Raw genomic sequence first — 50,673 nt, forward strand, 5'->3', positions numbered from 1 at the left:
CCCGAGGTGCAGGGCCAGCTCGCTGCCGGGCACGTTGAGCGCCACCAGGCAGGCGACGTCGTCGCGGTTCTGGGTGCCGCCGAGGTCGTCGGCGAGCCGGCGCAGCCCACGCCACCAGCCGAGCAGGTGCACCCCCTGCCCGGGGCCCTGGCGCAGCAGGGTGCGCAGGTCGTCCAGGCCGGAGCGGAAGGTGCCCGGGTCGGTGGCCCCGAGGACCGGCGCGGCGGCGTCCATGCCGAACACGACGAGGTATTCCCGGCCGGTGGGCTCGACGGCCAGCGTGGCGATGCGCTCCCGCAGCCCGGCGGCGTCGAGGCGCCGCACCTCGTGGCCGGCGGAGCGCAGGGTGGTTTCGGTGTCGTCGGCGACCCCGGCGGCGGCGGTGACCAGCGAGGCGAGCTGGAACCGGACGTCGCCGGGGTGGTGCTGGCGGGCCAGGCTGAGCGTCGCGGCGCGCAGCACGTCCGCGCCGGCCGGTGCGGTGCCCACCACGGCGAGGTGCCGGCCGGGGGTGGCGTCCATCAGGAACAGCGCGGTGGTGCCGTGCACGTCGACGGTCCGGCCGACCAGGGCCATCGGACGCCGGCCACCGGGGCGCAGCCCGGCGAAGGTGGGGTCGTCCTCGACCCGCGCCGCTTCGTACCCCTTGAAGACCGCCGGTGCCCGCGAGCCCGGCGGGCGGGCCTGCCACAGCTCGTGGCGCAGCGCGGCGACGTCCGCCGCCGCGGCGTGCGCGTCCGGGAAGCGCAGCACCGTGTCGGCGCCGACCGCACCGGCGGCGGTGTTGACCACTGCGGAGCCGATCGGCAGGGCCGCGGCGGCGGTGTTGAGCTGGTCGAGCACCCCGCCGCCGCCGGGCAGTGCCACCCGCAACGCGAACTGGCCGAAGATCGCCTCGGCCCGCCCGTAGAGGGCCTCGATGCCGGTCATGCTCTGGCTGGCCAGCACCAGGTGGATGCCGTACGAGCGGCCCTTGCGGGCCAACTCCTCCAGCAGGTCGACGGATTCGCGGGCCAGCGCGTCGTTGCCGGCGAGCAGCACGTGGAACTCGTCGATGACCGCCACGATGCGCGGCAGCGGATTGTCCCGGGGCAGGTCGGCGAGTTTGGTGACGCCGTGGCGCTTCAGCGCGGTGGCCCGGCGTTGCGCCTCCCGGCGTAGCTCGCGCAGGACGGCGAGACCGTACTCGCGGTCGGACTCGATGCCGACGGCACGGGCGTGGGGCAGCCAGGACGGGTCGCGGCTGGTGGGCACGAACTCGGTGAAGCTCACGCCCTCCTTGAAGTCGAGCAGGTAGAGCTGCAACTCGGCCGGAGAGTAGCGGGCGGCCAACCCGTAGAGGACGTCGAGCAGGAAGACGGTCTTGCCGGCGCCGGTGCGCCCACCCACCAGCCAGTGCGGGGTGGCGTCGTCGAAGGCGAGCGTCAGCGGGGCGTCGAGGGCGACGGTCGGCGCGGTGTCGCCGGCCCGACCGATCACCGTCCGCAGGCCGTTGGCGGCGGACTCGACCCAGCGCCGTTCGGGCAGCAGGTCGGTGAAGGGCAGCGCGTCGGAGCGGCGGGCGGCGGCGGCCAGGTGGTCGGCGAGCGCGCGTACCGACGCCGCCGGCGGATCACCGTCGAGCAGGACGGGAGCGGCGAGACCGCTGCCGTCCGCGCTGAACGGGGCGCCGGGCGGGTCGCCGACGTGCGCGTACCCCTGGTGGAGCCGGACCGCGGTGGTGCCGCCCAGCGGCGTCGGGGTCTCGCCGGGCAGCCGCGACGGGTGGCCGGCGAGCAGCACGCAGACGGCGGCGGCCGGGCCGGCATGGGTGAGCGCGGCGAGCCGGGCCAGCTCGCGTGGCGGCGGCGCGGCGGTGGCGACCACCACCAGCAGGTGCCGGGCGGCGGGCTGGGCGTGCTGCGCCGCGCGGGCGTGCCGCTCGGCGGAGGCCAGAAGGGCGGCCACCTCGGCCTCGCCGGTCGCCGGAGGGTGCAGCACCCCGGCGTCGAGCAGCGGGCGCAGCGGGCCGAAGGTGGCGCCCACCGCGGCGGTGTCGATGCCGGCGACCCGGACCTGACCGGGCGGCGCGGTGGCGACCAGCCGCAGCACCAGCGCCCGCAGCAACCCCGCGACCTGCGGGTCCCGGACATCGGCGTCCAGCGCCAGGTGGTGGCCGCCGCCGAGCGGGACCAGCACCGGGAAGCCGCCGTCCGGGGTGGACGCCGCGCCGACCCGGACCGCCGTCGGCTCGTCGGTCAGCGGCGTGGCGCCCGGCGCGGGAGAGGCCAGGGCGCCACCGAGGTGGGCGAGGCGAGCCACCAGCTCGGCGGTGCCGGCCGGCGCGGCGGCGCTCGGCGCCGCGCCGAGCGCGCCGCGGGCGGCGTCCAGGTGCGACCGGGCCGCCCGGTGGGAGTGAACCGCCTGCTCGTACGCCGACGCGAGCCTGCCCAACCTCTGCCCCCAACGCCAACGGCCGTCTGGTCCCAGGAACCCTAACGGACACCTGGGACAACCGGACAGTCCTAGGGCCCGAGCGGACGTGTCACGCCGGACCGCAGGCCGCCGGGGTGGACGCGTCGGCCACCCCGCAGCGGAACACCTCCACCGGGGCCGTCGCCACGTCGGGCACCTGCTCCACCCGCATCAGGGCCAACCGTTTGTCGACCGGCTCACCCGAGTCGGGGGTGAACCGGATCAGCCCGGCGACCCCCGGGTAGCCCTGCCCGGCGTTCTGCCGGAGCACCTCCGCGTGCACCGCGACCGGGTTGACCGACGTCGGCTCCCAGCGTTGCCGCGGGTCGGCGTGGTGCAGCCGGGCGGCGAGGCTCTCCACCGCCCGGATCAGCATCATCGACGCGTCGTAGGCGAGGCTGACCCGCTCACCGACCTGCCGCTCCGAGCCCGGTCGGCAGCGCGGCTGATCGAGCAGGTCGTCGGCCTGGATCCAGGCCAGGAAGCTGGCCCGGGCGTCGTCGCGCCGGTCCTGCGCGGCCCGCAGCGCGGCGCAGGTGGCAAGCGCGGCCTTGGAGACGTACGTGACCGGCAGGTTGCCGGGCGCGGCGGCGCGCAGCCCGGGGTTGGCCATGTAGCGGTTCGCCGAATCGTCGGCGACCAGGTGTCGGGGCGGGTTGGCGCCGCACTCGCGCAGCGCCCGCAGGAAACCGTCGAACTCGGACCAGCGACCCGCGTAGAAGAGCAGACCCGGGTAGCCGCACTCGTCGGTCAAGCGTTGGCCGGTCTGCCACTGGTCCAGACGGGTGATCCGCGTGCCGAACCGTTGCCGCAGCCCGTCGACGAGGGTGTTCACGTACAGGTCCTCGCTGAGCGTGCTGCCCTCCAGGGTCGTGTAGTAGACGTGCGCCTGGTCGACCTTCAACACCTGCTGGGCGTACGCGTCGACGAGCTTCACCTGGTCGGCGTTGGGCGCGGAGATCTGTAGGTAGAGGCGGGAGTTGGCGTCCATCCTGTCGGCGGAGAGGGTGGGCGCCAGCACCGGCAGCCCGACCCGGTTCAGCTCGCGCAGCGCGCGGGCGGTGCTGGTCCGGCTCTCCACCAGCCCGACCACCCCGAGCACCGTGGGGTCGTCCCGGGCCAACTCGGCAAGCATCGCCACGGCCCGGTCGGCGTAGCTCATCTGCCGGCCGCCGTTGGCCACCACGATCCGCAGCAGCGCGGCCCCGTCGGCACCGGCCGACTCCTTCAGCAACGCGTACTGGGCGGTGGCCATCCCCTCCAGCTCCTCCCGCTCGGAGACGTACGACTCCTCGTCGGCGCGGGTCCGGTTGCCGGTCAGGGTGCCCAGGTAGACCAGGGTGAGGAAGGGCCGGCGTCGGTCGCTGCGCTGCCAGACCTCCTCGGCGGCCCGGTTCTGCGCGAAGATCCGCCGCTGGATCGTCCGCAGCCCGTCCTGGCCGGGGTCGTTGTTGAACACCTGCGCCGCGCTGTCGCTGTAGCCGACACACTCGCCGCTGCCGGTCACCTCGACCGAGACCCGACCACCGGTCAGCGACGGGTGGCAGCCCGGCCCCCACCGGCTGCCCACCCACACGCCGCCCGCGGCCAGCAGCACCAGGCTGAGCGCGGCCGGCAGGAAACGCCGCGACCACCAGGGCGGGTCGGGTGCGGAGAACGGCCGCATCCCGCCCCGCGACGGCGGGCCGGTGTCGGTGTCGTCGGGCCGCAGCGCCACCAGCCAGGCGGCCGGGCGGCGCAGCCGCCGCATCTCCGGCAGCGCCTCGGCCCACTCGTCGTACGCCTCGTCGGCCTCGGTCAGCGGGTGCGGCTCGGGCAGCTCCGGTGGGGGTTGCCCGCCGGACACGACGATGAGCAGCGGGTCGTTGCGGCCGGTCTCGGTACGGACGTCGCCGATCAGGCGGACCAGTTCCCCGCCGACGTTGCCGGGGGCGACGTGATCGAGCAGCAGCGCCGGGTACGCGGTGCGCCGCCAGTCCGACGGCCGCCACGGCCGACGCCGGTACGCCTGCCGCAGGTCCTCCAGGAACGCGTGCAGCAGCAGCTTGTTGACCTGGTCGGGTTGCTCGCCGTCACGCCACCCGGCGGTGAGGCGCTCGGCCAAACCGAGGAACGTGACCGACTGCCGGGGCGCCAGATACTGCTGGCGCATGAACCAGTTGTAGTGCCGCCCGAGCACCGGCACCCGGCCGGAGACGGCGGCCCGGAAGACCACGCTCGGCACGGCACGGCGGACCAGCCAGAGCAGCACCTGCGAGACGACGCTGACCGCGTCACCACCGGAGGGCAACGTCTCCGGGGTACGCGGGCCGCGACGGTCGCGCAGCCGGCGTACCAGGGCCGAGCGGCTGTCGTCGGCGTCGACGCCGAAGGTGAGGCTCTGGTGCATCAGCCAGTCGGCGAGCGGGTAGTGCCGGAAGCGCAGCCGCGCGGCGCCGAACGCCTCCAGCGAGAGCTGCCGGTGCAGCTCGCGCAGCAGCGCCGGCACGTCCCCGGCACCCGGCGGCGCGTCGGCGTCCAGCACGGCGTGCGGCACCCGCCGCCGGGGCCCCTGGCCGAGGAACCGGCGCAACGGCACCATCAGATCCGAGGTGTCGGAGCGGGCCGAGGTGTCGGAGCGGGCCAGGGCGTCGGAGTGGGCCAGGGCGTCGGCGCGGGCCAGCCAGAGCAGCGGCAGTCGCCGGTCGCCGCGGCGGGGGCGCCGCAGCAGCCGGGCGAGCAGCGCGAAGAACTCCAGCCCGCCGGGCGGCAGCCGGTCTCGACCTCCGGGCGACTGTCGCTGGCCGGTCAACTCCCGTTTGGGCACCTCGGATCGCGGCACGGGTCACCTCCGATCCACACAGTGTGACCTTGCGGCGCAAGGCCCACCAGAGGCCGCCGACCGACCATGGGTGTGGCGGGCCGGCGGCGCTCATCGTTGTCGATTAGGTTGACGTGGCGAACACCCGATGGAGGGAGTCCACCTCGTGCGACGAAAGTTCACGGCGGCCACCGCCGCCCTGACCCTCACCACCGCCGGCACCCTGCTCGCCGGCACCCCCGGCCAGGCCGCCCCGACCGGCTGGGGCAGGCCCGTCGTCACCGTCGCGCCGCAACCCGGCGCGGCCGGCCTGGGCGACACCTACTTCCCGGACTACGGCAACGGTGGCTACGACGTCGAGCACTACGACGTCCGGCTGCGCTACGACCCGGCGACCGACCAGCTCAGCGGCACCGCCACCATTCTCGCCACCGCCACACAGGACCTCTCGGCGTTCAACCTGGACTTCCTGCTCGACGTCGAGTCGGTGCGGGTCAACGGCTGGGCGGCGAGCACCAGCACCACCGGTGTGCACGAGTTGGTGGTCACCCCGGCCCGCACGATCACCCGGGGCCAGCAGCTCACCATCGTGGTGCGCTACGCCGGCATCCCGTCGGAGACCCTTGTGGACGGCTACACCGGCTGGACCCGCACCGATGACGGAGCGCTCGCGGTCAACGAACCCGAGTCGGCGTGGTGGTGGTTCCCGAGCAACGACCACCCACTGGACAAGGCCACGTTCGACATCTCGGTGTCGGTGCCCACCGGCGTCGAGGTGATCAGCAACGGCGTGCAGCCGAGGCCACCGGCGGCCGAGGCCGGCAACCGCACCCGGTGGATCTGGCGGACCACCTCCCCCACCGCCCCCTATCTGGCCTTCGTGGCCATCGGCCAGTACGACATCGTCACCGACACCACGCCGAGCGGCCAGCCGGTGGTCAACGCGTACAGCACCTCGCTGGGTGCGCTCGGGCCGGCCGCGCGGGCCAGTATCGAGCGGACCGCCGAGATCGTCGACTGGGAGAGCGGGATCTTCGGCCCGTACCCCTTCGAGGCGCAGGGCGGCGTGGCCGGCCCGGTCGACGGCATCGGCTTCGCGCTGGAGACGCAGACCCGACCGGTGTACGGGCCGGGCTTCTGGCGGCGCGGCGCCAACACCTATGTGGTGGCACACGAGAACGCCCACCAGTGGTTCGGCGACTCGGTCTCGGTGGCCGAGTGGCGCAACATCTGGCTCAACGAGGGTTTCGCGTCGTACGCCGAGTGGCTCTGGTCGGAGGAACAGGGCGAGGGCACCGCGCAGGAGGTGTTCGACTTCGCCTACGCCAGCTACCCGGCCGACAGCGGGTTCTGGCAGGTGCTGCCCGGTGACCCGGGCGCGGCCCGGATCTTCGACGATGCGGTCTACGACCGGGGCGCGATGACCCTGCACCAGCTGCGGCTGGCCGTCGGCGACGACGCGTTCTTCGAGATCCTGCCGGCCTGGACCGCCGAGCACCGACACGGCAACGGCACCATCGAGCAGTTCCAGGCCCTGGCCGAACGGATCTCCGGGCTGGACCTGGACGACCTGTTCACCACCTGGTTGTTCACCGCCGGCCGTCCCGACGTGGCCACCACCGCACGCAAGGCCACCGCCGCGCCGAGCCAACCGAAGTCCTGGGCCAAGATCCGCGAGTCCCACGAGTTGCTGTCGCACTAGGACCCACCCGCCCCACCGTCGATCATGGAGTTGTGGTGCCTCGCTTATCGGGCACTGGTGGACCTTCTGCCCACCACAACTCCATGATCGACGCGGCAGGACGGGTAGAGCTCAGGGCGCGGCCGCCGCGCTCGCCTCGATGGCGCGGATGTGCCGGTAGGCGAACCAGAGCGGCGGGAACGCACCTACCGCGAAGGACAGGTCGATGAGCGTCCAGAACCAGGGGATGTCCCGGATCGGGCCACAGATCACCGCCAGTGGCACGATGCCCACGCAGGCGATCATGCCGACCTGCACGACCCAGACGTTGCGCACCGGGTCGCGCAGCGGCCCCCAGAACGCCACCGCCAGCACCAGGTGGGCGAAGGCCAACCAGTCGGTGCCGTAGAGCAGGAACGGGTAGTCCTCGCCGGCCGTCACCAGCCCGGTGTGCACCCGCTCGATCCAGTCGACCAGGGTGGGCAGTTGGCCGGAGAACGGGTCCAGTACGCGTAGGAGCCAACGCACCTCGATCTCCAGCGGAAACGCGGTGACACCGCTCAGGAAGAGCCCGATCAGCACGATCCACAGCCACCGGCGGGTCCACCGCAGCCGCTCCTCGATGTCCATGATCGCAGCGTAACGATGATCTTCGTGTCGCTCGGTCCCGCACGCCGGCTGCCGAGGGTGACAGCTGTCTCAGCGGCGTGCCGAGCGAGGCGGGCGGCCCGGAACGCCACCCGTCGTACCCGATGGCATGGCCGGGCGCGACGGGAACGTCCGGCCGGTACGGCAGCAACCTGCCGTACCGGCCGGACACCCCACCGTCAGCGAACGGCGAGGGCCTGCGCGGCCGAGCCGACCGGGGCCGGCAACGCACCCACACCACCCAGGTAGCCGTGGATGGCGGCGGCCGCCGCACGACCCTCGGCGATCGCCCAGACGATCAGTGAGGCGCCCCGGTGCATGTCACCGGCCACGAACACCCCGTCGGCGTCGGTCTGCCAGTCGTCGCGGGCGTCGATGGCACCCCGAGCGTTGCGGGTCACGCCGAACTGGGCCAGCAGCGGTTGCTGCTCGGTGCCCTCGAAGCCGATCGCCAGCAGCACCAGATCGGCTGGCAGCTCCCGCTCGGAGCCCGGCACGACGGTGACGACCCGCCGGCCGTCGCGCTTCTCCACTGTCACCTCGGCGATCCGCACCGCCCGCACCTGGCCGGTGCCGTCGTCCACGAACTCCTGCACCGCGACGGCGAACACCCGCTCGCCGCCCTCCTCGTGCGCCGGGTAGCTGCGCAGGATCCACGGCCAGGTCGGCCACGGGTCCCGTGCCTCGTCGCGCTCCTGCGGCGGCTGCGGGTACAGGTCGAGTTGGTGCACGCCTGCCGCGCCCTGCCGGTGCGCGACACCGAGGCAGTCGGCCGCCGTGTCACCACCGCCGATGATCACCACGTGCTTGCCGGCCGCGTCGATCGGCGTGCCGTCCGGCAACACCGCGCGCCGCGCCCGGCCCTCACCGGTCGCCACGACGCCGGGCTCGTCGGTGGCCGCGGTGGCGACCGCGCGATTGGCCGCGACCAGGTGCGCCATTGCCTGGTGTACGCCCCGAAGCGCCCGCCCCGGGGTCTCCGGAGTGTCCCGGCCCTGCAACGCGCCGCAGGTCAGCAGCACCGCGTCGTGCTCGGCACGCAACTGCTCGGCGGTGACGTCCACCCCGACGTTCACACCGGTGCGCAAGCGCACCCCCTCGGCGGTGAGCTGGGCCAGCCGGGCGTCGATGTGCCGCTTCTCCAACTTGAAGTCGGGAATGCCGTACCGGAGCAGGCCACCGATCGCGTCGTCGCGCTCGTACACCGTCACCGCGTGACCGGCGCGGGCCAGTTGCTGGGCGGCGGCCAGACCGGCGGGCCCGGAGCCGACCACGGCGACCGACCGGCCGGACGGCGCCGGCACCCGCGAAGGGGTGAACCCACGCGCGGCGGCGGCGTCGGCGATCTCCACCTCGACCTGCTTGATGGTCACCGGCTGGCCCCCGGAGATGCCCAGTACGCAGGCCGCCTCGCAGGGCGCCGGGCAGAGCCGGCCGGTGAACTCCGGGAAGTTGTTGGTGGCGTGCAGCGACTCCACCGCCGCGTCCCAGTTGCCGGTGCGCACCAGGTCGTTCCAGTCCGGGATGCGGTTGCCCAGCGGACAACCGTCGTGGCAGAACGGGATGCCGCAGTCCATGCAGCGGGTGGCCTGCTCACGGACCAGCTCCTCGCCGGCCGGTGGGTACACCTCCCGCCAGTCGCTGATCCGCACCGGCACCGGGCGGCGGGCCGGCAGCCGCCGGTCGTAGCGCAGGAAACCGTTCGGGTCAGGCACGTGCCACCTCCTGGGCCGCCACCCGCGGGGCGGGCGGCACCGGCGCGGCGGGTGCGCTGAGCGCGCTCATGACCGCGTCGTCGACGTCGCGGCCGGCGGCTTCGGCGGCCCTCATGATCTCCATAACCCGGCGGTAGTCGCGGGGGACCACCGCGGTGAACTCGGTGGCCGCCTCCGGCCACCGCTTGAGCAGCTCCTCGGCGACCGCCGACCCGGTCTCGGCCACGTGCCGCTGGACCAGCTCGTGCAGCAGCGTCTGCTCCTGCTCGCTCAGCGGGGCCAGGTCGACAAGCTCCGCGTTGACGCGGGAGTGGTCCAGGTGGTGCACGAACGCCGTACCGCCGGACATGCCGGCGGCGAAGTTACGGCCTGTCGCGCCGAGCACCACCACCGTGCCACCGGTCATGTACTCGCAGCCGTGGTCGCCGACACCCTCGACCACCGCGACCGCGCCGGAGTTGCGCACCGCGAACCGCTCCCCCACCCGCCCGCGCAGGAAGACCTCACCCGCGGTGGCCCCGTACAGGATGGTGTTGCCGGCGATGATCTGGTCCTCCGCGCGCCTGCCGGGCTCGGCGTCCGGGTCGAGGAACGGCGCGGCGGCGTCCGGACGGACGACGAGCCGCCCGCCGGAGAGGCCCTTGCCCACGTAGTCGTTGGCGTCGCCGTGCAGCCGCAGGGTCACCCCGCGCGGCAGGAACGCGCCGAACGACTGCCCCGCCGTGCCGTGCAGCACGAACTCGATGGTGTCGTCCGGAAGGCCGGCACCGCCGAAGCGACGGGTCACCTCGCCGCCGAGCATCGCGCCGACGCTGCGGTGCTCGTTGCGCACCGCCACCTCGACCCGCACCGGCGCGCTCTCGTCGAGCGCGGGACGGGCCAGCGCGATCAGCTCGTTGTCCAGTGCCTGGTCCAGGCCGTGATCCTGCGCGCGGACGCCGCGCCGGGCCGCACCCGCGGGCAGCTCCGGCAGGTGCAGCACGGGCGCCAGGTCCAGGCCGTGCGCCTTCCAGTGCGTCACCGCCGGGGCCACGTCGAGCAGCTCGGACTGCCCGATCGCCTCCTCGATGGACCGGAAGCCCAACTCGGCCAGGTAACCCCGGACCTCCTCGGCGAGGAACAGGAAGAAGTTCTCCACGAACTCCGGCTTGCCGGTGAAACGCTCCCGCAGCACCGGGTTCTGGGTGGCGATGCCGACCGGGCAGGTGTCCAGGTGGCACACCCGCATCATCACGCAGCCCTCGACGATCAGCGGCGCTGTCGCGAAGCCGAACTCCTCCGCGCCGAGCAGCGCCGCGACCAGCACGTCCCGGCCGGTCTTGAGCTGACCGTCGACCTGCACGGTGACCCGGTCGCGCAGCTTGTTGAGCAGCAACGTCTGCTGGGCCTCCGCCAGCCCCAGCTCCCACGGGGTGCCGGCGTGCTTGAGCGAGTTCATCGGGGACGCGCCCGTGCCGCCGTCGTGGCCGGAGATGAGGATGACGTCGGCCTTCAGCTTCGCGACACCTGCCGCGACAGTGCCGACGCCAACCTCACTGACCAGCTTGACGTGCACCCGGGCGGCCGGGTTGACGCACTTCAGGTCGTGGACGAGCTGGGCGAGGTCCTCGATGGAGTAGATGTCGTGGTGCGGCGGCGGGGAGATCAGGCCGACGCCGGGCGTGGCGTGCCGGGTGCGGGCGATCCACGGCCAGACCTTGTTGCCGGGCAGTTGGCCACCCTCGCCGGGCTTGGCGCCCTGCGCCATCTTGATCTGGAGGTCGTCGGCGTTGACCAGGTATTCGCTTGTCACGCCGAACCGGCCGCTGGCGATCTGCTTGACCGACGAGCGGCGGGTCGGGTCGTGCAGCCGCTCGACGTCCTCGCCACCCTCACCGGTGTTGGACTTGCCGCCGAGCCGGTTCATGGCGATGGCGAGGGTCTCGTGCGCCTCGGCGGAGATCGACCCGTACGACATGGCACCGGTGGCGAACCGCTTCACGATCTCGGAGGCCGGCTCGACCTCGTCGAGAGGAACCGCCGGACGGACCCCGGTGCGCAGCGTGAACAGCCCCCGCAGCGAGCCGGCCTGCGCGGCGAGCGCGTCGACCTTGGCGGTGTACTGCCGGAACACGTCGTACTGCCGGCTGCGGGTGGCGTGCTGGAGCAGGAAGACCGTCTCCGGGTTGAACAGGTGCAGCTCACCCTCGCGGCGCCACTGGTACTCGCCACCGACCTCGAGGCGGTCGGAGTCGGCGGTGCCCGCCGGCGGCCAGGCCAGCGCGTGCCGTGCCGCCACCTCGGTGTGCACGCCCGCGAGACCCACGCCGCCGATGCGGCTGGGCGTACCCCGGAAGTAGCGGTCGATCAGCCGGCCGTCCAGGCCGACCGCCTCGAAGACCTGGGCGCCGCAGTACGAGGAGACAGTCGAGATGCCCATCTTCGACATGATCTTCAGGACGCCCTTGCCGAGCGCCTTCGCGTAGTTGCGCACCGCGGCGGCCGGTTCGACGCCGGGCAGGGCACCGGTGGTGATCATGTCCTCCACCGACTCGAACGCCAGGTACGGGTTGACCGCCGCCGCGCCGTAGCCGATCAGCACCGCCGCGTGGTGTACCTCCCGGCAGTCGCCGGACTCGACGATCAGTGCCGCCTGGGTGCGGGTCTGCTCCCGTACCAGGTGCTGGTGCACGGCGGCGGTGAGCAGCAGCGACGGGATCGGCGCCAGGTCGGCGTTGGAGTCCCGGTCGGAGAGCACCAGGATGCGCACGCCGTCCTCGATCGCCTCGGAGACGTGCCGGCAGATCTCGGTCAGCCGCGCCCTGATCCCGGCGGCGCCCTCCCGGATGCGGTACAGGCCGGACACCCGGACCGCCTTGAAGCCGGGCAGGTCGCCGTCCTCGTCGATGGAGAGGATCTTCGCCAGCTCGTCGTTGTCGATGATCGGGTGCGGCAGCACGATCTGCCGGCAGCTCGCCGCGCCCGGGTCGAGCAGGTTGCCCTCCGGCCCGATGGTGGACGCCAGGCTGGTCACCAACTCCTCGCGGATGGCGTCCAGCGGAGGGTTGGTGACCTGGGCGAAGAGCTGGTGGAAGTAGTCGTAGAGCAGCCGCGGCCGGGTGGACAGCGGCGAGATCGGAGTGTCAGTGCCCATCGAGCCGAGCGGCTCGGCGCCGGTCCGGGCCATCGGCGCGAGCAGGATCTTGAGCTCCTCCTGGGTGTACCCGAAGGTCTGCTGCCGGCGGCGCACCGAGTCGTGGGTGTAGACGGTGTGCTCGCGGGCCGGCAGGTCGTCCAGCTCGATCAGCCCGGCGTGCAGCCACTCGCCGTACGGCTGCGCGGCGGCCAACTCGGACTTGATCTCCTCGTCGTGCACGATGCGGCCGGCCACGGTGTCGACCAGGAACATCCGGCCCGGCTGGAGCCGCCCCTTCGCGACCACGTGCGCCGGGTCGAGGTCGAGCACGCCCGCCTCCGAGCCGAGCACCACGAGGCCGTCGTCGGTCTGCCACCAGCGACCCGGGCGCAGCCCGTTGCGGTCCAACACCGCGCCGACGATGTCGCCGTCGGTGAAGGCCACCGACGCCGGCCCGTCCCACGGCTCCATGAGGCTGGCGTGGAAGCGGTAGAAGGCCCGCTTGGCCGGCTCCATGCCCGGGTCGTTCTCCCAGGCCTCGGGGATCATCATGAGCACCGCGTGCGGCAGGCTCCGCCCGGCCAGGTGCAGCAGCTCCAGGACCTCGTCGAAGTTCGCCGAGTCGGAGGCGGCGGGGGTGCAGACCGGGAAGACCCGCCGGATGTTGCCCGGCACGTTCGGCGAACGCAGCAACGCCTCGCGGGCCTGCATCCAGTTGCGGTTGCCGCGGATCGTGTTGATCTCGCCGTTGTGGGCGATGAACCGGTACGGGTGCGCCAGCGGCCAGGACGGGAACGTGTTGGTGGAGAACCGGGAGTGCACGAGCGCGATCGCGCTGTCCACCCGCTCGTCGCGCAGGTCCGGGTAGAACGCCGGCAACTGGTCGGGGGTGAGCATGCCCTTGTAGACCATGGTCCGGCTGGACAGCGACGGGAAGTAGGCCGGCACACCCCGCTCGGCGGTCTCGCGTTCGGCCTGCTTGCGCAGGCAGAACGCCACCCGGTCCAGCTCGATGCCGCTCAGCGCGGAGCCGGCCGGCCCGGCGGGTGAGCCGGTGAGCCGGCGCGCGGCCACGAAGAGCTGCCGGACCCGGGGCATCGCCGCCAGGGCGGTCTCGCCGAGCCCTTCCGGGTCGATCGGCACGTCCCGCCAGCCGAGCACGTCGGCGCCCTCGACCAGGGCGTACTTCTCGACCACCTGCCGGGCACGCGCCTCGGCGGCGTCGTCGTCGGGAAGGAAGACCAGCCCGGTGGCGTACTCGCCCGCCGGAGGCAGCGCGACGCCGGCCGCCGCGCGCAGGAACGCGTCGGGCACCTGGATCATGATGCCGGCGCCGTCGCCGGTGTTCGGCTCCGCGCCCCGGGCACCCCGGTGGTCCAGGCGGCAGAGCGCGCCGAGCCCGTTGGCGACGACCGCGTGTGAACGGCGACCGTGTAGGTCCGCCACGAAGGCCACCCCGCAGGCGTCGTGCTCCTGCCTGGGGTCGTAGAGGCCCTGGGCGGACGGGCGGGCGCCGGGCATCGGGGACGCCTGCGGGCTGTGCGGGTGCGGCTGTGTCATTTCCGCGTACGGCTGAGCCACCGGGCCTCCTGTCGTCACTCAGGTTGATCATGGTGGGGACGACGTCGGCCCGTGGGTCTATTGAGTCTACGTTAGGTCCAGGCACGCACTGCCACCCGAGATTGATCACACCGTCCATAGTCTGGGACGTGTAGTCTCGCGCGGTGGATCCGCTACACAAAGACATCTTCGACCGGTTGGAACGCTTCTACGACGCGGTGCCCCGCGACGTCGCCGGTGCGGAGGAGCATGGCGGGCTGGTGCTGTTCGTCCGCGAGGGTGCCGGCTGGCCGTTCTACGCCCGTCCCCGGATCGGCGCCCACGAGCCGCCGTCCCTGGCCGACGTGACCTCGGTACGCGAGCGGCAGCGCGAGCTGGGCCTGCCGGAAGCGTTCGAGTGGGTCCACGAGACGACTCCCGAGCTGCTGGCGGTGGCCCGCTCGGCGGGGCTGAGCGTGCTGGAGGCACCGCTGATGGTGCTCGACCCGACCGCGCTGCCCGACCCGGCGACGCTGTCCGACGTCGCGGTGCGGGTGCTGGCCGCGGACTCCCCCGGCTTCGCCGCCGACGTCGCCGCCCGACGCGCGGTGGCAGCGGTGTCGTTCGCCGCCGCCGGCACCGCACCCGGTGCGGCCGGCCCGGCCGAGCGGGACGCCGCCGTCACCGAACTCGAGTTGGCCGCGCTCGACGAGGAGCGCACCCGGATCGCCGACGGGCGGCGGATCTCCGCGCTCGCCGGCACCCCGACCGACGGCGCGCTGGCCAGTGGCATGGCCATGCGCGTGGACGACGTCGCGGAGATCGCCGGCGTGGCCACCCTGCCGGCCGCCCGCCGACGCGGGCTGGGCGCCGCGCTCACCGCCACCCTCGCCCGCGAGCTACACGCCGCCGGCACCGACCTGATCTTCCTATCCGCGGGCAGCGACGACATCGCCCGCGTCTACCTGCGGGTCGGCTTCCGCCGCATCGGCACCGCCTGCATAGCCGAACCCACCCCCCTGATCCCCTGACCAAAATCCCCGCGCGCCCCACCCACCTCCTTGGTCGATCAAGGACTTGTGGTGCCCGACTGGGACGGGTTTACCACCTTCGTCCACCACCACAACTCCATGATCGACGGGAGGGTGGGGTGGGGGCTCGGGTGGGGTGGGGTGGGGGGGTGGGGGGGTGGGTCAGGCTGGGGGGCGCCACTGGGCGGCGGAGGCGGCGGCGCTGGAGAGCAGGCGGGTGTTGATCGTGCCCAGTGCGGCGTCCCGGGCGCGCAACGCCAGCCGGCCCCGGGTCTGGAGCACCGCCGACATCCGCCGGGTCTGCCGGACCACCGTCGCGGCCCGGGGGCGGCGCACCCGGTCGTACGCCTGGACCGCATCGGGCAGCCGAGCCTCACGCAGCAGGGAGGCGAGCGTGGCGGCGTCCTCGAACGCCAGGCAGGCGCCCTGCCCCAGGTGCGGCGGCATGGCGTGCGCCGCGTCGCCGAGCAGCACCACTCCGCCCGGCCCGACCGGGAACCCGTACGCACGGGGCAGCGGACGTAACTCGCGGACCTCCTGCTGGACCAGGTCGGCCGGGTCGGTGGCGTCGAGCAGCGCGCCAATCGGGGCGGGCCAGCCCGCGTACCAGCGGCGCAGGAGGGCGAGCTGGGTCTCCGGCGGCTCCGGGCGTGGCGCGCCGGCGGCGGTGGCCACCCAGTAGATGCCGCCCCGGGTGGACCCACCCGAGGAACCGCGATCGCCGAGCGACGCGGCCACGAACCGGTAACCGGCACCGAGGATCTCACCGGCCAGCGGTTGGTCGTCGGGCAGCCGAGGTGCCTGGTACCAGGGAATGACGGCCCGCCACGCCGCGCATCCGGAGCTGATCACCCGGGACTCGGGAGCGAGTTGGCGGCGGATGCCGCTGTCCGTGCCGTCGGCGGCGACCACCAGGTCGGCTTCGATGAGGTGTCGTCCGTCGCTGACCGCCGGCCGTTCCCCCGGCTCGACCCGGACGTGGCGCACTGTCACTCCGGTACGCAGCTCAACCCGCTCGCCGAGGCCGGCGATCAGCGCGTCGTGCAGGTCCTCGCGGTGCACCACGACCGGCATCCGGTCGGCCGGGATGGGCCGAGGCTGCACGAGCCAGTGCCCGTCGGGGCGACGGACCCCGCCGTCGGGCAGCGGAGTGGCGATGGCGGCCAGGCCCGCGCCGAGGCCGAGGGCCTGCAACGCGCGGACTCCGTTGGGCCAGAGCACCACGGCGGTCGGCTCGGGGCGGATCCGTTCGGCACGCTCCAACACAGTGACCTGCCAGCCGGAGCGGGCCAGCGCGCCGGCCACCGCGAGGCCACCGACCCCTGCGCCGACCACCACCGCGCTTCGCATTGGTGCGGCCTCCGCTCAGCTGTCCCGGTCGGCGGGCCGTACGCCTGCGGCGTCGGCCCGCTCGGCACTCGATGCCGTCGCATCGTCCGGCGACTCGTCGTCGGTCGACGAGCCGGCGGCGGGTGCCGGGGCACCGAGCGGGTCGCCGCCCGGGCGGGAGTCCTGATCGGTGGCCGGCTCCGGCGGCATGACGCCGGTGTCCTGCCAGGCGGCGTACTGCTCCTCGCTGACCACCCGGTAGCCCTCCGGCGCGGTGACCCGCGCGGGGGTCTCCCGCTCGGAGAGGTCGACCTGGGACAGGTCGGAGGTGGGGGGCGGGGTCGGCCTCGCCGCCGTGCCGAGCGGGATCAGGTAGTCGCGAGGGCCGCGCACCCGGACGAAGTAGATCAACGCGCCGAGGAAGACCAGGGCGGCGGTCCAGACATTGAGTCGGAGGCCGAGGATCTGGTTGGCCTCGTCGGTGCGCATCAGCTCGATCCAGAACCGGCCGACGGTGTAGCCCATCACGTAGAGCGCGAACGCCCGGCCGCGACCCAGCTTCAGCCGGCGGTCGAGGATGAGGACCAGGGCGACGACGCCGAGGTTCCACAGCGCCTCGTAGAGGAACGTCGGCTGGTAGAGGCCCGGTTCGAGGATCGGCTGCCCGGCGTCGTCACGCAGCGCGTGCCCCGGATTATCCGGATCCATCCGGTGGATCTGCAGGCCCCACGGGAGGGTGGTGCGGCCGCCGAACAGCTCGTTGTTGAACCAGTTGCCGACCCGGCCGACCGCCTGGGCCAGCGCCAGCCCGGGTGCCACCGCGTCGGCCACCACCCCGAACGGGATGCCGAGCTGCCGGGCGGCGATGTACGCACCGACCGCGCCACCGGCGACGGCGCCCCAGATGCCGAGACCGCCCTCCCAGATGGCGAACGCCTTCACCGGGTCACCACCGGTGCCGAAATATTTCTCCGGTGAGGTGACGACGTGGTAGATCCGGGCACCGATGATGCCCGCCGGCACCGCCCAGACGGCGATGTCGAGCACCGCGCCGGGCGCGACGCCGCGCTGCCGCAGCCGGCGCTCCGTCACCCAGCAGGCCAGCACGATGCCGGCGATGATGCAGAGCGCGTACGCCCGGATCGGCACCGGCCCGAGTTGCCAGACCGCGGTGCTGGGACTGGGCAGGGCCGCCTGGGGGGAGAGCGAGGCGAGGGTCACGGGTGCACACGCTACCGCTGCACACCCCCGTAGCGGCACCCCGGGCCCACGGGGGGCACGCATTTCGGTGACTTCTGGTTTGCACCGCCGTACGCTCTTTGTCCATGAGCGCGCTCACCTGGGCGGTCGCCGCGGTCGTCACCGACGACACCGGCCGGGTGCTGCTCTGCCGGCAGGGCCGGGGTGAGCGCCGCCACGCGTTACCCGGTGGACGGCTGCGCCCGGCCGAGAGCCCGACGCAGGCGGCCCTGCGCGACATCCGCGCGGAGACCGGCTGGGAGATCGAGCTTGTCGACCTGGTCGGCCTCTATCACCTGACCGGTCCGCCGAGGCAAACCCCGGCCGGACGCGCCGGGCCGCTGCCGGACGTCCTCGTGCACGTGTTTCGAGCCTGCGCTGTCGATGTCCGACCGACCGCCGACCCACTGCCGGGTTGCCGCCTGTCCTGGCACGCACCCGCCGCGCTGCCCGAGGCGGCCACCCCACTCACCCGGGCCGCGGTCAGCGACGCGATCGCCGGCCGCTCCGGCACCCTCCGGCACGTCCTCCGGGCGCCCGACATCCTCGACCCCGCGCCGCCGGTCGCACCACACCCGACCGGGGCAGGCCAGCCGACGGGAACGAACCAGCCCACCGGGGCAGGGCAGCCGGACGCCGACCAGGACGGGCGTCCGGGCGCTGGCCAGCCGCCGGAGCAGCGTGGTGAGGCGTCCACGGACCCGTCCCTCCGGCCCTGACGGAGCACCGGTCCGAGACGGCCACGGCCATCGGTAGTGGATGCCCGCACACGGTGGACCGTGTTCATCGAGCGGCAGGCACCGACGCTCGCGCCGCCCGACAAGCCCCGCCCGACAAGCGGGGTGGCAGCTCAGCGGGTGGGGTTGTGGACGCCCTCGGCCAGCTCGGCGCTGAGGGTGCGCAGGGCCGCCAGCCCGTCGGCCTCGGTGGGCGCGTCGAGCAGGCAGCGGATCAGCGCACTGCCGACGATCACCCCGTCGGCGTAGCCGGCGACGGTGGCGGCCTGCGCACCGGTGCCCACGCCCAGGCCGACGCCCACGGGCAGGTCGGTGACCTCCCGGACCCGGGAGACAAGCGTCGGAGCGGCGTCGGAGGTGCGCGTCCGGGCGCCCGTCACGCCCATGACCGCTGTCGCGTAGACGAAGCCCCGGCAGTGCTGCACGGTCATCGCCAGCCGGGCGTCGGTGGATGACGGCGACACCAGGAACGTGCGGTCCAGCCCGTGCGCGTCCGAGGCGGCCAGCCACTCGGCCGCCTCGTCGGGAATGAGGTCGGGGGTGATCAGACCGGTGCCCCCGGCGGCGGCGAGGTCACGGGCGAACACGTCCACGCCGTACCGCTCGACCGGGTTCCAGTAGGTCATGGTGACCACCGGAGCGCCGGTGGCCGCCACGGCCTCGATGATGCGCAGAGTGTCCGCGGTGCGGACGCCGCCGGCCAGCGCGATGTCACTGGCCTTCTGGATCACCGGCCCGTCCATGACCGGGTCGGAGTAGGGAATCTCCACCTCGATCACGTCGACGCCGGCCTCGACCATGGCGGTCATCGCGGCGATGCTGCCCTCGACGCTCGGGAACCCGGCCGGCATGCAGCCGACCAGCAGTGCCCGTCCGTCGGCGCGGGCCTTGTCGAAGGCCACCCCGATCCGGCTCATCTCACCGCTCCTTGTCGAGGATGCCGAAGTAGTCGCCGGCGGTGTGCACGTCCTTGTCGCCCCGCCCGGACAGGTTGACCACGATGGTCGGCTCCCGGCCCAACTCGGCGGCGAGCTTCGGGGCCAGCGCGACGGTGCCGGCCAGCGCGTGGGCGCTCTCGATCGCCGGGATGATCCCCTCGGTGCGGCAGAGCAGCTCGAACGCGGCCATCGCCTCGTCGTCGGTGACCGGCAGGTAGCTCGCCCGGCCGGTGTCGTGCAGCCAGGCGTGCTCGGGCCCGACGCCCGGGTAGTCCAGGCCGGCGGAGATCGAGTGCGACTCCAGCGTCTGCCCGTCGGCGTCCTGGAGCACGTAGGTGCGGGTGCCGTGCAGCACGCCCGCGGACCCGCCGGTGATGCTCGCCGCGTGCCGACCGGTGGCCACTCCGTCGCCGCCGGCCTCGAAGCCGTACAACCGCACGGCCTCGTCACCGACGAACGCGTGGAAGACGCCCAACGCGTTGGAGCCGCCGCCGACGCAGGCGGTGACCGCGTCCGGCAGTGCGCCGGTGAGGTCGAGGCACTGCTGGCGGGCCTCGTCACCGATGCCCCGGACGAAGTCGCGGACCATCGCCGGGAAGGGGTGCGGACCGGCGGCGGTGCCGATCAGGTAGTGCGTCTCGTCGACGTTGGCCACCCAGTCGCGCATCGCCTCGTTCATCGCGTCCTTGAGGGTGCGTGAACCGTTGGTGACCGGAACGACTGTGGCGCCGAGCATCCGCATCCGGGCCACGTTGAGCGCCTGCCGCTCGGTGTCGACCTGGCCCATGTAGACCACGCACTCCAGGTCGAACAGGGCCGCGGCGGTCGCGGTGGCCACCCCGTGCTGGCCGGCACCGGTCTCGGCGATCACCCGGGTCTTGCCCATCCGTTTGGTGAGCAGCGCCTGGCCGAGCACGTTGCGCACCTTGTGCGCGCCGGTGTGGTTGAGGTCCTCGCGCTTGAGCAACACCCGCGCACCGATCTTCGCGGAGAACCGCCGGGCCTCGTAGAGCAGCGACGGCGTGCCCGCGTAGTCGCGCAGCAGCGCGTCGAACTCGGCCCGGAAGGACTCGTCCGCCATCGCCGTACGCCACGCCCCGTCAAGCTCGTCCAGCGCGGCCACCAGGGCCTCGGGAACGAACCGACCGCCGAAGCGGCCGAAGTGGCCGGCGGAGTCGGGCTGCGGGCCGGCCTGCGGGGCCAGCGCGTCGGCGCTCATCGAAAATCCTCTCGGTGGGGCGGCACTACGGTGCGGGGTCAGCGCACCGGCCGGGGCGTCGCCGGATGGTTGCCGGCGTTGACAAGCTCGGCGACCGCCTCGCGAGGGCTCTTCTGCGTGACCAGGCCCTCGCCCACGAGGACCGCGTCGGCGCCCGCGGAGGCGTACCGGATCAGGTCGTGCGGACCGCGAACGCCGGATTCGGCGATCTTGACAACACTGCTGGGCAGGCCGGGCGCGATCCGCTCGAAAACGGACCTGTCGACCTCCAGGGTACGCAGGTCACGGGCGTTGACCCCGATCACCTGCGCGCCCGCCTCCAGTGCGCGGTCGGCCTCTTCCTCGTCGTGCACCTCGACCAGCGCGGTCATGCCCAGCGACTCGATCCGCTCCAGCAGGCCCATCAGCACGTTCTGCTCCAGCGCGGCGACGATCAGCAGGACCAGGTCGGCACCGTGCGCGCGTGCCTCGTGCACCTGGTAGCTGGAGACCACGAAGTCCTTGCGCAACACCGGCACGCTCACCGCGGCGCGGACGGCCGCCAGGTCGTCGAGTGAGCCGCCGAACCAGCGCCCCTCGGTCAGCACGCTGATCGCCCGCGCCCCACCGGCGGCGTAGTCGACCGCCAGGTCGGCCGGATCGGCGATCTCGGCCAGCCGTCCCTTGGACGGCGACGAGCGCTTCACCTCGGCGATCACGGCCACGCCGGGCTTACGCAGCGCCGCGTACGCGTCCAGTGGCGGCGGTGCCGCCGCGGCCAGTTCACGGATCCGCTCCAGCGGAACCTGCTCCTGGCGTCGGGCGACGTCCTCACGCACGCCAGCCAGAATCTCGTCGAGCACGCTTACGGACGCTGCCTGACCGGCCTCGTCCCCCTCCGCGTGCGCATGCTCAGCAGTCACCAACGGACTCCCCTCTCCGGGCGTCATGGGCCGATGCTAGGGGCAGCCGACCGATGCCGAATGCCGGGGGTATGGCGCTGCTCACGAAAAGGGCTGCGGCATAATGGCCGACTTGCCGTGAACGGTGTGTCACACAGCGCCACCTCCCGTATCGACAATCGCCACGCGGTATGGAGCCTGGCGGCCGCGGTCAGACCGTGCCGTTGCATCGATCATGCCACCAGTTCCCGACCGGCGCCCGACGACAGCGGCGTCGATCGATGTTGTGAGCAAGGTCAAGGCCGAACGGACGGGCCCTGGTCACGGCCGGGGCGGGACAGTTGACCGGGCGGTCACGACGGCGAAACGTCAGCCGGGCAGCATCGTCCTCGGGCAGACTCGATGAGGCGCCTGCCCCGACCGTCGCAACCCCTCGTGCGAGGTGACCATGAGCATGTCCGAGCCGCAAGCGACAATCGGCCTGACGACCATCTCGCGGACTGTGGCGTCGCTCGCCGTCGGGGTGGTGCACACCCTGGAGCGGGCCGTGGTGGGCGAGGGACGGATGCGCACCGCGCGGGGCAACGCGTGGGAGGCGGTCTGCGCCGACCGGGCCCGCGCCGACCAGCGAGCCGAACTGAACCGCCTGGTGGCCGAGCTGACCGCCGCCCGCGCCGCCAGTCACCGACCGCAGCGGGACCGTCAGCCGGTCGGCTGACAACCCCGCCGGCGGTACGAGCCGTCGCGTCAGTCGGCCGTCGGGTCCTCACCCCGATCCAACGCGTCCCACGCCTCGGTGGTCCGCCGGCCGGCCATCGGGGCGGACGGCTCCGGTGCGCCGGCCGGGGCGGACGCGGCCTCCGGAGCGGTCCGTGCCGGCCGCTCGTACCGGGCACCCATCGCCGGCCACCCACCACCGCGCGACGCCGTCCAGAAGCCGCCCACGGCGGCCAGCAGACCACCGAGCAGGCAGAGCGCCGGCCACTGCCGACTCACCGAGCCCTCGACGTCGACCACCAGCCCGTACCAACCGCCGGCCGCCACGGCCAGAGCGAGCGCGCCGAGCAGCGCGCCGAGCACCCGCCGCAGCCGGCCCCGGGTGGCCAGCACCGCGCCACCACCGGCCAGCGTCACCAGGGCCAGCGCCGGCAGCCAGGGCAGCAGCCCGGCGCCGCTGCGGGTGTCGCGTACCGGCGGCAACGGCGCCGGACGCACTGTCAGCTCCACCGACCAGATTCGCGTCGCGGCCCACAGCGCCAGGCCCGCGCCGACCAGACAGAGCACCACGGCGTACGTCAACTCGCGCCGGCCCCCGGCGGACCGCTCGGCGGCACTCACCGGACCGGCCTTCCGTTCGCGCCTGCGGGGCTCCGCTGCGCCGCACCCCTCGCGCTCACCGGTGCCGGCCTTCCGTTCGCGACTGCGGGGCTCCGCTGCGCCGCACTCCTCGCGCTCACCGGGCGGGCCGCAGTGTCTCGGCGGCCGCGATCGCCGCCAGCACCGCGGCGGCCTTGTTCCGCGTCTCCTGGTCCTCGGCGGCCGGGTCCGAGTCGGCCACCACCCCGGCCCCTGCCTGCACGTAGGCGCGGCCGTCGCGGATGAGCGCGGTCCGGATGGCGATCGCCATGTCCAGGTCGCCGCCGAAGCCGAAGTAGCCCACAGTGCCGCCGTAGAGGCCACGGCGCACCGGCTCCAACTCCTCGATGATCTCCATGGCGCGCACCTTCGGCGCACCGGAGAGCGTGCCGGCCGGGAACGTCGCGGCGAGCGCGTCGAACGCGCTCTGGTCGTCGCGCAGCGTGCCGGTGACTGTGGAGACGATGTGCATGACGTGGCTGTACCGCTCGATGGTGGCGAACTCGGGCACCTCGACGCTGCCGGGCTGACAGACCCGGCCCAGGTCGTTGCGGCCGAGGTCGACGAGCATCACGTGCTCGGCGCGTTCCTTCGGGTCGGCGAGCAGCTCCGCGGCGAGCACGGCGTCGGCGGCGGGGGTGCCGCCGCGCGGCCGGGTGCCGGCGATCGGGTGCAGCAACGCCCGACGCCGCCCGTCCGCGCCGCCGGTCACCTTCAGGTGCGCCTCCGGGGACGAGCCGACGATGTCGAACCCGTCGAAGCGCAGCAGGTACATGTACGGGCTGGGGTTGCTGGTGCGCAGCACCCGGTAGACGTCCAGTGGGTCGGCGTGCGTCGACAGTTCGAAGCGCTGGGAGAGCACGATCTGGAAGCACTCCCCGGCCCGGATCGCCTCCTTGGCGGCCTCCACCGCCTTCGGGTAGCCGCCGTCGGGCGTACGGCAGAGCACCTCACCGGCCGGCGGACGCTCGACGGTGGAGATCATCGGCGGGATGGGCCGGGACAGCGCGGTGGTCATCGCGTCCAGTCGGCCCACCGCGTGGTGGTACGCGGCGGCGACCTGCGGGGCGCGGTCCGGGGCGTCCAGCGGCGGCAGCACCGCGTTGGCGACAAGGATCGCCGAGCCGTCGTAGTGGTCGAGTACCACCAGGTCGGTGGCGAGCATCATGCCCAGCTCCGGCACACCGAGGTCGTCCTCGGTCAGCTCGGGCAGCCGCTCGAAGCGGCGGACCAGGTCGTAGCCGAGATAGCCGACCATGCCCCCGGTCAGCGGCGGCAACCCGTCGGACGGGTCCCCCACCGGGCCGGCGAGCGCCGCCACCGTCTCCCGCAGCACCCGCACCGGGTCACCCTCGGTGGGCAACCCCGCCGGCGGCTGGCCGAGCCAGGTCGCCACGCCGTCGCGTTCGACGAGTGTCGCGCTGCTGCGTACGCCGATGAACGAGTACCGCGACCAGGCCAGGCCGGCCGAGCCGACGCCCTGCTCGGCCGATTCGAGCAGGAACGTGCCCGGCCCACCGGCCAGCTTCCGGTAGACCCCGACCGGGGTTTCCGCGTCGGCCAGGAGCCGTCGGGTGACCGGCACCACCCGCCAGCCGGCGGCCAGCTCGCCGAAGGTGGTCAGGTCGGGGCTGACGGTGCCGTCGGTCATGGCTGGGTCTGCCTTTCGTTCGCGACTGCGGGGCTGCGCCGCACTGCGCTGCGAGCGCTCACCGTGCCTCCGGGGCGGTGACGGGCAACTCGGTGAAGAAGCACGTCCGGTGCCCGGTGTGGCAGGCGGCGCCGACCTGGTCCACGCTGACCAGCAGAGCGTCGCCGTCGCAGTCCAGCGCGACCGAGCGGACGTACTGGTGGTGCCCGGAGGTGGCCCCCTTGACCCAGTATTCTCGTCGGCTGCGCGACCAGTAGGTGGCCCGGCCGGTGGTGAGGGTGCGGTGCAGCGCCTCGTCGTCCATCCAGGCGACCATCAGCACCTCGCCGGAGTCGTGCGCGCGGACCACCGCGGCGACCAGACCATCGGCGGTGCGACGCAGCCGGGCCGCGATGGCCGCGTCGAGTCGGGACGGGCGAGCCGGCGCGGCGCTCACCGGGTCGCTCGGATCGCTGGGGACGCCGGTCGCCGGCGAGTCAGGTACGGACACAGTGACCAAGTCTCCCGCACGGGGCGCGGGTACCGGCGACCGCTCCCGGTCAGGCTGCGGCGCGGGCCCGTCGGGCCGGGCCAGCTGGGCCACGTACCGCTCCAGCCGGCCGTCGACCAGGGCGGCGGCCAGGTCCGCGCCGGCCACCTCGGCGATCTCCTCGGCGTACGGCCGGATCAACGGCAGGGTGCCGGCGACCAGCCGTACGGCGGCGGCCCAGAGCTGGCCGGTCGTACCCGGACGGAGCCCGAGGCAGAGCAGCATGTCCGCCCGGTAACCGGGTGGGGCCACCGGCAGCTCCAGGGCCGCCGCGAAGGCCGCCCGTCGGGAGTGGACCCGCACCGACGGATTGGCCGGGCGCAGCACCGATGGGCAGAGTCGGGCCAGGTCGGCGACGGCGAGCCGGACCCCGAGGCGGTCGTGGGCCGACCGTGCCGCCGCCGCCTTACCCAGCGTGGCGATCAGCTCTTCGAGTCGGGGTGGCTCGGCGGGCTGGCAGAGCACCGGCAGGTCGATCCGGGGCCGCCAGTGCGGGTCGGCCCAGAGCAGCCGCGCCGGCGCGGTGACCGGCAGCCCGAACGCCCAGTCGGCCGGTTCGCCGAGCCGGTGCACCCAGGAGCGGACGTCGCGGGCGGCCACCGAGACGTGGGTGACCCGGCCCGCCGATTCGGCCAGGTACGCCCGTCGCTCGGCGTACGGCGCGCCGCCGACCAACACGTCGAGGTCGACGTCACTGTGCGCGGTGGCGGCGCGGCGGGCGTGGCTGCCGCGCAGCAGGATGCCGACGACCGGCCGCTCGACGGTCTGCCGCAACCGTGCGGCCCAGTCCTCAAGAAAACCGCTATCCGGTAACGGAGCGTGACCCACGGCGCCATCGTGCCGTACGCCCCATCGGTACGCAATGCCCGTTGGCGGACTCCGTGTCCGGTCCGAAGCCTACTGCCCGTTCTCGCGCTCCGCGCGGGACCGGCAACCCCTCGCCGTTTAGCCCGTTGCACCGGAAGCAGTATTTCATCTAGCGTTGAGTTCAACAGGTGATGAGTTTCTTTCGGAGGTGTGCGATGGACGACGCGATAGCCGTCCGCGACCTGGTCGTGGACCGGGGCGGGCGGCGCGTGCTGGACCGCATCAGCTGCCGCGTCCCGCGCGGTGCCGTGACGGGGCTGCTCGGCCCCAGCGGCAGCGGCAAGACCACGTTCATGCGTGCCGTGGTCGGGGTGCAGGTGGTCAGCGGCGGGACGGTCACCGTGCTTGGTCGCCCGGCGGGCGCCCCGGCGCTGCGGCACCAGGTGGGCTACCTGACCCAGGCGCCGAGCGTCTACGCCGACCTGACCGTCCGGGAAAACGCCCGCTACTTCGCGGCCCTCTACGGGCGAGGGCGGGTCGAGGCCGACCGGGCGATCAGCGATGTCGGGCTGGCCGAGGCGGCCGGCCAACTGGTCGCCACCCTCTCCGGCGGTCAACGCAGCCGAGCCTCGCTGGCCTGCGCCCTGGTCGGCGAGCCGGAGCTGGTCATCCTGGACGAGCCGACCGTCGGTCAGGATCCGGTGCTGCGGGCCGACCTGTGGGCCCGGTTCCACGCGATGGCCGCCGCGGGCACCACCCTGCTGGTGTCCAGCCACGTGATGGACGAGGCGGCCCGCTGCGACCGGCTGCTGCTGATCCGCCAGGGGCGGCTGATCGCCGACGACAGCCCGGCCGCCATCCGCGCCACCGCCGGGGTGGACGACCTCGACGAGGCGTTCCTGCGCCTCATCCGGGCCGGCGAGACGACCAGCAGCGGGCAGGAGGCCTCGTGAACGCCCGGATCCTGGCGGCCACCACCGGCCGCATCCTGCGCCAGCTCCGGCACGACCGGCGCACCATCGCGCTGCTCGTGGTGGTGCCGGCCGCCCTGCTCACCCTCATCTACTTCATGTACGCCGACCAGCCGACCCCACCCGGGCAGCCCCGGACGTTCGACCGGATCGCGCTGGTGCTGCTGGGCATCTTCCCCTTCGTGATCATGTTCCTGGTGACCAGCATCGCGATGCTGCGCGAGCGCACCTCCGGCACCCTGGAACGCCTGCTGACCACGCCACTGGGCAAGCTCGACCTGCTCTTCGGGTACGGCATCGCGTTCGGCCTGGCCGCCGCCGCGCAGGCGGCGGTCGCCGCCGGTGTGGCGTACTGGATCTTCGGTCTGGACACCGCCGGCAGCATCGGGCTCGTGATCGGGATCGCGGTCGTCGACGCCGTGCTCGGCGTCGCCCTCGGGCTGCTGTGCAGCGCCTTCGCCCGCACCGAGTTCCAGGCAGTACAGTTCCTGCCAGTCGTGGTGGTCCCCCAACTGCTGCTCTGCGGGCTGTTCGTGGCCCGCGACGAGATGGCCGGTTGGCTCCAGGCGCTCAGTGACGCCTTCCCCCTGTCGTACGCCATCGAGGCGTTGCAGGAGGTCGGCGCCCACGCCGAGCCGACCGGCACAATGTGGCGGGACGCGGCGGTGGTGCTCGGCGCGGTGGTGTTGGCGCTGGTGCTCGCGGCGGCAACCCTGCGCCGGCGCAGCGGCTGACAGCCCCGCGGCGGCGTGGCGGTGACGCGCAGCGGCCGGCCACCGGCGGGTCGCTGCGCCCGCACGTGTGGCGTGGCGGTTGGCCCACCCGGGGCCCTGCGACGGCGGCGCTGCGCGGGGCGGGGACGAGCGGCCCACGGCGGGCCCAGGTGGACGAACGAGGGGCGGCGATGACGCGGCGAACCGGCCGGCGGCCCGGCAACCCGGGCACCCGGGAGGCGATTCTCGACGCGGCGCGGACGGCGTTCGCCGAACGTGGCTTCGACGCCGCCTCGATCCGGGCCATCGCCGGCGCGGCGGAGGTGGACCCGGCGCTGGTGCACCACTACTTCGGCAGCAAGGACCAGCTCTTCCGGGCCGCGATGGACTTCCCCTTCGACCCCGGTCAGCTGGTGCCGAAGGTGCTCACCGGCGACCGGGACGGCACAGGGGAGCGGATGGTGCGCATCTTCCTCGGCGTCTGGGACTCCCCGACCGGCGGCGCCGCGCAGGCACTGCTGCGCTCCGCGGTGAGCAACGAGTGGACCGCCCGACTGCTGCGCGAGTTCGTCACCACCCAGGTGCTGCGCCGGGTGCTGGAAAACCTCGACGTCGACCCGGCCGAGCTGCCACTGCGCGGCTCCCTGGTGGCCACCCAGATGATCGGCCTGGCCATGATGCGGCACGTGGTACGCCTTGAGCCGGTCGCCTCGGCAGACCCGGAAACCCTGGTGGCCGCGATCGGCCCCACGATCCAGCGTTACCTCACCGGCCCCCTGCCAACCTGACCCCGCGCCCACGCCGATCTTGCGCTTTCTGCCCCGGCCAAAGGGGCATAGGGCGCGCACAGGCGACAGAAAGTGCAAGACCGGCGCAGGGCTCGGGACGGGGTACGGCGCAGCGACGCGGCGCGAGGCGGCGCGGTGAGGGCCCGGCGGGGGTGGTTAGCGCGGGGGGTGGGTGTTGGCCGTGAGGTGCAGGGGTGGCAGCAGGTGCGGCAGGTCGGCTGGGTCGGTTATCGGGCCGGGGAACGCCAACCGGATCCGGCGTCGGGCGCCGGGGCGGCCGAGGGTGACCACCAGGCCGTAGCGGTCGATGCGTACCACCCGGGGTGGCCCGTCGGCGCTCTGGTCGGTCAGGCCGAGCTGCCGGCACAGGTATTCGGTCACCTGGGCACCGCCGCGCTCGGCGAGGTCGGCCAGCAGGCGTGCCTCGACCGGGTGCACCGGGTCCGGTTCTGCCTCCGCGTACTCCAGCGGGTCGACCCGGTGCACGACGCCGGCCCGCTCCCAGCGGACCTCGATCACCTCGAAGCGGAACAGCCGGAACCGGGTGCCCAGGTCGAGCAGGTCGCCGGTCGGTTCCACCGCCGCGAAGTCGAGCGCCGCCTGGCGGGCCTCGTCGCCGTGTAGCTCGGCCGCCCAGCCGGAGACCCAGGCCCGGCCCAGACCTGGCGCACCGGCCGCGGGCGGCAGGTCGAGCACGTCGAGCACCACCGCGATGTCGCTGGCCCCGGGGACCGGCTGTAGGGCGGCGGCCAGGTGGCTGGCCACCGGCACCAGCAGCAGCACCCGCCCGTCCGGGTCGGTCACGTGCCGGGCGTGGTGCGGGCCCGGCCGGTGCGCGAGATGGACGAGGCCGGGCAGGCGACCGGCGACGAGGGTACGGACGATCTCGGCGGGGTTGGGCCGCATGGGCGCGACCTCCTTCGAAGGTTAGGCTTACCTAAGCCGGAGCCTAGAGCACTCGACCGTCGACGTCCACCGCACCGGTGCACCTCGTTACCGGGTCTGTTCCAGCCAGGAGGCGTAGAGCAGGCCGTAGACCGAGTCGGCGTCACGGACCAGCTCGTCGTGCGGGCCGCGCTGCACCACCCGACCCCGGTCCACCACGATCACCTCGTCGGCGGCCTGCGCCGTGGAGAGCCGGTGCGCGATCGCGAGGGTCGTCCGCCCCCTGGTGACCGCGTCCAGGGTGCGTTGCAGGCGCACCTCGGTCGCCGGGTCCACCGCGCTCGTCGCCTCGTCCAGCACCAGCAGATCGGGATCGGCCACGTACGCGCGGGCCAGTGCGACAAGCTGGCGCTCACCGACGCTGAGCGCCTCGCCGCGCTCCCCGACCGGCGTGTCCAGACCCGCCGGCAGACCCTCCAACCAGTCCGACAGGCCCAACTCGGTGAAGGCCAGGCTCAGCTCCTCGTCGGTCAGCTCCGGCCGGGCGAACCGGACGTTGTCCCCCACCGTCGCGTCGAAGAGGAACCCGTCCTGCGGCACCATCACCACCCGGGAGCGCAGCGAGTCGAACCGCACCTCGGACAGCGGCACCCCGGACAACAGCACCGACCCGACCGACGGGTCCATCAGACGGGTCAGCAACTTGGCGAAGGTGGTCTTGCCGCTGCCGGTCTCACCGACCACCGCCACCCGGCTCTTCGCCGCGATCTCCAGGTCGATGTCGTGCAACACCGGCGGGCCACCCGGATAGGCGAACCGCACACCCGCGAACCGGACGTCCAGCGGCCCAGCCGGCAGCTTCCGCCCCTGCTCCCCCGGGTCTGCCACATCGGGGGCGACGTCCAGCACATCAAGCACCCGACGCCAGCCGGCGATCGCGTTCTGCGCCTCGTTGAGCACCTCGGTGGCGATCTGGACCGGCTGGATGAAGAGCGTCACCAGGAAGAGGAACGCGGTCAATTGGCCGATCGACAGCGTGCCGTCCACGCCCAGCGTCACGCCGAGCACCACCACACCGGCCAGTGCCAGCCCGGCGGCCAACTCGCCGACCGAGCTGCCCACGATGCTGATCCGGATCGCCCGCTGCTGCGCCAGACGCTGCGCGTCGATCGCCTCGTCCAACCGCCGCTCGGTGCGCCCCGCGATCCCGTACGCCCGGATCACCGGTGCGCCCACCACGCTCTCGCCGATCGTGCCGAGCAGCGTGCCGGTGCGCTGGCGCACCGTCGCGTACGCCGAGCCCAGCCGGCGTTGCAACTGCCGGATGACGAACACCGCCGGCAGGAACGCCGCCAACACCACGAGGGTCAACTGCCAGGAGTACGCGAGCATGACGGCGGTGGTGACCACCAGCTGACCGAGGTTGACGAGCAGGATCACCCCGCCCCACTGGAGGAACTGGGTGATCTGGTCGACGTCGCTGGTGACCCGCGAGACCAGCGAGCCCCGCCGCTCGGACTGCTGGTGCAGCATCGACAGGTCGTGCACGTGCCGGAACGCCCGGGTCCGTACGTTGGCCAGGGCCGTCTCGCTGACCGTGAAGAGCCGGCGCATCATCAGGTAACCGCAGACCGTCGTGATCGCCAGGATCCCGGCGGTGACCGCCACCACCGTCCAGACCACGTCCAGGTTCAGACCGCCGACGAGACCGCGGTCGATGCCCTGCTGCACGGCCACCGGCACGGCCACCCGACCGACCATGTAGACCAACGCCAGGGCCAGGGTGCCGGCCAGGCCGGTCCGCAGCTCCGGCGACAGCGCCAGACCTCGGCGCAGGGTCTGCCAGGTCGTCTCCTCCCGCTTGTCCCCGTCCGCCGTCGTCGTCACCGGATCCCGCCTCTCACCCGCGACCGCGGGGCTCCGCTTCGCCGCACTCCTCGCGTTCACCGGTCCCGCCTTCCGTTCACGACTGCGGGGCTCCGCTTCGCCGCACTCCTCGCGTTCACCGGTCCCGCCTTCCTCACCGGTCCACCTCGATCTCCAGGCCCGAGGGCAGCGGGGCGACCTCGTCGCCGTACGCGCTCTCCTGCGCCCGCTCGGCCTCCGCCTGCTCGTAGGCGGTGACCAGGTCGACGTAGCCGGGCACCGTGGCCAACAACTCGCTGTGCGTGCCCCGGGCGATCACCCGACCCTGCTCCACGTAGATGACCTCGTCGGCGAGCGCGATGGTGGCCCGGCGGTACGCCACCACCAGGATCGACGCGGCCGGCGCACCCGGCTGGGCCGTCGACGGGCGCAACCCGGCCAGGATGGCCGCCTCGACCCGGGGGTCGACGGCGCTTGTCGCGTCGTCGAGCACCAGCAGGCGCGGCCGGCCGGCCAGCGCGCGGGCCAGGGTGAGCCGCTGGCGCTGCCCACCGGAGAGCGAGGTGCCCCGCTCGCCGACCATGGTGTCCAGACCGTCGGGCAGCGCGGCGACGAACCCGTCCGCCTCGGCCAGCCGCAGCGCCGCCCACACCGCCTCGTCGTCGATGCCCGACCGGTCCAGGGCGATGTTCGCGCGGACCGTGTCGTCGAAGACGAACGGCACCTGGGCGACAAGCGCCACAGTGCCGGCCAGCGAGGCGGCGGTCAGCTCGCGCACGTCGACCCCGTCCACGGCGACGGTGCCGGAGTCCGGGTCGACGAGGCGTACCGCCAGCGAGGCGATCGTCGACTTGCCGGCGCCGGTGGGCCCGACCAGGGCCACCGTCCGGCCCGCCGGCACTGTGAAACCGACCTCGCCGAGGACCTGCGCGCCGGCTTGGTGCGCCTCGGCCGGCGGGTAGGAGAAGTGCACGTCGCGGAAGGTGAGGGTGGCCGGCCCGGAGCTGGTCTGGTCGAGGACGCGCTGCCCGTACGGCATCTCGCCGGTGGCGTCGAGCACCCGGCGGACGCGGTCCCAGCCGGCGACGCTGCGCGGCAACTCCGCCAGGACCCACCCGATGGCCCGGACCGGAAAGGCCAGCACGGTGAAGAGGAACGCCACGCTGACCAGCTCGGTCACGCTGATGGCACCCTGGCGCAGCCGGAACGCCCCGACCACCAGCACGGCGAGGGTGCCGAGGCTGGGCAGCGTCTCCAGCAGCGGGTCGAAGACGCCGCGCAGCCGACCGACGGCGATCAGCGAGTCGCGCAGCTCGCCGGCGCGGCCCGCGAACCGGGCGGTCTCCTGGGCCTCGCGGCCCATCGTCTTGACCACCAGGGCACCGTCGAAGCTCTCGTGGGCGATGCCGCTGACCTCGGCGCGCAGCCGCTGCGCCCGAGCCTGGCGGGGTGCCATCCGGCGGGAGTAGACGACGTTGAGCGCGAACAGCGCGGGGAAGACCGCGAGGCCGACGAGGGCGAGCGCCCAGTCGGTGGCGAAGAGCGAGACGATCGCGCCGACAAGCATCACCAACGTGCCGACGGCGAAGGGCAGCGGCGCGATCGGGTACCAGGCCGCCTCCACGTCGGAGTTGGCGTTGGACAGCAGGGTGCCTGTCGAGTTGCGGTGGTGCCAGGACAGCGGCAGCTCCAGGTAGCGGCGGGTGACCCGGCGGCGGTAGGAGGCCTGGAGGCGATACTGCATGTAGCCGGCGCCGAGCCGACGCCCGAAGATGCCCGCCACCCGCAGCACGCTGATCCCGAACAACGCGGCCGCCGCCAGCGCCAGGGTGCCGGCGCCCACCTCGCCGCGCTCGATGGCCGGCAGCGCCACCTCGCCGATGACGGTCCCGACGACCCGGGCGCTGACGATGATCATCCCGCCGAACAGCACGCTGCCGACGACCGCGATCGTGAAGATCCGGGGCTGCTCGCGGATCGCCTGCCGCAGGACTCCCAGCCCTCGGCCGAGCACGTCCCGACTTGTCTTGCTCGCCACGCTCTCCCCCGCCGTAAGCCGCAATTATCTCCCTCATCCTTACCGGTCCGGGCCAGCACCGCCGACCCGGTCGGGATATGTCGACCATCACGTATCGGACGGCGAACAGCGGCGGGCGCCGGGCCGGCATCCGTCGCGCGCGGCGGCGGGCCACCGGGCCTACGATCGGCCCATGCCGCGGTACGCCCGAGCCGAGCGCGAGGCGCTGGCCGATCTCCTGCTGGCCCTCGGGCCGGACGCCCCGACGATCAACGAGGGGTGGTCGACCCGTGACCTCGCCGCCCATCTGGTGCTGCGGGAACGCCGCCCGGACGCGGCCGGCGGGATCGTGCTGCCGCCGCTGCGCGGCCACGCCGAACGGGTCCGTCGTCGACTCGCCGCGCGGCCCTACCCGGAGCTGGTGGCGCAGGTGCGACGGCCGCCGGTGTGGAGCCCGGTCAGCAATCCCCTGACCGACGAGCTGGCCAACACGATGGAGTTCTTCATCCATCACGAGGACGTACGGCGGGCCGCTGCCGGGTGGCAACGACGCGACCTGCCCGCCGGCCTCCAGAGCGCCCTGTGGAAGCGCGCCGCCCCGCTGGCCCGGCTGACCCTGCGGCGCTTCCCGGCGGACCTCTACGTGCAGGCGCCCGGTCACGGCGAGATCTCCGTGGGTCGTGGTGGCGAACCGCTGCGGCTGGTCGGCGCCCCCGCCGAACTGGTCCTCTTCCTCTCCGGCCGGCAGCGGGTGGCGAAGGTCCAACTGGACGGGGCGACGGAGGCCGCGCGTCGACTGCGCGCCGCCAAGCTGGGCATGTGACTCCCTGAACTTATTCGGTCACAGAGGTGGTGTGGCGCTCCCCACACCCAGCGAAACACGCTGATTTCCCCTCCCGTACGCTTCACCGCGCCGCTCTGCGCCGAGCGGCACGAAGTGGGGGGCGCACTGTGCGGAACTTCGCGATTTCGGCGCTGCGGGAGCCCCCGTTTCGCGCCGACCACCACGGGGCCACGGAGCAGGTGGCGAGCGAGAGCGTCGAGTGGGCGCGTGCGTTCGGGCTGGTCGATTCCAGCCATCGCGTCCACCGACTGCAACGGGCCGACGCCGCCGGCCTGGCCGGTCGTGCCTGTCCGTACGGATCGGTGGACGGGCTGCGACTACTCACCGACCTGATCAGCTGGCTCTTCGTCATGGACGACGCCTGCGACGAGGACGGCCTCGGCGCCGACCCGGCCCGGCTGGCGCCCGCGATCAGCACCCTGATCGACGTGCTGGACCGCTGCGGGGACCCGGACGTCGTACCGCCCGCCGTCGGACCACTCGGCGACGCGCTGCACGACCTGTGCCGCCGAACCCGGTTGCACGACCGCCCGGCACTGCTGCTGCTGTTCGTCAGCCAGATGCGGGAGTACCTGCTGGCGTTGCTCTGGGAGGCGGCCAACCGGGAGCGGCGGCGGATGCCCGAGGTGGCGGAGTACGTCCAGCTACGGCGACACATCGGTGGCGTACGCCCCTGCCTCACACTCACCGACCTGGCGGCGGCGCAGCCACTCGGGTCGCCCCTGCGCGCCGATCCGGCACTTGTCGCCCTGGATCTGCTGACGGTGGACCTGGTCTGCTGGTGCAACGACCTCTTCTCCTACGGCAAGGAGAGCCAGGCGGACCCGGACGCGCACAACCTGGTGACGGTGCTCGCCCACGACAGCGGCGCGGACGAGGCGACCGCGCTGCGGGCCGCGGCGAACCAGTTCAACGAGGGGCTTACCGCCTTCGTCGATGCTGAAGAGGCGCTGCTGGCCAGGGCTGACGAGGGCATGCGCCACGCGCTGGCCGCACGGCGGAACTGGGTCCGCGCCACCTACGACTGGTCGGTCGGGGCCGCCCGATACGCCTGATTCGACAGTACCGATCGGCGGGGTGGGCCGGCCGGGCGGTACCGGGGCTAGCCGACGCACCGCGCCAGGCAATACTCTTCGGTAACCATCATGACGTGACGACCGTCACGCCACCACCCCCGAAGGCGGCTACAGCGATGGCTCTCGATGTCCCGTACCGCTCCATCCCGGACATGTTCCTCAAGCGCGTGGCGGCCACCCCCGACCGGCACGCGTTCGCGTCCCCGGCCCCCGACGACGCGGGACCGGTCTGGCTGACCTGGGAGCAGGTCGGCAAGCGCGCCAAGGCGGTCGCCGCCGGCCTGCACGGCCTGGGCGTCGGCCAGGAGGACCCGGTCGCGATCCTCGCCAACACCCGACTGGACTGGGTGGTCGCCGATCTCGGCATCATGTGCGCCGGCGGGGCGACCACCACCGTCTACCCGACCACCGAGCCGGCGGACGCGACGTACATCATCGCCGACTCCGGCTCGAAGGTGCTGTTCGCGGAGAACCCGGCCCAGGCGGGGAAGATCGCCGGCGCCGACCTGCCCGCGCTGACCCACGTGGTGCTCCTCGACGGTGCCGTGGATCCCGCCGCCGCCATCCCGCAACTGACGCTCGCCGAGTTGGAGGAGCGGGGCCTCCGCGCGCTGGCCGCCGAGCCGGAGCTGATCGACATGCTGGTGGCCGGCATCGGCCCCGACCACCTGGCCACCCTGATCTACACCTCCGGCACCACCGGTCGACCCAAGGGCGTCGAGCTGCTGCACGGCGGCTGGTGCTGGGAGGCCGTGGCGCAGGCGGAGGTCGGGCTGCTGCGCGACGACGACCTGCAGTACCTGTGGCTGCCGCTGGCCCACTCGTTCGGCAAGACGCTGCTCTGCGGCGCCATCCACGTCGGCCTGCCCACCTATGTCGACGGGCGGGTGGAAAAGTTGGTCGACCTGCTGTCGGTGATCCGCCCGACGCTGATGTGCGGGGCCCCCCGGGTGTTCGAGAAGGTCTACAACCGGGCGGTGACCACCGCACAGGGCGCCGGCGGCGCGAAGGCGAAGATCTTCGCCTGGGGCGTCCAGGTCGGCAAGGAGAAGGTGGCACTGGAGCAGGCCGGCAAGCCGGTGCCGGGTGGGCTGAAGCTGCGCTACGGCCTGGCCGAGAAGCTGGTGTTCAGCAAACTACAGGCCCGCCTCGGCGGCCGGATGCGGGTGCTGGTGTCCGGCGCGGCTCCGCTCAGCCCGGAGATCGCCACCTTCTTCGCCGCGGCGAACCTGCCGATCTCCGAGGGCTACGGCCTGACCGAGACCAGCGCCGGCAACTTCGTCAACCCGCCGTCCGGGCTCCAGATCGGCACTGTCGGCCGGGCGATGGGTGACCTGGAGTGCAGGATCGACACCGACGGGGAGATCCTGGTGCGGGGTCGGCCGGTGATGCGCGGCTACCACAACCTGCCGGAGGAGACCGCCGCCGCGTTCACCGAGGACGGCTTCTTCCGTACCGGTGACATCGGCACCCTGGACGAGCGGGGCTACCTGCGGATCACCGACCGCAAGAAGGACCTGGTCAAGACCTCGGGCGGCAAGTACGTCGCGCCGTCGCACATCGAGGGGATGTTCAAGGCGATCTGCCCGTACACCTCGCAGGCGGTCGTCGTCGGTCAGGCCCGCAACTTCTGCACGATGCTTGTCACGTTGGACCCGGACGCGATCCGGGGCTGGGTCGCCGGCGGCCCCCTCGAGGGGCGCGACTACACCGAGATCGTCGCCTCGCCGGAGGCCCAGACGATGATCGAGGAGTACGTCGCCCAGCTCAACGCCAAGCTCAACCGCTGGGAGACGATCAAGAAGGTGGCCATCCTGCCGCGCGACCTGACCATCGAGGACGGCGAGATCACCCCGTCGTTGAAGATCAAGCGACGGGGTGTGGAGACCAACTTCGCGGCCGAGATCGACAAGATGTACGCCGGCAGCCTCGCCGAGCTGTGACGCGTCGCCGGTGGCCCCGCACCCGTCGGTGCGGGGTCACCGGCTTCTCCGCCGGTCGGGTTCAGGCGATGACTGCCGGCTCCCGCCACCGCTGCCCGCCGGTCCGGTCCAGGTCGTAGCGGACCGCCGCGATCCGCCCGACGGCCTCCACCAGGTCCGCGGCGGGCAGGGTGAACGGCAGCCGCAGGAAGCGTTCCAGGGTGCCGTCCAGGCCGAAGCGGGGGCCGGGCGCCAGTCGTACGCCGACCTCCTCGGCGGCCCGGGCCAGCGCGCTGGAGACCGGACCGTCCAACTCGGCCCAGAGCGTCACGCCACCGGTTGGCACTGTGACCCGCCAGTCCGGCAGCCGGTGCGCCAGCGCGCCGAGCAGGGCGTCACGCTGGCCGGTCAACTGGACGCGGCGGTCGGCGACGATGGCCTCGGCGTCGGCGAGCAGGTGCACCGCCACCAGCTGGTCAAGCACCGGGCTGGCCATGTCCACCCCGACCCGGACGGCGGCCAGCCGCTGCACCTGCGGCGCGGAGGCGCGCACCCAGCCGATCCGCAGGCCACCCCAGTAGGTCTTGCTCATCCCGCCGATGCTGATCACCCGACTGTGCCTGTCGTAGACGGCGACCGGGGGCGGCGGCTCGCCGCCGTCCAGCGCCAGGTCCACGAAGGACTCGTCGATGACCAGGTCGGTGCCGACCGCGTGGGCGGCGGCCACCACGCGCTCCCGAAGCACGGCGGGCATCAGGTGCCCGGTCGGGTTCTGGAACTCCGGGATCAGGTAGGCCAGCTTGGGCCGGGTCTGCCGGAGGCTGCCCAGCAGCAGGTCGGGCTCCCAACCCCCGGCCTCGGCGGCCAGGCCGTGGGTGGTGATCCGGGCGCGTCGGCCGGCCAGCGCGGCGAGCGCGTTGGGATAGGTCGGTGACTCGACCAGGACGCTGCCGCCCGGGGCGAGAGCGAGTCGCAACACCAGGTCCAGTGCGTGCTGGGTGCCGCTGGTGACCATGATCTGGTCGGCCGAGGTGGGCAGACCCCGAGCGGTGTACGCGCCGGCCACCGCCTCGCGCAGCTCGATGATGCCGGTCGGGTGGTAACCGGCCCCGCCGAGGTATCGGGGCAGGTCCTCGGTGGCCGCGCGGGCGGCCGTCAGCAGTTGCGGCGGGGCGGCCAGCGCGGCGACGCCGAGGTCGAGCATCTCCCGGTCGTCGAGCGGGGTCCACAGGCCGGTGCTGGCCACCCGGTGGTTGCCGGGCAGCATCGTCCAACTGCCGGCACCGCGGCGGCTGGCCAGGTGCCCGGTCTCCCGCAGCTGCCGGTACGCGGCGGTGACAGTGGTCCGGCTGATCCGCAGCGCCTCGGCCAGCTCCCGTTCGGCCGGGAGGCGGACGCCCAGCGGCAACCGGCCGTCGGCGAGCAGCCCGCGCACCGACCCGGCCAGCGCGGCGTAGTCGGGGCTGCGCCGACGACCGGGCAGGGAATGCCACTGTCCGAGCAGACGGGCCAATTGGACGCCACGCACCTGCCCGGTCATAACCACTCCTGGGATATTGGCTTCTTCCTCGTCGAGGATTGGCACCTAGAGTGGCATGCATGGCACTGCTTGGCAATCTGCGGCACCGGCCGGTTCGACGACTGGCGCAGCTCTACCTCGGGCTCACCCTCTACGGCGTCAGCATGGCCCTGATGATCCGCTCCGACCTGGGCCTCGACCCCTGGGACGTGTTCCACCAGGGTTTGTCCAAGCTGACCGGGCTCTCCTTCGGCACCGTCACCATCGCCGTCGGCGCGCTGGTGCTGCTGCTCTGGATCCCGCTGCGACAGCGACCGGGCCTCGGCACGGTCAGCAACGTCGTGGTGATCGGCCTGGTCGTGGACGCCACACTGGCCCTCCTGCCCACCGGTGGGCCGCTCGGCGTCCGGATCGCGTTGCTGGTCACCGGGATCGTCGCCAACGGCGCCGCCACCGGCCTCTATCTCGGCGCGCGACTCGGGCCGGGCCCCCGGGACGGGCTGATGACCGGCTTCGTGGCCCGCCGACCGGGGCGCTCGATCCGGTTGGTGCGCACCGTCATCGAGGTCACCGTGCTGGCGCTCGGCTGGCTGCTCGACGGCACCGTCGGTGTGGGCACCGTCGCGTACGCGCTGGCCATCGGTCCGTTGGCCCAGCTCTTCATTCCGATGTTCGCGGTGCCCGAGGGTGCCGACGACGCCGCGCCCACCCCGGGCAGCGCCGCGCCGGTCACCCCCACCGGCTGAACCTCACCCACCGTCCGCGAACCGGCACGTGGTGGTGGTACGACATACCAGTTGGGAGGGTGGGTGTTCCCTTCCGCGACGCGCGCCGTCATCATCTCTGCATGGGGGAGAACAATTGGCGCTGGACGGACGCCTGGATCTTCGTGTCGCTGGTCATCGCCAGCGGGGCCGGGCGGCACCGTCGGTCGGCGACAAGTCGACGACCGGAGGGCGTGCGGCTGACCGACGTGCTCTCCACCGCCGACCACCTCAACCACGCGATTCCGCAGCGGCACGAGGTGGAGGCCGCGGTCCAGCGGCTGGTCGGGGCCGGGCTGGTCAGTGTCAGCGACGGCTGGTTCCGGATCACCGCCGAGGGTGAGCAACTCTGGCGCACCCGCCCACGCGCGGGGGTGGCGACAATGGTGGACACCGTGCAGGGCGTGCTGACCCGGCGGCACGCGCCGGGCAGCGCCGACTGGCGCCTGGACGAGGCCGACCACGCGGCGGCCGTCCAGGAATACGCTGTCCGTTCGATCCCCACGCCCCGCCGGTCACCGGAAGGGCACTCCGGCGGGCACTGACCGGGTCAGCGCACCGGGTGACCGCTGTGCCGCAGCGCGTCCTTGACCTCGGCCACTGTCAGCTCACCGAAGTGGAAGACACTGGCGGCGAGCACCGCGTCCGCACCCGCACCGATCGCGGGCGGAAAGTGGGCCACCTCGCCGGCGCCCCCGCTGGCCACCACCGGCACGTCCACCACCGCCCGCACCGCGGCGATCAGCTCCAGGTCGAAGCCGGCCTTGGTGCCGTCGGCGTCCATCGAGTTGAGCAGGATCTCGCCCGCGCCCAGCTCGGCCCCCCGCTGCGCCCACCACACCGCGTCGATGCCCGTGCCGCGCCGGCCGCCGTGGGTGGTGACCTCGAACCCGCTGGGGGTGATGTCGGTCGGGGCCCGGCGCACGTCGAGGGAGAGCACCAGCACCTGCCGGCCGAACCGGTCGGCGATCTCGGCGATCAACTCCGGTCGGGCGATGGCGGCGGTGTTCACACCGACCTTGTCCGCCCCGGCGCGCAGCAGCGTGTCCACGTCGGCGACCTGTCGGACCCCACCGCCGACGGTCAGCGGGATGAACACCGACTCGGCGGTGCGGCGCACCACGTCGAGCATGGTGCCCCGGTCACTCGAGGACGCTGTCACGTCGAGGAAGGTCAGCTCGTCCGCCCCGGCCCGGTCGTACGCGGCGGCCAACTCCACCGGGTCACCGGCGTCGCGCAGGTCGAGGAAGTTGACACCCTTGACCACCCGCCCGGCGTCCACGTCGAGACAGGGGATCACCCGTACGGCCACCGTCATGCCGCGAGCCTATCCTCCGCACGAGGCACGGCGGCCGGCCCGCTCGGGTCGACCGCCGTGGATGAGGTCCGCGTCACACCTTGACGAGCATCTTGCCGACGTTGTCGCCGCGCAGCAGACCGAGGAACGCGTCCGGGGCGTTCTCGATGCCGTCCACGATCGTCTCGTCGTAGGACAGCGTGCCCTCGCGCAGCCAGCCGGAGACGTCGCTGACGAACGCCGACCGCACGTCGTTGTGGTCGTTGACCAGGAAGCCGCGCAGGGTGAGCCGCTTGCCGATGACCAGCGCGAGGTTGCGCGGCGCGGCCGGCGGCTCGGTGTCGTTGTACTGCGCGATCATGCCACAGATGGCGACCCGGCCATGCCGGTGCAGGGCCGAGATCGCCGCCTCCAGGTGGTCGCCTCCGACGTTGTCGAAGTAGACGTCGATGCCGTCCGGAGCGGCGGCCCGCAGCGACTCGCGGACCCCGTCGTGGTAGTCGAAGGCGGCGTCGAAGCCCAACGCCCGCAGCCGCTCGACCTTGGCCGGCGAGCCGGCGCTGCCGACCACCCGGGCAGCGCCCTTGAGCTTGGCGATCTGGCCGACCAGGCTGCCGACCGCGCCGGCCGCGGCGGAGACGAAGACCGTCTCGCCGGGCTTCATCGCCGCCACCTCCAGCAACCCGGCGTACGCGGTCAGCCCGGGCATGCCGAGCACGCCGAGGTACGCGCTGACCGGCGCCAGGCCCGGGTCGACAGGCCGGGCGGAGGTGGCGTCGAGCAGCGCGTACTCCCGCCAGCCCAGCCCGTGCAGGACCGTGGTCCCGACGGCGATGTCCGGCGACTCGCTGGCCACCACCTCGCCGACCGCCGCACCGTCGAGCGGGGCGTCGAGGGCGAACGGCGGCACGTACGACTTGACGTCGTCCATCCGCCCGCGCATGTACGGGTCGACGGACAGGTACTGGTTGCGGACCACGAGCTGGCCCGGTCCGGGTGTCGGGACGTCGGTCTCGACGAGCCGGAAGGTGTCCTGGGTGGGCCAACCCTGCGGGCGGCTGGCCAGGTGGATCTCACGATTGCCGGTCACTGGGTGGTCGTCCTCTCGGCCGCGGTGGGTGCCTGGATCCGCGACGTCACGCGGCCGAGGTCTCCCGGACGGTCAGCGCGACGTCGATGTTGCCGCGGGTGGCGTTGGAGTACGGGCAGACCTGGTGGGCCTGCTCGACGAGTTGCTCGGCGGTCTCGCGGGGCACGGCGGGCAGGTCGACGACGAGCCGCACGGTGAGCCCGAAACCGCCGCTGCCGTTCGGGCCGATGCCGACCTCGGCGGCGACGACGGAGTCGCTCACGTCGGCCTTGGCCCGGCGGCCCACCAGTCGCAGCGCGCTGTGGAAGCAGGCCGCGTAGCCGGCGGCGAAGAGCTGTTCGGGGTTGGCGGCACCGCCGGCACCACCCATCTCCTTCGGCACGGCCAGGTCGAGCGAGAGGGTGCCGTCGGAGGTCTGGACGTGGCCGTCGCGGCCGTCGCCGGTCGCGGTCGCGGAGGCGGTGTAGAGAGCCTGCATGAGAGTCACTGCTCCTTCTGTCGGTGGATGGTGTCGGTGACCCGGGTGAGGGTGTCGCGCAGCGCGACCAGCTCGGCGATGCCGAGCCCGGTGGCCTGGGCGATGCGCAGCGGAACGTCGCAGAGCTGCTCCCGCAGCGCCGCACCCCGCTCGGTGAGGCCCACCTCGACCCGCCGCTCGTCGCGCGCCGACCGACGCCGCACCACCAGGCCCGCTCCCTCCAGCCGCTTGAGCAGCGGAGAGAGCGTGCCGGAGTCCAGTCGCAGCTCGACGCCCAGCTCGGACACTGTGGGGGCGTCGTCGGGACGCTCCCAGAGCACCAGCAGCACCAGGTACTGCGGGTAGGTGATCCCGACCTCGTCGAGGATCGGCCGGTAGACGTCGGTCAGGGCGCGCGACGCGGCGTAGAGCGCGAAGCACACCTGCCGGCGCAGCACCAGGTCATCGGTCACCGGCAAACCGTAGCCCACAATTAAGTTGTGCACAACTTAATTGGGCCGCAGATGGCCCAGCAGCACCGCCCGCCCACCTCAGCGACCGCCGAGGTACGCCTCCACCTCCACCTCGACCAGATGATCCGGGTCCAGCAGACCGGCCACCACCACAAGCGTCGCCGCCGGCCGGACCGCACCGAAGACCACGTTGTGCGCCCGGCCCACCTCGTCGGCGTGCAGCCGGTCGGTCACGTACATCCTGGTCCGGACCACGTCGCCCGGCTCGGCGCCCACCTCGGCGAGCGCCGCCAACGCGATCCGCAGCGCCTGCGCGGTCTGCGCGGCGGCATCACCCACGTGCACCACCCGGCCGTCCACAGTCGCCGTGCAGCCCGCCGTGAAGGCCCGATCGCCGGCCCGGACCACCCGCGAGTAGCCGTAGTGCTGCTCCCACGGGCCACCCGAGCCGAGCCGGGTGACAGTCACACCTCGGCCAGGGTCCGCAGCGCCTCGGCCACCGTGAAGGCCCCCGCGTAGAGCGCCTTGCCGGCGATCACACCCTCCACCCCGACCGACTCCAGGGTCGCCAACGCCCGCAGGTCGTCAAGCGTCGACACGCCGCCGGAGGCGATCACCGGCCGGTCCGTGCGGGCGCACACCTCGCGCAGCAGGTCCAGGTTCGGACCACGCATCGTGCCGTCCTTGGTGATGTCGGTGACCACATACCGGCTCGCGCCCGCCTTGTCCAACCGTTCCAGCACCTCGAACAGGTCACCGCCGTCCCGGGTCCAACCCCGCGCGGAGAGGGTCTGACCCCGCACGTCCAAGCCGATGGCGACCCGGTCGCCATACTCCCCCACCACCCGGTCACACCAGACCGGATCCTCCAGGGCCGCGGTGCCGATGTTCACCCGGGCCGCCCCCGTGCCCAACGCCGCCCGCAGGGACTCGTCGTCCCGGATGCCACCGGACAACTCCACCTTCACGTCCAACTGGCGCACCACCTCGGCGAGCAGGTGCGCGTTGGTGCCCCGGCCGAACGCCGCGTCCAGGTCGACCAGGTGGATCCACTCGGCGCCGTCGCGCTGCCAGGCCAGGGCGGCGTCCAACGGGTCGCCGTAGATGCTCTCGCTTCCGACGGCGCCCTGCACGAGCCGGACGGCCCGGCCGTCTGCGACATCCACGGCGGGCAACAGGGTGAGGCTCAACGTCTTCTCCTCGATCAGGTACGACGGTCCAGGGCGATCACGACGACCGCCGGCAGTACGAGCAGCAACAACACGATCAGCGCGATACGCAACGCCAGATTGTCGACGAACGTCCAGATCAGAATGAGCGCCGCACCGGTGAGCAACACGATGGCGGCCCGCTCACCCCGGGTGTGCCGGGCCAGCCGCCCGGAACGGCCCCGCCGCACCCGCGGCGTCAACCGGCGGACCATCGCGCGACGGCGCTGCCGGCGTGCCACCCGACGCTGCCGCACCGCCCGCTCCCGAGCCTGCTCGGCCTCCCGCTCGGCCCGCCGACGGGCCCGTTCCCGGCTCACCGCGACACCCTCTCACCGGGCGTCGGGCGACGACGCTCAGCCACCGCTGGGCAGCGTGGCGAGCCAGTTGCGCAACAGCGCGGCACCGGTGTCGGCGGACTTCTCCGGATGGAACTGCGCCGCCGACAGCGGACCCCGCTCCACCGCGGCCACGAAATCCGTGTCGTGCCGGGCGGTGGTCACCACGGCACCGGCAGCGGCAAGCGCCGCCGGGTTGCCCATCGCGTACGAGTGCACGAAATAGAACCGGCTCTGCTCCGACAACCCCGCGAAGAGCACCGACTCGGCAGGCGACCGAACCGTGTTCCAGCCCATGTGCGGCAACCGGCTGGCCGCCAGCCGGGTCACCCCGCCGGGCAGCAACCCGAGCCCCTTGGTCACCACACCGTGCTCGTCACCATGTTCGAAGAGCACCTGCATGCCCACACAGATGCCGAGCACCGGCCGGCCGGCGGCCACCCGCTCGGCGATGACCGGGCCGGCGCCGAGCGCCTCGATCCCGGCCATGCACGCCGCGTACGCGCCCACCCCCGGCACCACCAGACCATCGGCGTCCGCAGCGGCGGCCAGGTCGTCGGTCACCCGCACATCCGCGCCGGCGGCGACCAACGCCCGCTCCGCCGAACGCAGGTTGCCCGAGCCGTAGTCCAGCACCACCACGGCGCTCACGCGTCACCACCCGGCAACAGCCACAGCACCCCGCCGACAGTGGCGAGCACCGCGAGCAGCGCGGTGACGAAAACCGCGCCCTTCGCCGCGCCCTGGCGGTGAAGCGACCACGCGCCACCCACCAACACCCCGGCCAGGATCAGCAGCAACGTCGGCAACACGCCGCCCATCAGAGCCACCTTCCCTTCGCGACCGCGGGGCTCCGCTGCGCTGCGCTGCTCGCGCTCATCAGAGGGCGCCCTTCGTGCTCGGGATCGCGCCCGCCGCACGGGGGTCGATCGCGGTGGCCTCGCGCAATGCCCGGGAGACCGCCTTGAACTGGGCCTCCACCACGTGGTGCGCGTCCGGGTGACCACCCGGCCGGGCCGCCCGCAGCACGTCGACGTGCAACGTGACCCGGGCCGCCTGACCGAAGGACTCCCAGATGTGCCGGGTCATGCTCGTCGCGTACACCGGCCCGATGTACGGGGCCAACGCCGGCTCGTCGTGCACCACGTACGGCCGACCGGACAGGTCAACCGCGGCCCGCACCAACACCTCGTCCATCGGCACTGTCGCCGAACCGTACCGCCGGATGCCGGCCTTGTCGCCCAGCGCCCTGTCGAACGCGGTGCCCAGGGCGAGGGCGGTGTCCTCGATCGTGTGGTGCGAGTCGATCTCCAGGTCACCCACTGTGCGTACGGTCAGGTCGAAGCCGCCGTGCCGGGCGATCTGGTGCAGCATGTGGTCGTAGAAGCCGACACCGGTGCTGATCTCGGCGGTGCCGTCGCCGTCGAGGTCGATCTCGACGAGAACCTCTGTCTCCTTGGTGATCCGCTCCACCCGGGCGGTCCGACTCATCGCGAAATCTCCATTGCAGAAAGAAAGGCGTCGGTCTCGGCGGCCGTGCCGGCGGTCACCCGCAGCCAGCCGGGCAGGCCGACGTCGCGGACCAGCACCCCCTGCGCCAGCAGGGCGCGCCAGACGGTGGTCTGGTCGCCGCCCACCTCGAAGAGCACGAAGTTGGCGTCGCTGTCGGCGACCCGCAAGCCGCGCTCGCGCAGCGTCGCCACGATCCGGTCCCGCTGCACCATGATCGCGCTCACCGTACCGAGGAGGGTGTCGCGGTGGGTCACCGCCGCGCGGGCGGCGGCCTGGGTCAGCGCGGAGAGATGATACGGCAGCCGGACGAGTTGCACCGCCTGCACCACCGCCGGGTCGGCGGCCAGGTAACCCAGCCGCCCGCCGGCGAAGCCGAACGCCTTGCTCATCGTCCGGGTGACCACCAACCGCGGGTGGCCCGGCAACACCGCGAGGGCGCTGATCGTCCCCGGTCGGGCGAACTCGGCGTACGCCTCGTCGACGACCACCATGCCGGGCGCGACGTCGAGCACGGCGGCGATCACGGTCGGGTCCAGTGCGGTGCCGGTGGGGTTGTTCGGCGAGCAGAGGAAGACCACGTCCGGCCGGTGCTCCCGGACCTGGGCGACCGCCTCCTCGACGGTCAGCCCGAAGTCGACGCCGCGCCGCGCCGGCACCCACCGGGTGCCGGTGCCGAGGGCCAGCAGCGGGTGCATCGAGTACGCCGGAACGAAGCCGAGCGCGGTGCGCCCCGGCCCACCGAACGCCTGGAGCAGTTGCTGCTGGATCTCGTTGGAGCCGTTGGCCGCCCACACCTGCTCGACGGTGAGCCCGTGCCCGAGATATTCGGCCAGGTCGGCGCGGAGCGCCACCGCGTCCCGGTCCGGGTAGCGGTTCAGCTCACGCAACTCGGCCGCCAGCGCCTTGCCGATGGCATCGACCACCGGCTCCGGCACCGGGTGGGAATTCTCGTTGGTGTTGAGCCGCACCGGCACGTCCAGCTGCGGCGCGCCGTACGGCGACAGCCCCCGCAGGTCGGCCCGGATCGGCAGATCGTCGAGGCTGGTCACGCCGACGCTCCCGGGAAACGGGCCTGGACCGCCTGGCCGTGCGCGGGCAGATCCTCCACCCCGGCGAGGGTGAGCACGTGCGGGGCGACGTCGCGCAACGCGTCCTCGGTGTATTCGATCAGGTGCACGCCGCGCAGGAAGGACTGCACCGACAACCCGGAGGAGTGCCGGGCGCAGCCGCCGGTGGGCAGCACGTGGTTGGACCCGGCGCAGTAGTCGCCGAGCGACACCGGCGACCAGGCCCCCACGAAGATCGCCCCGGCGTTGCGGACCCGCATTGCCCACTCGCGGGCGTCCACGGTCTGGATCTCCAGGTGCTCGGCCGCGTACGCGTCGACCACCCGCAGCCCCGCCTCCAGGTCGTCGACGAGGACGACGCCGCTCTGCTCGCCGGTCAGCGCCGTGGTGACCCGCTCGGCGTGCTTCGTCGCCGGCACCTGCCGGGCCAACTCCCGCTCGACCGCCTCGACGAGCGTCGACGACGGGGTGACCAGCACGCTCGCGGCGAGCGGGTCGTGCTCGGCCTGACTGATCAGGTCGGCGGCGACGTGCGCCGGATCGGCCGTGTCGTCGGCCAGGATGGCGATCTCGGTCGGCCCGGCCTCGGCGTCGATGCCCACCACGCCGCGCAGCAGCCGCTTGGCCGCGGTCACCCAGATGTTGCCGGGGCCGGTGATCAGGTCGACCGGGTCGCACCGCTGTGCACCAGTGGGGTCGACAGCCGCGCCGTACGCCAGCATCGCCACCGCCTGGGCCCCGCCCACGGCGTACACCTCGTCGACGCCGAGCAGCGCGCACGCGGCGAGCACCCGGGGGTCGGGCAGGCCGCCGTTGTCCTGCTGCGGCGGGCTGGCCACCACCAGCGACCGCACTCCGGCCGCCTGGGCGGGCACCACGTTCATCACCACCGTAGACGGATACATCGCCAGGCCACCCGGCACGTAGAGGCCGACCCGGTCGACCGGCACCCACCGCTCGGTGACGGTGCCACCGGGCACCACCTGGGTGGTGTGGTCGGGGCGGCGCTGGTCGTCGTGCACCTTGCGGGCTCGGGTGATCGACTCCAGCAACGCGGCGCGGACGGCCGGGTCGAGCACGCCCTCGGCCTCGGTGATCGCCTCGACCGGCACCCGCAGCACCTCCGGGGAGATGGCGTCGAACCGCTCGCTGGCCTCCCGGATCGCCGGGTATCCATGCTCGCGGACCGCCTCCACCAGAGGGCGGATGCGCTCGACGGCAACCGACACGTCGAGCTGGGCACGGGGCAGCAGGCGGCGCGGGTCACCGAGACCGTCGCGCAGGTCGATCCGATTCAGCACCCTCTGAGTCTAGGCGGCCGGCGCGGACGCCACCCGAGCCGCCCGTCAGCCGGGACGGTGAGCCGGGCCACGCCCCCGCGGGCGAGATTGGTTAGGCTCGACGATGTGACCGCACGGCTGCCGGTGTTCCCGCTCGCAACAGTGCTCTTCCCCGGGTTGGTGCTGCCGCTGCACATCTTCGAGGAGCGCTACCGGGCTTTGGTCCGCCACCTGGTCGACCTGCCCGAGGGCGCTCCGCGTGAGTTCGGCGTGGTGGCCATCCAGTCCGGGTGGGAGGTCGCGCCCGCCGGTCCCGGCGGCCGCGCGACGCCGAGCGGCGGCGAGGTCACACTGCACGAGGTGGGCTGCACCGCCGAGCTGCGCCAGGTGACCGAGTTGGCCGACGGGGGTTTCGACATCGTCACGGTCGGCCGGCGTCGCTTCCGCATCGCCGAGGTCGACGACAACGCCGCGCCCTACCTGACCGCCGACGTGGAGTGGCTGCCCGACCCCGCCGGGCCGGCCGAGGTGGCCGAGCTGCTGGCCGCCCGGGTGATCGCGGTCTTCCGGCAATATCTCGGCCTGATCCGCTCCGACCCGGAGGAGATCTCCGAGCAACTGCCGGAGGACCCGACGGTGCTATCCCACCTGGTGGCGGCGACCGCGGCGCTCACCGTCGACGACCGGCAGCGCCTGCTGGCGATCGACGACACCGCCGCCCGGCTCCGCGCCGAGCTGCGGCTGCTCAACCGCGAGGCGGCTCTGCTTCGTCAGGTGCGGGCGGTGCCGGTGCCGCTTGCGGAGTTGGCGTCCCCGCCGACACCCAACTGAGCCCCGCCGCGTCGGGCTCCGGGCGCAGCCCCGGCCACCGCGACCAGCCGGCCAGCAGGGTGTACATGACCGCGGCACCGAATGCCGGCAGCAGCAGGTTGCCGTGTGGCACCGGCAGCACGTCGAGCAGCCAGTCGACGCCACCGGCCCGCAGGTCGGCGGGTTTGGTGAAGGCCTGCCCGGCCGGGGCGGTGGCCAGCAGCCGGTCGAACGTCGCCAGGCCGACCCGTCGGCCCACCTGCCAGGCCACCGGTGCGGCGACCAACGCGCCGAGCACCGCGGCGAGCAGCCCGACCGGGCCGCGCCGCCGCCGCAGCACGAACCACAGGGCAAGCGCCACCAGCAGCCCGAAGCCGAGCCCGAGCAGGCTGAACCATCCGTCCGCGGCGATCGGCTGCTCCGGTTGCGGGTCGGCGTAGATCGCCCCCTCGGCGGTCTTGAGCACCGGGGTGTCCGGCGCGAGCGCGGCCCAGAGCAGCCCCAACGGCACCCCCAGCACGGCCAGCGTGAGCACGGCGCCCAGCACCGTCGCCGCGGTGCGCAGCGGACGGCGCGGCTCGTCGAAGCTCAGCCGCAGCAAGCTCTGGTACGCCGCCGAAGGCGCACCGTCACCCACCCCGAGCCCGGCCCGCTCGCCAACCGGCGGCTGTCCCCCGGCCGACGGCTGCTCGGCGGCTGACGGCTGTCCCCCGGCCGACGGCTGCTCGGCGGCTGACGGTGTCGCGCCCGACGCTCGGGGCGGCACGGGTTGGTCGGGCTCGTCGACGGGCCGCTCGCGGTCGGGGTTGTCCGGGCTCACCCGATGATCCTCTCAGGCCCGGTGCGGGGCCGGGTGGCCGGTGGCGGCAGACCAGCTCACCGGGCGAACGGCTCGACCATCATCGCCGCCGCGCGCAGCCACGCCTGCCGGGTCTCCGGCTGGAGTTGGTGGTACTCGATCGACGAACCAGTCTCCAGTGCCGCGTCGTACGGCACCACTGCCACGCCTCGGGTACGGGTGGCGAAGTGCCGCTCCAGGTCGTCCTGTAGGGGCGAGCGGCCCGGGGTCGGGCAGGAGATGAGGGTGATGGCGTTGTCCGCCAACTCGCCCATGCCCTCCTCGTGCAGCAGGTCGAGCATCCAGTCCGCGCTGAACGCGGCGTCCTCCCGGGGCACCGTGGTCACCACCAACTGGTCCGCGGCCTGCATCACAGTGCGCCAGTTGGGGCTCTCCACGTTGTTGCCGGTGTCCACGCACACCACGTCGTGGGTACGCCGCAGCAGCTCCAGTACCCGTCGTACGGTGAACTGGTCCAGCCGTTGGGCGAAGCGTGGGCTCTCCTCGCCGGCCAGCACGTCGTACGAGCCGTCGGAGGCGTGCCGCAGGTAGTCGTCCAGTCGACCCAGCAGGGTCGAGCCCTCGAGGATCTCGATCTGGGCCAGGTCGCTGATCAGGTGCCGGATCGTCCGGGCATGCCGGGCGCTGCCGGCACGCAACCCCAGGGTGCCGCGCAGCTCGTTGTCGTCCCAGGCCAGTACGCCCTGCCCCCGCACACTGCCGACAGTGGCCGCGGCGAGCACTGTGGCGGTGGTCTTGTGCACCCCGCCCTTGGGGTTGGCGAAGGCGAACACCCGGGGGGTGCCCAGGTCTCGGCGGAGCACCCCGTTGGCCCGCTCCTGCTCCGGGTCGACGCCCTGCGGGCGCCACTCGACACGGGCCGGATAGGCGCGTTCCGCGATCGCCGAGCCGACTGCCGGGGTGGGTGGCGGCACGATTGGCGCGGCGGGTGCGGGCGCGACAGGTGTTGGTGGTGGCGCGGTCACCGGGTAACCGGTCTCCGGCTGGTAGCCGGTCTCCAGCAGGGCGTACCGCGACTCGGCCGGCGGGTCGCCCTGCCGGTAGCCGTTGTCCAGCAGCGCGTAGCGGGACTGGGCCGGCTCGGCGGGGCGGGGCGGCGTCTCGGGTTCGGCCCGGTACGTCGGTTCCGCCGGGTAGCCCGGCTCGGCCCGATAACCCGGCTCAGCCCGGTAGTCCGGCTCGGCCCGATAGCCCGGGTCAGGCCGGTAGTCCGGCTCGACCTGGTAGCCCGGCTCCGCCCGGTAGTCC

At 73.2% G+C, this 50,673-nt stretch carries 44 protein-coding genes and 1 pseudogene (1 of these 45 only partly in view); 13 read left to right on the plus strand and 32 right to left on the minus strand.

What is annotated here, in order from left to right; all coding sequences use genetic code 11:
* Positions 1-2,433: the 5' portion of an FtsK/SpoIIIE domain-containing protein gene (locus AB0A95_RS14830; protein ID WP_357556270.1), read on the minus strand. 150 nt of this gene lie to the left of the window's left edge; only the first 2,433 of its 2,583 coding nucleotides appear in the window; it begins with the start codon at positions 2,431-2,433; its stop codon lies beyond the left edge, outside the window.
* 91 nt (positions 2,434-2,524) lie between these two features.
* Positions 2,525-5,275: a hypothetical protein gene (locus AB0A95_RS14835; protein ID WP_357556271.1), complete on the minus strand. Its 2,751-nt coding sequence runs from the start codon at positions 5,273-5,275 to the stop codon at positions 2,525-2,527.
* Between the two features lie 145 nt (positions 5,276-5,420).
* Here AB0A95_RS14835 and AB0A95_RS14840 point away from each other — a divergent pair, with 145 nt between their 5' ends.
* A complete protein-coding gene (locus AB0A95_RS14840) occupies positions 5,421-6,956 on the plus strand; it encodes a M1 family metallopeptidase (RefSeq protein WP_357556272.1) in 1,536 nt (511 codons plus the stop codon).
* 111 nt (positions 6,957-7,067) lie between these two features.
* Here AB0A95_RS14840 and AB0A95_RS14845 read toward each other — a convergent pair whose 3' ends face one another.
* The 3 genes from AB0A95_RS14845 to gltB all read right to left on the minus strand — a co-directional run bounded on the left by AB0A95_RS14845 (position 7,068) and on the right by gltB (position 13,973).
* Positions 7,068-7,565, minus strand: a complete 498-nt coding sequence (locus tag AB0A95_RS14845; protein ID WP_357556273.1) for a hypothetical protein — start codon at positions 7,563-7,565, stop codon at positions 7,068-7,070.
* Positions 7,566-7,762: 197 nt separating this feature from the next.
* Complete coding sequence (locus AB0A95_RS14850; RefSeq protein ID WP_357556274.1) at positions 7,763-9,298, minus strand: glutamate synthase subunit beta; 1,536 nt, start codon at positions 9,296-9,298, stop codon at positions 7,763-7,765.
* Positions 9,291-13,973, minus strand: coding sequence for a glutamate synthase large subunit (gene gltB, locus AB0A95_RS14855; RefSeq protein ID WP_357556335.1), 4,683 nt, complete (start codon positions 13,971-13,973; stop codon positions 9,291-9,293). The genes AB0A95_RS14850 and gltB overlap by 8 nt, the downstream gene beginning before the upstream one ends.
* A gap of 164 nt (positions 13,974-14,137) precedes the next feature.
* On the opposite strand from gltB, the gene AB0A95_RS14860 reads away from it, so the two are divergent.
* Positions 14,138-14,983, plus strand: a complete 846-nt coding sequence (locus AB0A95_RS14860; protein ID WP_357556275.1) for a GNAT family N-acetyltransferase — start codon at positions 14,138-14,140, stop codon at positions 14,981-14,983.
* A 162-nt stretch (positions 14,984-15,145) separates the two neighbouring features.
* Here the strand turns inward: AB0A95_RS14860 and AB0A95_RS14865 are convergent, their stop codons facing one another.
* Positions 15,146-16,333, minus strand: a complete 1,188-nt coding sequence (locus tag AB0A95_RS14865) for an NAD(P)/FAD-dependent oxidoreductase (RefSeq protein WP_357069638.1) — start codon at positions 16,331-16,333, stop codon at positions 15,146-15,148.
* Positions 16,334-16,348: 15 nt separating this feature from the next.
* A complete protein-coding gene (gene lgt, locus AB0A95_RS14870; protein WP_357556276.1) occupies positions 16,349-17,533 on the minus strand; it encodes a prolipoprotein diacylglyceryl transferase in 1,185 nt (394 codons plus the stop codon).
* Positions 17,534-17,637: 104 nt separating this feature from the next.
* Here lgt and AB0A95_RS14875 point away from each other — a divergent pair, with 104 nt between their 5' ends.
* Positions 17,638-18,270 (plus strand): NUDIX hydrolase, encoded by a 633-nt coding sequence (locus tag AB0A95_RS14875; protein ID WP_357556277.1) that lies wholly within the window; start codon positions 17,638-17,640, stop codon positions 18,268-18,270.
* Between the two features lie 131 nt (positions 18,271-18,401).
* Here the strand turns inward: AB0A95_RS14875 and trpA are convergent, their stop codons facing one another.
* The 3 genes from trpA to trpC are packed head-to-tail and all read right to left on the minus strand — an operon-like array spanning position 18,402 to position 21,287.
* Positions 18,402-19,205: a tryptophan synthase subunit alpha gene (gene trpA / locus AB0A95_RS14880; RefSeq protein ID WP_357556278.1), complete on the minus strand. Its 804-nt coding sequence runs from the start codon at positions 19,203-19,205 to the stop codon at positions 18,402-18,404.
* Position 19,206: 1 nt separating this feature from the next.
* The gene (gene trpB, locus AB0A95_RS14885; protein WP_357556279.1) at positions 19,207-20,445 is read right to left on the minus strand and encodes a tryptophan synthase subunit beta; all 1,239 of its coding nucleotides are present in this window, start codon (positions 20,443-20,445) and stop codon (positions 19,207-19,209) included.
* A 38-nt stretch (positions 20,446-20,483) separates the two neighbouring features.
* A complete protein-coding gene (gene trpC / locus AB0A95_RS14890) occupies positions 20,484-21,287 on the minus strand; it encodes an indole-3-glycerol phosphate synthase TrpC (RefSeq protein WP_355032734.1) in 804 nt (267 codons plus the stop codon).
* 487 nt (positions 21,288-21,774) lie between these two features.
* Here trpC and AB0A95_RS14895 point away from each other — a divergent pair, with 487 nt between their 5' ends.
* Positions 21,775-22,044, plus strand: a complete 270-nt coding sequence (locus AB0A95_RS14895; RefSeq protein WP_357556280.1) for a hypothetical protein — start codon at positions 21,775-21,777, stop codon at positions 22,042-22,044.
* 29 nt (positions 22,045-22,073) lie between these two features.
* Here AB0A95_RS14895 and AB0A95_RS14900 read toward each other — a convergent pair whose 3' ends face one another.
* The 4 genes and pseudogenes from AB0A95_RS14900 to AB0A95_RS14915 form a co-directional block, all read right to left on the minus strand.
* Positions 22,074-22,664 (minus strand): Trp biosynthesis-associated membrane protein, encoded by a 591-nt coding sequence (locus AB0A95_RS14900; RefSeq protein WP_357556281.1) that lies wholly within the window; start codon positions 22,662-22,664, stop codon positions 22,074-22,076.
* 115 nt (positions 22,665-22,779) lie between these two features.
* Positions 22,780-24,333: an anthranilate synthase component I gene (locus AB0A95_RS14905; RefSeq protein WP_357556282.1), complete on the minus strand. Its 1,554-nt coding sequence runs from the start codon at positions 24,331-24,333 to the stop codon at positions 22,780-22,782.
* Positions 24,334-24,391: 58 nt separating this feature from the next.
* Positions 24,392-24,823: a phosphoribosyl-AMP cyclohydrolase gene (gene hisI / locus AB0A95_RS14910; RefSeq protein WP_357556336.1), complete on the minus strand. Its 432-nt coding sequence runs from the start codon at positions 24,821-24,823 to the stop codon at positions 24,392-24,394.
* Positions 24,824-25,003: 180 nt separating this feature from the next.
* Positions 25,004-25,690, minus strand: a pseudogene (locus AB0A95_RS14915) (phosphoribosyl-AMP cyclohydrolase); the annotation flags it as partial.
* Positions 25,691-25,884: 194 nt separating this feature from the next.
* Between AB0A95_RS14915 and AB0A95_RS14920 the strand changes: the two are divergent.
* From AB0A95_RS14920 to AB0A95_RS14930, 3 genes are all read left to right on the plus strand, one after another.
* Positions 25,885-26,622, plus strand: coding sequence for an ABC transporter ATP-binding protein (locus tag AB0A95_RS14920; RefSeq protein ID WP_357556283.1), 738 nt, complete (start codon positions 25,885-25,887; stop codon positions 26,620-26,622).
* On the plus strand, positions 26,619-27,374 hold the full coding sequence (locus AB0A95_RS14925; RefSeq protein ID WP_357556284.1) for an ABC transporter permease: 756 nt from the start codon (positions 26,619-26,621) through the stop codon (positions 27,372-27,374). Before AB0A95_RS14920 ends, AB0A95_RS14925 begins: the two co-directional genes overlap by 4 nt.
* 170 nt (positions 27,375-27,544) lie before the next feature.
* Positions 27,545-28,141, plus strand: a complete 597-nt coding sequence (locus tag AB0A95_RS14930) for a TetR family transcriptional regulator (protein WP_357556285.1) — start codon at positions 27,545-27,547, stop codon at positions 28,139-28,141.
* Positions 28,142-28,297: 156 nt separating this feature from the next.
* On the opposite strand, the gene AB0A95_RS14935 is transcribed toward AB0A95_RS14930, so the two are convergent.
* The 3 genes from AB0A95_RS14935 to AB0A95_RS14945 all read right to left on the minus strand — a co-directional run bounded on the left by AB0A95_RS14935 (position 28,298) and on the right by AB0A95_RS14945 (position 32,930).
* A complete protein-coding gene (locus AB0A95_RS14935) occupies positions 28,298-29,047 on the minus strand; it encodes a DUF2470 domain-containing protein (protein WP_357556286.1) in 750 nt (249 codons plus the stop codon).
* A gap of 87 nt (positions 29,048-29,134) precedes the next feature.
* Positions 29,135-30,913 (minus strand): ABC transporter ATP-binding protein, encoded by a 1,779-nt coding sequence (locus AB0A95_RS14940; protein WP_357556287.1) that lies wholly within the window; start codon positions 30,911-30,913, stop codon positions 29,135-29,137.
* Between the two features lie 133 nt (positions 30,914-31,046).
* Positions 31,047-32,930 (minus strand): ABC transporter ATP-binding protein, encoded by a 1,884-nt coding sequence (locus AB0A95_RS14945; RefSeq protein WP_357556288.1) that lies wholly within the window; start codon positions 32,928-32,930, stop codon positions 31,047-31,049.
* Positions 32,931-33,102: 172 nt separating this feature from the next.
* On the opposite strand from AB0A95_RS14945, the gene AB0A95_RS14950 reads away from it, so the two are divergent.
* The 3 genes from AB0A95_RS14950 (at position 33,103) to AB0A95_RS14960 (ending at position 36,772) form a co-directional block, all read left to right on the plus strand.
* A complete protein-coding gene (locus AB0A95_RS14950) occupies positions 33,103-33,732 on the plus strand; it encodes a TIGR03085 family metal-binding protein (RefSeq protein WP_357556289.1) in 630 nt (209 codons plus the stop codon).
* A 128-nt stretch (positions 33,733-33,860) separates the two neighbouring features.
* Entirely contained in the window at positions 33,861-34,808 is a 948-nt protein-coding gene (locus tag AB0A95_RS14955; RefSeq protein ID WP_357556290.1) for a terpene synthase, read from the plus strand.
* A 137-nt stretch (positions 34,809-34,945) separates the two neighbouring features.
* Positions 34,946-36,772, plus strand: a complete 1,827-nt coding sequence (locus AB0A95_RS14960) for a long-chain fatty acid--CoA ligase (RefSeq protein ID WP_357556291.1) — start codon at positions 34,946-34,948, stop codon at positions 36,770-36,772.
* A gap of 61 nt (positions 36,773-36,833) precedes the next feature.
* Here AB0A95_RS14960 and AB0A95_RS14965 read toward each other — a convergent pair whose 3' ends face one another.
* Complete coding sequence (locus tag AB0A95_RS14965) at positions 36,834-38,291, minus strand: PLP-dependent aminotransferase family protein (RefSeq protein ID WP_357556292.1); 1,458 nt, start codon at positions 38,289-38,291, stop codon at positions 36,834-36,836.
* Between the two features lie 59 nt (positions 38,292-38,350).
* Between AB0A95_RS14965 and AB0A95_RS14970 the strand changes: the two genes are divergently transcribed.
* Both AB0A95_RS14970 and AB0A95_RS14975 read left to right on the plus strand, forming a co-directional pair.
* Positions 38,351-39,016 (plus strand): hypothetical protein, encoded by a 666-nt coding sequence (locus AB0A95_RS14970; RefSeq protein WP_357556293.1) that lies wholly within the window; start codon positions 38,351-38,353, stop codon positions 39,014-39,016.
* A 101-nt stretch (positions 39,017-39,117) separates the two neighbouring features.
* The gene (locus AB0A95_RS14975) at positions 39,118-39,579 is read left to right on the plus strand and encodes a hypothetical protein (protein WP_357556294.1); all 462 of its coding nucleotides are present in this window, start codon (positions 39,118-39,120) and stop codon (positions 39,577-39,579) included.
* Positions 39,580-39,584: 5 nt separating this feature from the next.
* On the opposite strand, the gene hisF is transcribed toward AB0A95_RS14975, so the two are convergent.
* The 12 genes from hisF to hisD all read right to left on the minus strand — a co-directional run bounded on the left by hisF (position 39,585) and on the right by hisD (position 47,777).
* A complete protein-coding gene (gene hisF / locus AB0A95_RS14980; protein ID WP_357069597.1) occupies positions 39,585-40,352 on the minus strand; it encodes an imidazole glycerol phosphate synthase subunit HisF in 768 nt (255 codons plus the stop codon).
* 73 nt (positions 40,353-40,425) lie between these two features.
* Positions 40,426-41,421: an NADP-dependent oxidoreductase gene (locus tag AB0A95_RS14985; RefSeq protein ID WP_357556295.1), complete on the minus strand. Its 996-nt coding sequence runs from the start codon at positions 41,419-41,421 to the stop codon at positions 40,426-40,428.
* Positions 41,422-41,467: 46 nt separating this feature from the next.
* Positions 41,468-41,899, minus strand: coding sequence for an organic hydroperoxide resistance protein (locus tag AB0A95_RS14990; RefSeq protein ID WP_357556296.1), 432 nt, complete (start codon positions 41,897-41,899; stop codon positions 41,468-41,470).
* Positions 41,900-41,904: 5 nt separating this feature from the next.
* Entirely contained in the window at positions 41,905-42,351 is a 447-nt protein-coding gene (locus tag AB0A95_RS14995; protein ID WP_357556297.1) for a MarR family transcriptional regulator, read from the minus strand.
* Positions 42,352-42,429: 78 nt separating this feature from the next.
* Entirely contained in the window at positions 42,430-42,819 is a 390-nt protein-coding gene (locus AB0A95_RS15000) for a Rid family hydrolase (protein ID WP_357556298.1), read from the minus strand.
* The gene (gene priA / locus AB0A95_RS15005; RefSeq protein ID WP_357556299.1) at positions 42,816-43,541 is read right to left on the minus strand and encodes a bifunctional 1-(5-phosphoribosyl)-5-((5-phosphoribosylamino)methylideneamino)imidazole-4-carboxamide isomerase/phosphoribosylanthranilate isomerase PriA; all 726 of its coding nucleotides are present in this window, start codon (positions 43,539-43,541) and stop codon (positions 42,816-42,818) included. The genes AB0A95_RS15000 and priA overlap by 4 nt, the downstream gene beginning before the upstream one ends.
* Positions 43,542-43,555: 14 nt before the next feature.
* Positions 43,556-43,879 (minus strand): hypothetical protein, encoded by a 324-nt coding sequence (locus tag AB0A95_RS15010; RefSeq protein ID WP_357556300.1) that lies wholly within the window; start codon positions 43,877-43,879, stop codon positions 43,556-43,558.
* A 36-nt stretch (positions 43,880-43,915) separates the two neighbouring features.
* A complete protein-coding gene (gene hisH, locus AB0A95_RS15015) occupies positions 43,916-44,548 on the minus strand; it encodes an imidazole glycerol phosphate synthase subunit HisH (RefSeq protein ID WP_357556301.1) in 633 nt (210 codons plus the stop codon).
* Positions 44,545-44,718: a hypothetical protein gene (locus AB0A95_RS15020; RefSeq protein WP_357556302.1), complete on the minus strand. Its 174-nt coding sequence runs from the start codon at positions 44,716-44,718 to the stop codon at positions 44,545-44,547. The genes hisH and AB0A95_RS15020 overlap by 4 nt, the downstream gene beginning before the upstream one ends.
* A 58-nt stretch (positions 44,719-44,776) precedes the next feature.
* Complete coding sequence (gene hisB / locus AB0A95_RS15025; protein WP_357556303.1) at positions 44,777-45,388, minus strand: imidazoleglycerol-phosphate dehydratase HisB; 612 nt, start codon at positions 45,386-45,388, stop codon at positions 44,777-44,779.
* Positions 45,385-46,458, minus strand: coding sequence for a histidinol-phosphate transaminase (locus tag AB0A95_RS15030; protein WP_357556304.1), 1,074 nt, complete (start codon positions 46,456-46,458; stop codon positions 45,385-45,387). Before AB0A95_RS15030 ends, hisB begins: the two co-directional genes overlap by 4 nt.
* A complete protein-coding gene (hisD, locus tag AB0A95_RS15035) occupies positions 46,455-47,777 on the minus strand; it encodes a histidinol dehydrogenase (RefSeq protein WP_357556305.1) in 1,323 nt (440 codons plus the stop codon). The genes AB0A95_RS15030 and hisD overlap by 4 nt, the downstream gene beginning before the upstream one ends.
* 105 nt (positions 47,778-47,882) lie before the next feature.
* Here hisD and AB0A95_RS15040 point away from each other — a divergent pair, with 105 nt between their 5' ends.
* Positions 47,883-48,587, plus strand: coding sequence for an LON peptidase substrate-binding domain-containing protein (locus tag AB0A95_RS15040; protein WP_357556306.1), 705 nt, complete (start codon positions 47,883-47,885; stop codon positions 48,585-48,587).
* On the opposite strand, the gene AB0A95_RS15045 is transcribed toward AB0A95_RS15040, so the two are convergent.
* Positions 48,502-49,386 carry a DUF2567 domain-containing protein gene (locus AB0A95_RS15045; RefSeq protein WP_357556307.1) on the minus strand — a complete coding sequence of 295 codons (885 nt, stop codon included), beginning with the start codon at positions 49,384-49,386 and terminating at the stop codon, positions 48,502-48,504. The two genes, AB0A95_RS15040 and AB0A95_RS15045, sit on opposite strands and share 86 nt — an antisense overlap.
* 56 nt (positions 49,387-49,442) lie before the next feature.
* Positions 49,443-50,673, minus strand: a 1,231-nt coding sequence (locus AB0A95_RS15050) for an AAA family ATPase (RefSeq protein ID WP_357556308.1), incomplete at its 5' end; no start/stop codon positions are given.

This window comes from Micromonospora sp. NPDC049230 (assembly GCF_040647875.1).
GTDB lineage: Bacteria > Actinomycetota > Actinomycetes > Mycobacteriales > Micromonosporaceae > Micromonospora.

Coding starts and splice junctions, on each gene's coding strand:
- trpB (WP_357556279.1), bottom strand. CDS start 20,445: ATGAGCGCCGACGCGCTGGCCCCGCAGGCCGGCCCGCAGCCCGACTCC.
- gltB (WP_357556335.1), bottom strand. CDS start 13,973: ATGACACAGCCGCACCCGCACAGCCCGCAGGCGTCCCCGATGCCCGGC.
- AB0A95_RS14865 (WP_357069638.1), bottom strand. CDS start 16,333: ATGCGAAGCGCGGTGGTGGTCGGCGCAGGGGTCGGTGGCCTCGCGGTG.
- AB0A95_RS14970 (WP_357556293.1), top strand. CDS start 38,351: ATGGCACTGCTTGGCAATCTGCGGCACCGGCCGGTTCGACGACTGGCG.
- AB0A95_RS14895 (WP_357556280.1), top strand. CDS start 21,775: ATGAGCATGTCCGAGCCGCAAGCGACAATCGGCCTGACGACCATCTCG.
- AB0A95_RS14960 (WP_357556291.1), top strand. CDS start 34,946: ATGGCTCTCGATGTCCCGTACCGCTCCATCCCGGACATGTTCCTCAAG.
- hisB (WP_357556303.1), bottom strand. CDS start 45,388: ATGAGTCGGACCGCCCGGGTGGAGCGGATCACCAAGGAGACAGAGGTT.
- hisF (WP_357069597.1), bottom strand. CDS start 40,352: ATGACGGTGGCCGTACGGGTGATCCCCTGTCTCGACGTGGACGCCGGG.
- AB0A95_RS14845 (WP_357556273.1), bottom strand. CDS start 7,565: ATGGACATCGAGGAGCGGCTGCGGTGGACCCGCCGGTGGCTGTGGATC.
- AB0A95_RS15020 (WP_357556302.1), bottom strand. CDS start 44,718: ATGGGCGGCGTGTTGCCGACGTTGCTGCTGATCCTGGCCGGGGTGTTG.
- AB0A95_RS14965 (WP_357556292.1), bottom strand. CDS start 38,291: ATGACCGGGCAGGTGCGTGGCGTCCAATTGGCCCGTCTGCTCGGACAG.
- AB0A95_RS14950 (WP_357556289.1), top strand. CDS start 33,103: ATGCCGCGGTACGCCCGAGCCGAGCGCGAGGCGCTGGCCGATCTCCTG.
- AB0A95_RS14920 (WP_357556283.1), top strand. CDS start 25,885: ATGGACGACGCGATAGCCGTCCGCGACCTGGTCGTGGACCGGGGCGGG.
- AB0A95_RS14935 (WP_357556286.1), bottom strand. CDS start 29,047: ATGCGGCCCAACCCCGCCGAGATCGTCCGTACCCTCGTCGCCGGTCGC.
- AB0A95_RS14990 (WP_357556296.1), bottom strand. CDS start 41,899: ATGCAGGCTCTCTACACCGCCTCCGCGACCGCGACCGGCGACGGCCGC.
- AB0A95_RS14875 (WP_357556277.1), top strand. CDS start 17,638: ATGAGCGCGCTCACCTGGGCGGTCGCCGCGGTCGTCACCGACGACACC.
- AB0A95_RS14930 (WP_357556285.1), top strand. CDS start 27,545: ATGACGCGGCGAACCGGCCGGCGGCCCGGCAACCCGGGCACCCGGGAG.
- AB0A95_RS14905 (WP_357556282.1), bottom strand. CDS start 24,333: ATGACCGACGGCACCGTCAGCCCCGACCTGACCACCTTCGGCGAGCTG.
- AB0A95_RS14975 (WP_357556294.1), top strand. CDS start 39,118: ATGGGGGAGAACAATTGGCGCTGGACGGACGCCTGGATCTTCGTGTCG.
- trpA (WP_357556278.1), bottom strand. CDS start 19,205: ATGAGCCGGATCGGGGTGGCCTTCGACAAGGCCCGCGCCGACGGACGG.